38 protein-coding genes (2 of these 38 running past the window's edge) are annotated in these 57,671 nt (G+C 44.6%); 16 read left to right on the forward strand and 22 right to left on the reverse strand.

Annotation, left to right across the window (positions count from 1 at the left end; translation table 11 throughout):
* On the reverse strand, positions 1-323 hold the start of the coding sequence (gene mutY / locus ACYQ0C_RS15345) for an A/G-specific adenine glycosylase (protein WP_016275712.1). The gene continues 736 nt to the left of window position 1, outside the view; the window shows 323 of its 1,059 coding nt (coding positions 1-323); the start codon lies at positions 321-323; its stop codon lies beyond the left edge, outside the window.
* Positions 324-503: 180 nt separating this feature from the next.
* Between mutY and ACYQ0C_RS15350 the strand changes: the two genes are divergently transcribed.
* Entirely contained in the window at positions 504-779 is a 276-nt protein-coding gene (locus ACYQ0C_RS15350) for an HU family DNA-binding protein (protein ID WP_016275711.1), read from the forward strand.
* Positions 780-1,017: 238 nt separating this feature from the next.
* Positions 1,018-2,592 carry an Rne/Rng family ribonuclease gene (locus ACYQ0C_RS15355; RefSeq protein ID WP_016275710.1) on the forward strand — a complete coding sequence of 525 codons (1,575 nt, stop codon included), beginning with the start codon at positions 1,018-1,020 and terminating at the stop codon, positions 2,590-2,592.
* A gap of 95 nt (positions 2,593-2,687) precedes the next feature.
* Here the strand turns inward: ACYQ0C_RS15355 and ACYQ0C_RS15360 are convergent, their stop codons facing one another.
* From ACYQ0C_RS15360 to ACYQ0C_RS15370, 3 genes are all read right to left on the reverse strand, one after another.
* Positions 2,688-3,926, reverse strand: a complete 1,239-nt coding sequence (locus tag ACYQ0C_RS15360) for a hypothetical protein (protein ID WP_016275709.1) — start codon at positions 3,924-3,926, stop codon at positions 2,688-2,690.
* A gap of 263 nt (positions 3,927-4,189) precedes the next feature.
* Positions 4,190-4,996 (reverse strand): N-acetylmuramoyl-L-alanine amidase family protein, encoded by an 807-nt coding sequence (locus ACYQ0C_RS15365; RefSeq protein WP_016275708.1) that lies wholly within the window; start codon positions 4,994-4,996, stop codon positions 4,190-4,192.
* Between the two features lie 6 nt (positions 4,997-5,002).
* Positions 5,003-5,545 carry a TlpA family protein disulfide reductase gene (locus ACYQ0C_RS15370; RefSeq protein WP_016275707.1) on the reverse strand — a complete coding sequence of 181 codons (543 nt, stop codon included), beginning with the start codon at positions 5,543-5,545 and terminating at the stop codon, positions 5,003-5,005.
* Between the two features lie 346 nt (positions 5,546-5,891).
* Here ACYQ0C_RS15370 and lysS point away from each other — a divergent pair, with 346 nt between their 5' ends.
* The 4 genes from lysS (at position 5,892) to ACYQ0C_RS15390 (ending at position 10,910) form a co-directional block, all read left to right on the forward strand.
* Positions 5,892-7,622, forward strand: a complete 1,731-nt coding sequence (gene lysS / locus ACYQ0C_RS15375) for a lysine--tRNA ligase (protein WP_016275706.1) — start codon at positions 5,892-5,894, stop codon at positions 7,620-7,622.
* Between the two features lie 54 nt (positions 7,623-7,676).
* A complete protein-coding gene (locus ACYQ0C_RS15380; protein ID WP_016275705.1) occupies positions 7,677-8,672 on the forward strand; it encodes an NAD(P)H-dependent glycerol-3-phosphate dehydrogenase in 996 nt (331 codons plus the stop codon).
* A gap of 13 nt (positions 8,673-8,685) precedes the next feature.
* Positions 8,686-10,029 (forward strand): glucose-6-phosphate isomerase, encoded by a 1,344-nt coding sequence (locus ACYQ0C_RS15385; protein WP_016275704.1) that lies wholly within the window; start codon positions 8,686-8,688, stop codon positions 10,027-10,029.
* Positions 10,030-10,175: 146 nt separating this feature from the next.
* Entirely contained in the window at positions 10,176-10,910 is a 735-nt protein-coding gene (locus ACYQ0C_RS15390; RefSeq protein WP_016275703.1) for an inorganic diphosphatase, read from the forward strand.
* A 113-nt stretch (positions 10,911-11,023) separates the two neighbouring features.
* Here the strand turns inward: ACYQ0C_RS15390 and ACYQ0C_RS15395 are convergent, their stop codons facing one another.
* From ACYQ0C_RS15395 to ACYQ0C_RS15420, 6 genes are all read right to left on the reverse strand, one after another.
* Complete coding sequence (locus tag ACYQ0C_RS15395) at positions 11,024-12,268, reverse strand: alpha/beta hydrolase family protein (protein ID WP_016275702.1); 1,245 nt, start codon at positions 12,266-12,268, stop codon at positions 11,024-11,026.
* 12 nt (positions 12,269-12,280) lie between these two features.
* The gene (locus ACYQ0C_RS15400) at positions 12,281-13,870 is read right to left on the reverse strand and encodes a RagB/SusD family nutrient uptake outer membrane protein (protein ID WP_016275701.1); all 1,590 of its coding nucleotides are present in this window, start codon (positions 13,868-13,870) and stop codon (positions 12,281-12,283) included.
* A gap of 15 nt (positions 13,871-13,885) precedes the next feature.
* Positions 13,886-17,623 carry a TonB-dependent receptor gene (locus ACYQ0C_RS15405; RefSeq protein ID WP_016275700.1) on the reverse strand — a complete coding sequence of 1,246 codons (3,738 nt, stop codon included), beginning with the start codon at positions 17,621-17,623 and terminating at the stop codon, positions 13,886-13,888.
* Positions 17,624-17,770: 147 nt separating this feature from the next.
* Positions 17,771-18,853 (reverse strand): FecR family protein, encoded by a 1,083-nt coding sequence (locus ACYQ0C_RS15410; protein ID WP_016275699.1) that lies wholly within the window; start codon positions 18,851-18,853, stop codon positions 17,771-17,773.
* A gap of 207 nt (positions 18,854-19,060) precedes the next feature.
* Positions 19,061-19,696, reverse strand: a complete 636-nt coding sequence (locus ACYQ0C_RS15415; RefSeq protein ID WP_016275698.1) for an RNA polymerase sigma factor — start codon at positions 19,694-19,696, stop codon at positions 19,061-19,063.
* A 113-nt stretch (positions 19,697-19,809) separates the two neighbouring features.
* Positions 19,810-21,015: an ROK family transcriptional regulator gene (locus tag ACYQ0C_RS15420; RefSeq protein ID WP_016275697.1), complete on the reverse strand. Its 1,206-nt coding sequence runs from the start codon at positions 21,013-21,015 to the stop codon at positions 19,810-19,812.
* A gap of 305 nt (positions 21,016-21,320) precedes the next feature.
* On the opposite strand from ACYQ0C_RS15420, the gene ACYQ0C_RS15425 reads away from it, so the two are divergent.
* From ACYQ0C_RS15425 to ACYQ0C_RS15445, 5 genes are read left to right on the forward strand one after another with little or no spacing between them, the layout of a single operon-like run.
* Positions 21,321-22,235 (forward strand): dihydrodipicolinate synthase family protein, encoded by a 915-nt coding sequence (locus tag ACYQ0C_RS15425; protein WP_016275696.1) that lies wholly within the window; start codon positions 21,321-21,323, stop codon positions 22,233-22,235.
* Between the two features lie 12 nt (positions 22,236-22,247).
* The gene (locus tag ACYQ0C_RS15430; protein ID WP_016275695.1) at positions 22,248-23,444 is read left to right on the forward strand and encodes an AGE family epimerase/isomerase; all 1,197 of its coding nucleotides are present in this window, start codon (positions 22,248-22,250) and stop codon (positions 23,442-23,444) included.
* 18 nt (positions 23,445-23,462) lie between these two features.
* Complete coding sequence (locus ACYQ0C_RS15435) at positions 23,463-24,698, forward strand: MFS transporter (protein WP_016275694.1); 1,236 nt, start codon at positions 23,463-23,465, stop codon at positions 24,696-24,698.
* A gap of 46 nt (positions 24,699-24,744) precedes the next feature.
* Entirely contained in the window at positions 24,745-25,536 is a 792-nt protein-coding gene (gene nagB / locus ACYQ0C_RS15440; protein WP_016275693.1) for a glucosamine-6-phosphate deaminase, read from the forward strand.
* A 3-nt stretch (positions 25,537-25,539) separates the two neighbouring features.
* Positions 25,540-27,528, forward strand: a complete 1,989-nt coding sequence (locus ACYQ0C_RS15445; RefSeq protein WP_016275692.1) for a glucosamine-6-phosphate deaminase — start codon at positions 25,540-25,542, stop codon at positions 27,526-27,528.
* Positions 27,529-27,705: 177 nt separating this feature from the next.
* Here ACYQ0C_RS15445 and ACYQ0C_RS15450 read toward each other — a convergent pair whose 3' ends face one another.
* From ACYQ0C_RS15450 to ACYQ0C_RS15465, 4 genes are all read right to left on the reverse strand, one after another.
* A complete protein-coding gene (locus ACYQ0C_RS15450; protein ID WP_016275691.1) occupies positions 27,706-29,187 on the reverse strand; it encodes an alpha-L-fucosidase in 1,482 nt (493 codons plus the stop codon).
* Positions 29,188-29,390: 203 nt separating this feature from the next.
* On the reverse strand, positions 29,391-31,031 hold the full coding sequence (locus ACYQ0C_RS15455; protein WP_016275690.1) for a RagB/SusD family nutrient uptake outer membrane protein: 1,641 nt from the start codon (positions 31,029-31,031) through the stop codon (positions 29,391-29,393).
* A gap of 29 nt (positions 31,032-31,060) precedes the next feature.
* Positions 31,061-34,306, reverse strand: coding sequence for a SusC/RagA family TonB-linked outer membrane protein (locus ACYQ0C_RS15460; protein ID WP_016275689.1), 3,246 nt, complete (start codon positions 34,304-34,306; stop codon positions 31,061-31,063).
* Positions 34,307-35,080: 774 nt separating this feature from the next.
* Positions 35,081-35,842 (reverse strand): hypothetical protein, encoded by a 762-nt coding sequence (locus tag ACYQ0C_RS15465; RefSeq protein WP_016275688.1) that lies wholly within the window; start codon positions 35,840-35,842, stop codon positions 35,081-35,083.
* A 429-nt stretch (positions 35,843-36,271) separates the two neighbouring features.
* Between ACYQ0C_RS15465 and ACYQ0C_RS15470 the strand changes: the two genes are divergently transcribed.
* Genes ACYQ0C_RS15470 through ACYQ0C_RS15480 form a run of 3 tightly spaced genes read left to right on the forward strand, consistent with a single transcriptional unit; the run spans position 36,272 to position 41,868 of the window.
* Positions 36,272-37,339, forward strand: a complete 1,068-nt coding sequence (locus tag ACYQ0C_RS15470; RefSeq protein WP_016275686.1) for an efflux RND transporter periplasmic adaptor subunit — start codon at positions 36,272-36,274, stop codon at positions 37,337-37,339.
* On the forward strand, positions 37,339-40,464 hold the full coding sequence (locus tag ACYQ0C_RS15475) for an efflux RND transporter permease subunit (RefSeq protein WP_016275685.1): 3,126 nt from the start codon (positions 37,339-37,341) through the stop codon (positions 40,462-40,464). Before ACYQ0C_RS15470 ends, ACYQ0C_RS15475 begins: the two co-directional genes overlap by 1 nt.
* 33 nt (positions 40,465-40,497) lie before the next feature.
* On the forward strand, positions 40,498-41,868 hold the full coding sequence (locus tag ACYQ0C_RS15480) for a TolC family protein (RefSeq protein ID WP_032941619.1): 1,371 nt from the start codon (positions 40,498-40,500) through the stop codon (positions 41,866-41,868).
* A gap of 136 nt (positions 41,869-42,004) precedes the next feature.
* Here the strand turns inward: ACYQ0C_RS15480 and ACYQ0C_RS15485 are convergent, their stop codons facing one another.
* Positions 42,005-43,027: a virulence RhuM family protein gene (locus ACYQ0C_RS15485; protein WP_025076594.1), complete on the reverse strand. Its 1,023-nt coding sequence runs from the start codon at positions 43,025-43,027 to the stop codon at positions 42,005-42,007.
* A gap of 256 nt (positions 43,028-43,283) precedes the next feature.
* Here ACYQ0C_RS15485 and ACYQ0C_RS15490 point away from each other — a divergent pair, with 256 nt between their 5' ends.
* Positions 43,284-43,757 (forward strand): RNA polymerase sigma factor, encoded by a 474-nt coding sequence (locus tag ACYQ0C_RS15490; protein ID WP_016275682.1) that lies wholly within the window; start codon positions 43,284-43,286, stop codon positions 43,755-43,757.
* 12 nt (positions 43,758-43,769) lie between these two features.
* Entirely contained in the window at positions 43,770-44,348 is a 579-nt protein-coding gene (locus tag ACYQ0C_RS15495; RefSeq protein ID WP_016275681.1) for a hypothetical protein, read from the forward strand.
* A gap of 1,196 nt (positions 44,349-45,544) precedes the next feature.
* Here ACYQ0C_RS15495 and nagA read toward each other — a convergent pair.
* The 7 genes from nagA to ACYQ0C_RS15530 all read right to left on the reverse strand — a co-directional run.
* Positions 45,545-46,708 carry an N-acetylglucosamine-6-phosphate deacetylase gene (nagA, locus tag ACYQ0C_RS15500; protein ID WP_032941612.1) on the reverse strand — a complete coding sequence of 388 codons (1,164 nt, stop codon included), beginning with the start codon at positions 46,706-46,708 and terminating at the stop codon, positions 45,545-45,547.
* Positions 46,709-46,882: 174 nt separating this feature from the next.
* Positions 46,883-49,369, reverse strand: coding sequence for a beta-galactosidase GalB (gene galB, locus ACYQ0C_RS15505; protein WP_369992627.1), 2,487 nt, complete (start codon positions 49,367-49,369; stop codon positions 46,883-46,885).
* Between the two features lie 20 nt (positions 49,370-49,389).
* On the reverse strand, positions 49,390-51,642 hold the full coding sequence (locus ACYQ0C_RS15510; protein WP_016275678.1) for a GH92 family glycosyl hydrolase: 2,253 nt from the start codon (positions 51,640-51,642) through the stop codon (positions 49,390-49,392).
* A 19-nt stretch (positions 51,643-51,661) separates the two neighbouring features.
* Complete coding sequence (locus tag ACYQ0C_RS15515; RefSeq protein WP_016275677.1) at positions 51,662-53,716, reverse strand: glycoside hydrolase family 20 protein; 2,055 nt, start codon at positions 53,714-53,716, stop codon at positions 51,662-51,664.
* A complete protein-coding gene (locus ACYQ0C_RS15520) occupies positions 53,713-54,840 on the reverse strand; it encodes a cyclically-permuted mutarotase family protein (RefSeq protein ID WP_016275676.1) in 1,128 nt (375 codons plus the stop codon). Before ACYQ0C_RS15520 ends, ACYQ0C_RS15515 begins: the two co-directional genes overlap by 4 nt.
* Before the next feature lie 95 nt (positions 54,841-54,935).
* A complete protein-coding gene (locus tag ACYQ0C_RS15525) occupies positions 54,936-57,260 on the reverse strand; it encodes a glycoside hydrolase family 20 protein (RefSeq protein ID WP_016275675.1) in 2,325 nt (774 codons plus the stop codon).
* Between the two features lie 16 nt (positions 57,261-57,276).
* Positions 57,277-57,671: the final stretch of a beta-mannosidase gene (locus ACYQ0C_RS15530; protein WP_016275674.1), read on the reverse strand. It continues 2,173 nt past the right edge of the window; only the last 395 of its 2,568 coding nucleotides appear in the window; its start codon lies off the right edge, out of view — the gene reads right to left on this strand; its stop codon occupies positions 57,277-57,279.

A 57,671-nucleotide genomic window follows, 5' to 3' on the forward strand; every position in this document is an offset into this window, starting at 1 on the left:
GCGCGCACCCCGGCGTATGTCACAGGAAATCCTCCTGCCTCCGCCATACTTCTGGCCGCAGCATGCAAGTTCCTCGCACGGGAATAATACCCCAACCCCTGCCAATATCTCATCACCTCATCTTCATCGGCCGCAGCCAGTGCATACACATCAGGAAAACGAGTCACAAAACGTTGATAGTAATCATATCCCTGAGCCACACGGGTTTGTTGCAGAATGATCTCCGAAATCCATATTAAATAAGGATCTTTCGTCCTTCTCCACGGCAAATCACGTCCATTCTCCCTGTACCAGTCTATTAATTTCCTGCTAAAATTCTCCATATCAATAATTCTAAAAAAGTGCATTCTACGCAATATTTCCGCAAAAGTAAACCAAGAAAATGGAAGAAGATGCTTTTTTTAGGAAATTTATTCTGAATATATTTCTTAAAGAGGGAGAAAAGCTATATATTTGCAGTCCAAAAAATTAAGATATAAGTATAACAATAATTATTTAGCGAAATGACTAAAGCAGATATCGTAAACGAAATTACGAAAAATACCGGTATTGACAAGCAGACAGTATTAACAACACTGGAAGCTTTCATGGATACAGTAAAGGAATCATTGTCTAAAGAGGAAAATGTGTACCTGCGTGGTTTTGGAAGTTTTGTAGTTAAGAAAAGAGCTCAGAAGACTGCTCGCAACATTTCAAAGAACACTACAATCATTATTCCGGAACACAATATTCCGGCATTTAAACCAGCTAAGACATTTACATTATCAGTAAAGAAATAATAAACAAGAGTATTAACCCATAAAATTTGAAGCTATGCCAAGCGGAAAGAAGAAAAAAAGACATAAAATGTCTACTCACAAGCGTAAAAAAAGACTAAGAAAGAACAGACATAAAAGCAAAAAATAATTTGTAGTCTGTCTGTGACGACAAATAAAGAACAAACCTTGCAAAGCAACAAAAGTCTTTCAGGTTTGTTCTTTGTTTAATGAGAAAAGTGAACAATTTAAGATTACAAAAGTGACAAGCGAACTAGTAGTAGATGTACAACCCAAAGAGATTTCCATCGCACTCCTTGAAGATAAGGCACTGGTGGAATTTCAGAAAGAAGGAAGAAGTGCTTCTTTCAATGTGGGAAATATGTATTTGGGACGGGTAAAGAAACTGATGCCCGGCCTTAATGCCTGTTTCGTGGATGTCGGCTTTGAAAAAGATGCTTTTCTTCATTATCTAGACCTGGGTCCTCAATTTCATTCTTATCAGAAGTATCTGAAGCAAGTTTTAAGCGACCGTAAAAAACTTTTTCCCATCACCAAAGCCACCATGCTGCCTGACATCGAAAAGGAAGGGACTGTTTCGACCACCCTCCAGCAAGGTCAGGAAGTCATTGTGCAGATTGTAAAGGAACCGATCTCTACCAAGGGACCGAGACTGACCTGCGAATTGTCATTCGCCGGACGTTATCTGGTATTAATCCCTTTCAACGACAAGGTTTCCGTATCACAAAAAATTAAATCGAGCGAAGAGCGCGCCCGCCTGAAACAGTTATTGCAAAGCATCAAACCGAAAAACTTCGGAGTGATTGTACGCACCGTAGCGGAAGGCAAAAGGGTGGCTGAACTTGATTCTGAGCTTAAAGTCTTGCTGAAACATTGGGAAGAAACAATCACTAAAGTACAGAAGGCTCCCAAACTGCCGGCGTTGGCGTACGAAGAGACCAGCCGCACGGTGGGTATGTTGCGCGACCTTTTCAATCCTTCTTACGAGAACATCTACGTGAACGACGAAACAGTGTTCCATGAGATCAAGGATTATGTATCACTTATCGCTCCTGAACGGGCTGAAATCGTAAAGCTGTACAAAGGTCAGCTTCCCATATTCGACAACTTCGGTATTACCAAACAAATCAAGTCCTCTTTCGGGAAAACCATTTCGTATAAGAGTGGAGCTTACCTGATTATCGAACACACGGAAGCACTTCATGTAGTGGATGTCAATAGCGGTAACCGCTCCAAATCTGCTAACGGGCAAGAGGCTAACGCACTGGATGTAAACCTGGGCGCCGCCGACGAACTGGCACGCCAGTTGAGACTGCGCGATATGGGGGGTATTATCGTGGTTGACTTCATTGACATGAATTTAGCCGAGAACCGGCAGAAACTGTATGAGCGCATGTGTCAAAACATGCAGAAAGACAGAGCCAAGCACAACATTCTGCCCCTCAGCAAATTTGGATTGATGCAAATTACCCGCCAACGCGTGCGTCCTGCCATGGATGTCAACACCAATGAAACCTGCCCCACCTGCTTCGGGAAAGGTAGCATAAAACCGTCCATCCTTTTCACGGATACTTTGGAGAGTAAGATTGATTACCTGGTCAACAAATTGAAGATAAAGAAATTTACGCTGTACATTCATCCGTATATCGCAGCATACGTGAATCAGGGACTGGTTTCCCTGAAACGCAAATGGCAGATGAAATACGGATTTGGAATAAAGATTATCCCCGACCAGAGTCTGGCCTTCCTGCAATATAGGTTCACCGACATTGCAGGCGAGGAAATAGATATGAAAGAGGAAATCGAAATCAAGTAAAAGAAAAGGGAGTGATGGAAAAAATCACTCCCTTTCTTTTTTATTTTTATCACGGACAAATCCCCGGTATTCATTCAAGGCTTGACTCCGAGATTTCATAATCCGAACAGCCTGTTATATGCTGCCGATATATATTTGTCCAGTTCATCATAAAGCTGATAAACCTGCCGGACATCCAACGACCCTTTCTCACGCCATTCGTCCAGCCTAGGTTCCGTCAGGAAGAATACCCGTTCTTCCACCGGAGCCAACGACTGCATATACCCCGTCTTATCACTATTGTAAAGCAACTCCCAATTCATGTACCGGTTACTGCCCATGCCTTGATCATAAGCATAAACTTTATCCAGCAAAACGGTAGTCCGCTTACTCATACCCGACGCCTTTTTTCCCTTCTCAGTCAGAACCAGGGAAGGCAGTTGTTTTTCCGCCCCTTTCAGCCACAGCGGAACAGCCACACTGACAGGAGGATACCCCAATACTGTCCACATAGTAACCAACTCCGGCTTCTCTCCTTTCTTCACCCCTTGTATCACCACCGAACTGGCAGACTCGTGACGGGGAATAAAATCCTGCTCCACAAACCATCCTGTTCCCTTCGGACGATTATAATCCCCCTCCTTCAAATCAATCCCCAACAACGGATTGGCAAAAGAGCGGGACAACTCATTGAATATCCATGCCGGAGTGATTTTCTTCATAGCGGAAGCAGGCATCAGTAATTTGTCCTCCTGCATATACCGCACATACCCCGCCCCCACATTCACTTCTCCCGTAAAAGAAAAGTTAGAACGCGCAATGTATCCGCACGGTGCATCTTTCGAGTCATTGGCATCAAAAAAAGTGTATTTATAGTAATCCACCTCGAACATAGCCGCCCCACCTTGCGCATCAATCACGCCAAAGTTGGCCTCTATCAGACTGGGCTTGCTGATGGTATCAAGAAAATGCTTGAAATCGGCCACCGTAGCGCATACCTCCAACGCCCTGCGCATCACACGTCCATTGGCCTCACCGCGCTCTTCACCTTCTTTCACTTGTACCAGATTATAAGACTGAGTATTCATCACCGAGAATCCGGCAGAGTTAGTACCAACCCATACATCCGAAGGGTCTTCCTCTCCGCTATTTACCACAGCGATAAAAGCGTATTTCTCTCCCGAAAAATACTTCACACTATTCTGCAGAGCACCCGTATCCCGGTGCTTCCACAACAAAGGACGACCGTCCGGAGTCACTTTTCCGGAAATGACGGCAGAAGTACAGGCATCCGTTTTTGTCACAGTCAGACTGGCGGCAACCATCAAAAGGCAAGAAGCGATAAGTTTTTTCATATTCCACAATGTGTTTTTAGTTTTAACAAAAGGCAAACAGGTAAGAATGCAGATTACCACATTCATACTTCATTCAAAAGTACAAATATTAATTAAAAGACCACCTTATTTTCTCTAAAAATTCAAGGACAAGCGAACGCCCACATTCACGCATACATTCTCCACATACGCTTTCCGCACGCGGTTCCGAATCCATATCATCCGCATCCAAGATCTGACTATCCACGTCTCTAGTCGTGTGTATCACAGACTCGTTTCTGCTTTTATCTTCCTTGCTTATAATCTTTTACAATACCTTCAGTAATCCAGTTCGCCAACGCCTGGCGGTTATTATCCAAGACCAACCGTTGCTGGTCACGTTTATTGCGGATATTTCCCAATTCCAGAAACACTGCCACCGGAATCGTATTACGCAATACGTACAGATTGCGCTCGCTCACCGTCCCACGGAAACCACGGTTGGGCTGATGCTTGTCATACTTCTTGTCAAAGGTGCGATGCAGGTTATCGGCCAGCCGCTTTCCTTTCGCACTTTTGGGAGCATTATAAAAGAACACATCCGTCTGCTGTCCCTTACTGCGGCTGTCCACATGAATAAAGACAGCCCGCTTGTAAGTGCTCTTATCTTTCCGATATAACTTATTCACCCAGTCACAACGCTGCTTCAAGCGCGCCACCTGATTCAACGGAATCGGATCTCCCATACAAGTTTCGCGCTTGCTATTTGCCAGAACATGACCGTCACGGATACCATCCTTCTTATCTTGAATGATAATGTGCACCTTGGCACCGCGCGACAACAATTCACGCGCCAACCGAAGAATGATATCGTATGCATACTCATCCTCATGCAACTGACGTCCTTGATAGATGCCGATGGCCCCGGGGTCGGGACCACCATGTCCGCCCACCAGATAGAAACAGGCCCCGCGCAGCTCATTGGATGTGACCTGATAGGTAGCATACTCTTTTCCAAATAAAGGCTCCTTGCCGGTTCGAGGCTTTTTCTGCGCCAGAAGCGGTGGTAAAATAAAAAATAAAAACGTGACAAATAGTACCGATACCCTCATTGTCTGTTATTTTTCTCCCAGCATTTCATCTATCTTCTTGCACAAAGAAGAAAACTCCTCCTCATTATACAAACGTGTCAGCATCACGATCCTGCCCGTCTTGTCAATCAACACATTACGGGTGATACCAGCCTTACGGTCTGCATACTTGGCAAAAATATCAGCACCCGGATCAAGCCCCAGCGGATAAGTTACCCCGGTACGTTTGGCAAAAGCCACTACGGTTTCCAAGGGTTCGTCCCGATCCACCCCGTAAAGGGCAAACGCTTGATTATCTTTATGTTTCAACCAGATATCTTTTTCAATAAAAGGCATCTCCTTGCGGCAAACTCCACACCAACTGGCAGTAAACTGAAGCATCACCACCTTGCCACGCAAGTCAGAGAGTTTCACTTTCTGTCCGTCTGTCAGCTCCATTTCAAAATCAGGAGCCATATCCCCTACCTTTACTATATAACCGGCAGCATCAGGAGTGACCTGCTGCGCCTTCACCGGCTGGCTCAGCAAACATGCGCAAACCAGCACCATCAGACTCATAAACTTCTTCATCGTTATTCTTTAATTTTATATATCCGCTACAAAGATAGACTATTCCATCATTTTTTCGCAATTTTGCCACCCAAAATAACGGCAGGTCCATCAAGAAGATGAATGTTTTTTAGAGATCCAACCACCCGTCCCCCTCCGGGCACATGAATTTATCAAACCGCCATCCCCCCTTGCCGGCATCATTTTAACTTATTCCCTGCTTCGCGACCGGTGTGCTGTTCATGATATTTGCGGTGTGTGAACCGGCTCAAGAACAGGCTTTCTCGAAATAAAAACACGTCTTAATGAGGTACTTTGCAAAATCTTTCGTATTTTTGCCAACAAATTGAGTTAATGTTTTAACAGGATGAACGTATTAGAACTAAGTGAACAGGAGATTATCAGACGAAACAGTCTGAATGAATTGCGAGCTATGGGCATCGAACCATACCCCGCAGCTGAGTATGTAACCAATGCATTTTCGACAGATATAAAAGCTGAGTTCAAAGATAATGAGGAACCTCGCAAAGTATCGGTAGCCGGACGTATGATGAGCCGCCGTGTGATGGGTAAAGCTTCATTCATCGAGTTACAGGACTCAAAAGGCCGTATCCAGGTCTATATCACCCGTGATGACATCTGCCCGGATGAAAACAAAGAATTGTACAACACAGTATTCAAACGTCTGCTGGACCTTGGTGACTTTGTCGGTATCGAAGGATTCGTATTCAGAACCCAGATGGGTGAAATCAGCATCCACGCTAAAAAGCTAACCGTACTGTCCAAGTCTATCAAACCGCTTCCTATTGTAAAATACAAAGACGGAGTCGCTTACGATAAGTTTGAAGACCCCGAATTGCGCTACCGTCAACGCTACGTCGATCTTGCAGTGAATGAAGAGATAAAAGATATCTTCATCAAACGCAGTAAAGTATTTAGTTCCATGCGCGAATATTTCAACTCAAAAGGCTACATGGAAGTGGAGACTCCGATTCTGCAATCCATTGCCGGCGGAGCAGCCGCACGTCCGTTCATTACACACCACAACGCATTGGATATGCCCCTGTATATGCGTATCGCCAGTGAGCTGTACTTGAAAAGACTGATTGTAGGTGGTTTCGAAGGTGTATATGAAATAGGCAAGAACTTCCGTAACGAAGGAATGGACCGCACACACAACCCGGAATTCACCTGTATGGAAATATACGTTGCCTACAAAGATTATAACTGGATGATGGAATTTACGGAAAAGATGATTGAAAAGATCTGTCTGGATGTAAACGGCACTACTCAAGTCAAGATAGGCGACAACATCATTGACTTCAAAGCTCCGTACAAGCGTGTCACCATGCTGGATTCCATCAAGGAACACACCGGCTATGACTTGACAGGCATGAACGAAGACCAGATACGTGAGGTTTGTCAGAAACTGAATATGGAAATTGACGAGACGATGGGTAAAGGCAAGCTGATTGATGAAATCTTCGGAGAATTCTGCGAAGGTACCTACATCCAACCGACTTTCATCACTGACTATCCAAAAGAAATGTCTCCGCTGACAAAGGTACACCGTACCAATCCGGATTTGACCGAGCGTTTCGAACTGATGGTGAACGGCAAGGAGTTGTGTAACGCATATTCTGAGCTGAATGATCCGATTGACCAGTTGGAACGTTTTGAAGAACAAATGAGACTGAGCGAAAAGGGAGATGACGAAGCGATGATTATTGACAAAGACTTTGTCCGTGCGCTGGAATACGGTATGCCCCCCACTTCGGGCATGGGTATCGGTATGGACCGTCTGACCATGCTGATGACCGGACAATCTACCATCCAGGAAGTATTGTTCTTCCCTCAAATGCGTCCCGAAAAGATTACCCCGAAAGACTCTCCTGCCAAATTTATGGAACTAGGTATTTCAGAAGACTGGGTTCCCGTCATCCAGAAAGCAGGCTACAACCTGGTGAGTGATATGAAAGAAGTGAATCCGCAGAAGTTGCACATGGACATCTGTGGCATCAACAAAAAATATAAATTGGAACTGACCAATCCTACGGTGGACGAAGTTGCCGGATGGATTGCGAAAATTGAGAATTGAGAATCAAAGATTGAGAATTATTCCAATTTCAATGATCCATCATAAATAATAAGCATGAAATTGCCCGGTAAAATAGCGATAATGGGTGGTGGCAGCTGGGCCACAGCTATTGCAAAAATAGTTCTGGCTCAGGCTGAATCAATCAACTGGTATATGCGCCGCGACGACCGAATTGAAGAATTCAAGCGTTTGGGACATAACCCGGCTTATCTGACAAGTGTGCGTTTTGATATAAAGAACATCAACTTCTCGTCAGATATCAACAAGGTAGTAAAGGAATCGGATACTCTGATATTCGTTACCCCTTCCCCCTATCTGAAAAGCCACCTCAAGAAGCTGAAAACCAAAATAAAGGACAAGTTCATTGTCACTGCTATCAAAGGTATCGTCCCCGACGAAAACCTGATTGTTTCTGATTATTTTCATCAGGTTTACGGCGTTCCCGAAGAGAATATAGCCGTCATCGCAGGCCCGTGTCATGCGGAGGAAGTAGCCTTGGAGCGTCTGTCTTATCTCACGATCGGATGTAAAGACATTGATAAGGCTAAAATATTCTCCCGCCAGCTAGCCGGACACTATATCAAGACTTCTGTCAGCCAGGATGTGGCAGGTATAGAATACGCTTCTGTATTAAAGAATATCTATGCCATCTCCGCCGGTATTTGCAGCGGACTGAAATATGGTGACAACTTCCAAGCTGTATTGATTTCGAATGCCATCCAGGAGATGAACCGCTTCCTAAATACCGTACATCCTGTAGAGCGTTCAATCGACGATTCCGCCTATTTGGGCGACTTGCTGGTAACCTCCTATTCCAATTTCAGCCGGAACCGCGTGTTCGGTACCATGATTGGTAAAGGCTACTCCGTAAAAAGCGCACAGATAGAAATGGAAATGATTGCCGAAGGATACTACGGAACGAAATGTATCAAGGAACTAAACAAGCACTTGCACGTGAACATGCCTATCGTAGATGCTGTTTATAATATTTTATACGAGCGCATCTCGCCCATGATTGAGATTAAATTATTAACTGATTCATTCAGATAAAATATCAGATACAATGAAGAATATTAGTTTAAACATCGACAAAGTAGCCGGTTTTGTTTCTAAGGAGACAATCGCTGCTTACGAACCTCAGGTAAAAGCCTGCATGGAAACACTGGAAAACGGTACAGGTAAAGGTAATGACTTCTTAGGCTGGTTGCACTTGCCCTCGTCTATAACAGCCGGACACTTGGCTGACTTGAAAGCCACAGCTCAGGTTCTACGCGACAACTGCGAGGTAGTGGTCGTAGCAGGTATTGGCGGCAGCTATCTGGGAGCACGTGCCGTAATCGAAGCTTTATCCAACAGCTTCCAATGGTTGAAAGCAAAACAAAACGGTCCCGTCATCGTATTTGCAGGCCACAATATCGGTGAAGATTATTTGTTTGAATTGACTGAATACTTGAAGGATAAGAAATTCGGTGTAATTAATATTTCCAAGTCTGGTACTACTACAGAAACCGCCCTGGCTTTCCGTCTGCTGAAAAAACAGTGTGAAGACCAGCTTGGCAAGGAAATGGCGAAAAAAGTCATTGTCGCCGTTACAGACGCCAAAAAAGGTGCCGCCCGTGTCACAGCCGACAAAGAAGGATACAAGACTTTCATTATCCCTGATAATGTAGGCGGTCGTTTCTCTGTCTTGACTCCGGTCGGTTTGCTGCCTATCGCAGTAGCAGGTTTCGACATCGAAAAACTAGTGGAAGGCGCACGCACCATGGAGACAGTATGTGGTCCGGCTACTCCGTTTGCCGAAAACCCAGCCGCTGTTTATGCCGCTACCCGCAATGAATTGTATAAAGACGGCAAGAAGATTGAGATTCTGGTAAACTTCAATCCCAAACTACACTATATGAACGAATGGTGGAAGCAATTGTATGGTGAATCCGAAGGCAAGGATGGTAAAGGTATCTATCCGTCTGCCGTCGACTTCTCTACCGACCTCCATTCCATGGGACAGTGGATTCAGGAAGGTGAGCGTACCATTTTCGAAACGGTTATCTCTATCGAAAAGCCGGAACATACGCTTCAAGTTCCTTCAGATGGCGAGAATCTGGACGGTTTGAACTTTCTGGCAGGCAAGCGTGTGGACGAAGTGAACAAGATGGCAGAACTGGGTACTCAGCTGGCACACGTGGACGGTGGTGTACCCAATATGCGACTGATTGTGCCCGAACTGAACGAATACTACTTGGGAGAAATCATCTATTTCTTTGAAAAGGCTTGCGGCATCAGCGGTTATCTGCTGGGTGTGAATCCGTTCAACCAACCGGGTGTGGAAGCATACAAGAAAAACATGTTTGCTTTGTTAAACAAACCGGGGTACGAAGAAGAATCTAAAGCCATCCAGGCCCGATTATAATCATCAAGACCTATAAAGAATGTCATTAAATGGCATTCTGAACGGCAGTGAAGAATCTGAAAGCATCCACCAAGTGCTTACAGATTCTTCACTTTGTTCAAGACCAACGGTCGCGAGCTTTGGAAATATAACTATACATTTATTCTATGTTTAAAGAAACGATAAACAACTACCTTCACACGCATGGATACGAATCCATCGACCTGAAAGCCGTATTGTTCGATATGGACGGCGTACTGTTCGACTCCATGCCCAACCATGCAGAGTCATGGCATAAAATAATGAAACGCTTCGGTTTCGGCCTCAGCCGGGAAGAAGCTTATATGCACGAAGGACGTACCGGTGCATCCACCATCAATATAGTAAGCCGCCGGGAACGTGGGCATGATGCCACAGAAGAAGAGATAAAAGCCATCTACCAAGCCAAAACCGAGGAATTCAACAAATGCCCCAAAGCAGAACGTATGCCGGGCGCACTGGAAGTACTGACTAAAATAAAAGCCGCAGGACTCACCCCTATGGTAGTGACCGGTTCGGGACAAACATCCCTACTAGACCGTTTGAATCATAATTTTCCGGGTATCTTCCAAGCAGACCTGATGGTCACCGCTTTTGATGTGAAATACGGAAAGCCGAATCCAGAACCGTATCTGATGGCCTTAAAGAAAGGCGGTTTCAAACCTAATGAAGCGTTAGTAATAGAAAATGCACCACTAGGTGTACAAGCGGGAGTTGCCGCCGGTATATTTACCATCGCCGTGAATACAGGGCCGTTGCCCGACAATGTGTTACTGGATGAAGGAGCGAATTTACTTTTTCATTCCATGCCCGACTTCAATGAAAATTGGGAAACACTACAATCTGCATTAAAACAAGATTAAATCTTGCAGAAATTCTTCATAATCAATAAAAAAGAGCTCCTTGTTTTCACCTGAATGAAAAACAAGGAGCTCATATTACATAAAAAATCACAGCCTATCAAAAATACCTGAACCTACTTTAAAACCTTGCGTAACCAAGGAATAACCAGTTCGTTTTTAAAATAATGAGAAGGGGGATCTACATTGACCGTTTCGAAATAGGTCTTTGAATCCAGTCCTTCATCAAGACGCTCCACATCTTTTCTAACCGCCTTATCAGCAAACTTCGGATAATGATGAAACTCCGCATTTTCCGGTTTTCCACTAGCAGCATAAGCAGACTGCACCAAACGGAAATCACGGTCCAACCCTCCCTCTGTAAAAATGATAGGACGAGGAGCTAATGACGCGACAACATCTGGAAAATTAAAATATCTCCAATAGCCAGGTATCAGATGCCGGATAGAATTTGGAAAAGGACGCCTGTTTTCTTTGTCTGGTTTAGTCATCACAACGGCACGTTCCTGAGTCTGGCATAGAAAATCATTGTACACAAAAGCATAAATATCCTTATCCAACACCCCCAAGACCATCATCGGTTCTGTACCTAATGAGAATCCGCTAATCACAATCCTATCCTTTCGGATGTAAGACTGGCTCTTCACCCAATTCAGCACTTGCATATCCAGATAAGAAGTATACCCTAGCCAACTCCATCCCAGTTCAAGCAAAAAACGGGAAACAACATCATAGTCATAATTCCATCCTTTATCATAACATTCCAAATCGGAAGCTTCTCCGGCAGCGGCATTATCCACCGCTACCGCCACATAACCTTCTTTAACCATATTCAGAGCCATACTTACTTGGGGATTATTATAATCCTCAGTCAACTTATCACAGATGCCAGGCTCACCAGCCAATCCTTCTTTAGTCCTTCCGGAACCCGGAATGCACAAGACTCCGGGTACTGCACCCTTCAAATGTATCGGTTTCAAAACCAGGAAAGTGGAAACTGACTTTGGAAAAGGATAGAACTCCCATTTCTCCAAAATATACCCCTCTTTTTTTTCCGTTTTCACACAGACAGGAGACGGTTGTCCCTTTATTTCGGGAAACTTCATGATTTCCACCATTGCAGTACGCACTCCATTCTGCCATTGCGTAAACTCCTGTGCGGACATACCGGAACAGTAAGCATATTGGGGATGTGTATTTTTCAACATCTCATGAACAATGGCATAAGTACTTAGTAACCGTCCATCCCCACGATCTGATTTCACAACTGCATGTTCCTCAGGTTGGTAATTCTGAGAATTACCAACCATACATAAACTGCATACAGATACTAAAAAGAGCAATCTTTTCATTATCATCATATTATTCCACTATTATTCATACCCCGGATTCTGCTTGATTTCCGGATCTCCATTCAAGACTTCCACATTAACAGGCCACAACATCATATACGCCTTATCCTCTGTTAATATAGGCAATGAACTTCCATAATGCGCTTTAGCAGAAAAGACAAAAGGTTTTCCGTTGGAATCACGTAAACGCAATAAATCAAACCAGCGACTTCCCTCACCTACAAACTCTTTATCACGTTCCTGCAAAATAGCCCACTCATTATCCGCATAATCTCCTGCGATATATTTATGTTGTTCAAATTTATCACCATAAGCACGCTTACGTATCTCATTTATATATGCAGCACATTTATCCGGAGCTCCCAACCCGTTTTCACACTCGGCCAGCATCAACAAAACATCAGCATATCTATATACCGGTACATCTGAATCATAATAATGAGTTCCTCCGTCCGTTTGCCCCATCAGTTTTTTCCAACAAGCGCCACGGTTTTTTCCTTCAAACATATATTGAAAAAAAGTAGCATCCAAACGAGTATCTTCCTTATCATAAATTTCGATAAACGGCACTTTATACTCATAACGTAATGGTCCGGCTGTCAATAGCTTCAACGGATCCGGACCATATTTATTTCCATCCAAGTCCGTAGCATTGGTAAACAAGGCTACATTATAGAACCAGTTCGCCCCCCAATTGGTCAATTCATTCTTATTAAAACATAGAGCGAAAATAATCTCTCTATTCTTCTTCCCTTCCGGAGTCCATAAATCCGCAAAGTTTGGAAGCAGTTCGAATTGTTGGTTCACCAAATTCAATAAAGCCTTCTTTGCTGTCAGCAAGTCACTGTTATTAGGATCTACGGCAGTCAGAGTAGCTATATGATCCCCTGCAATATCATCACTGGGTAATCCTGTAGTGACTTTGGCAGACCACATATATATCTTGGCTTTCAAAAGTTCCGTTGCATAATAAGACCATTCATATTGGTCGGATATCTTCTTATCCGACTCATTGAAAAAAGATTCGGATTTATTAATATCTTCTTTGATAAACTCCAACGTTTCCTCCGGAGTAGAACGAGCCTTATATAGTTGCGTAATATCAATGCTACCCTCTGTAACTTTCGATTCCGTTTCTAACGGCACACCACCAAATGTTCGATAAAGATAGAAATAATAATATGCACGCAAACCATAAGCCTGTCCCAAATAAAATGATTTCTCCGTTCCAGTCATATAATCAATTTCTTTATCTACATTTCTGATAAACAAATTTATATGCATGATATTTGGGTACACCTCATACCAATCATCGACACCGGTATTATCTTTCGTAAGCAGATTATTAGTCATAGGCGGACCATATACCCCCTCACCCATAGAAGTAACATCACTTATCAGAATCTCACTTCTGAACTCTCCCAATGTGACAGGCATCTGATATTTATCTCTTAAATCGGCATGAATACCAGTCATAAACATTTCTACCTGAGACTTCTGATTCCAAAAATCATTAGAGCCATAATAATCTTCAGGAGACAGGTCCAACGCATCACAAGCAGACAATACCATCATCCCACTCAACAATATGCTATAAAATATTTTCTTCATAATCCTTCCTATTTATTAGAATGTAACATTTAAACCCAAAACAACTGTTCTAGGGAGGGGATATCCTCCATTCTGACTGACACCATATTCGGGGGTCGCCATATTTTTGGCTGCTGTAATATATCCCAAATTCTGTGCTGTTACAGAAACATCCACCTTGCTCAAACCGGATTTATGAATCCAACTCTGAGGCAAGGAATACGACAGGCTTATTTCACGAAAAGCCAAATAATCGCCACGATAACAATTAATGTCCGATATTCTGTCATAATTACGTTTGCCCAAAAAGTCAGCCCATCCATACACCGGATATTTTCCATTCGGATTACTTTCCGACCAGGAATCTTTAACTAAAGAAATGGTATTAAATGTTCCCTGCATATTACCCATAATCCAAGGAGTTTTCCAATCATGTACCCAATAGCCTAAAGCATAATCCAGACGGCAGTTCAAAGTTAACCCTTTCCATGAAGTATTAATGTTAAAGCCTCCGGTCCAATGAGGTATCGTATTACCCAATTTCACCCGGTCATAATCATCAATCACACCATCCCCATTCACATCCTGCCATTTCACATCACCAGCCTGTATAGGCAGTCCTTTCTCCTTTTCGGCATCCGACAATTTAGCCCAAGCTTCAGGTCCATAGAGCACTTTGGCATCTGCTCCATTTTCCGTATAAGTGGATCTGTCTATCAGATTGCCTGGAATCTCACTCTCACTCTTATAAATACCAAGAGATTTAAAGGCGTAAATCACACCATATTCCTGTCCTTCCTGATAACCACCCACCCATTGTCTTTCATAGGTACCATCTGCCAGCTTGCGTCCCGTATAAACCTGATAGGCATCCTGCATATTATTCGGCAATCCATTGTACGGTAATGAGATAATCTTATTCTTATTATAAGCGGTATTCATACTAACTGTAAATTTCCAATCTTTGGTACGCAAAACATTGGCGGTCAATTCCAACTCCATACCTTGGTTTTGTACTTCTCCATTGTTAGAAAGGAAAGAAGAAACTCCGCTATGGGAAGGCAGGGTGATTTCTGCAAATTTATCCTGTGTATGTCTATTATAATAGGTAAAGTTCAAGATATATTTGTTATTCAGAAAACCAATATCGAAACCTGTCTCGAATGTGTACGATTTTTCCCATCTCATGGTGGGATTAGGCAAATCGTTTATCATCAAAGGCACTTTGCCATTATAGTTGGGTACTATTTTACCTTTTTTATCTTTCATAATACCATAAGAGCCTTGAACCGTATAATAATCAAGTCCTGTCACTACATTACCATTAGCATCCAGTACACCAGACACATTTCCATTGGCACCGTAACTAGCACGAATTTTAGCATAAGAAAGTACATTGCTACAAGACTCCATAAAATTCTCTCTACTCAAGACCCAACCGGCTGATATGCCGGGAAAGGTTCCCCAACGGTTATCCTTTGGCAGTTTGGAGTATCCGTCGCGACGTAAAACAAGGCTCAGCAAATACTTGGACTTATAATCATAATTCACTCTACCAAAGAATGAAAGAATACGTTGTCTGTAATGCCAGGAATCTATTTGCCGTACTCCAGCAGCAGTCGAAGTATAATTCAAATCCTGAAAATCAGATAATGGAGATCCATAACCAGATGCAGAAAAACCTTTCTTGTATGAGTCATAATATTCTACGCCTGCCATCGCATCTATAGAATGATCTTGCCGGAATGTAGTCTGATAATTCAAGATTCCATTGTAAGTCTGGTCCAAAAGCCGTTCATGCTTGTTGGAAGTACTATGATTCGTATCATATACCGGTCCTGTAGCTACAATATAGTCCCCTTTGAAGAACTCTCTGCTGTCATCAAAATAAAACCAAGTTCCTGTGGTCTTGAATGTCAATCCTTTCATTATATTAAAGGTAAAAGACTGGCTCAGATTAAACTTGTCTGTATTATTATCATAGTTCAATGCATCCTCATACACTTTCACAGTGGTCCAGCCACGGGCATAAGAAGCCACTGCAGGGCCTGCCAACCAGTCGCCGTCCGGACTTTTCACACGGAATGTAGGAGGAACGGACAAGGTAGTACTGAAAAAATTACCTTCACCGGCATATCCTGCACCACCATCGTCCCATTTGGCATCGGTAAATGTCAAAGAAGAATTGGAAGTAAGCCAAGGCTTAATTTTATAATCTGCATTGATCGTGAAATTCAAACGGTGATACCAGTTGTTCATCGCATTTCCTTCGCTGCGATTATAGCCTAGGCTTGCATAATAATGCCCCTTATCATTGCCGCCGGATACGCTCAAGTTATAATCCTGAGTAATAGCCGGAGATTTGATATTATAATCTTTCAGTTGATTATCACAATAAATCAATTTTTGTCCCGGATTCACAGGGTCATCCATTGTCTGCCAACCTTGTTTTAACAGGAAAGCCAGATCATCTGTATAATTCATAACACCCCATACGGCTGTATTGTCTTTATTGCCATTAAGTACATTCCCTTTTTCATCAAAATATCTGTTTCCTGTTCCGTAAGGCTGTGTTCCGGATAAAGTCGCATCACTGGCAAATCCATGCCAAGCGCCCGATTTATCCTGCCATATATGCGAAGACCGATAAAATGCCGAACGCATATAATACAAATAATCATGAGCATTCAAAAACTCATACTGGCTATGAAAAAAATTGAAACCGACTTTCGCACTCAAATTTATTTCCGTATGTCCTTCCGAACCTCTTTTAGTAGTAACAAGAATTACACCATTGGAAGCACGCGCACCGTAAATAGCTGTAGCACCGGCATCTTTCATGACTTCCAAAGACTCGATATCCTCCGGATTCACATCACTCAACGACTCGCGTACAGCACCATCGATAATGACCAAAGGTGAACCGCTACCATCCAGATTGGTACCACCACGAAGTACCAAAGTAGGAGTGGAATTCGGATTACCACTAGTTTGCTGCACCCTTAATCCTGCCACTGCACCAGAGAGTGCTTGCGCCGGATTAGTATGGGCACCCGTACTTAAAGTAGAATTATCAACTTTAGCAATAGAATTAGTCATCTTGGAACGAAGTTGTGTACCCCCATAACCTGTTATCACCACTTCATCCAAAGTCTTATTGTCTTCCTGCAACTGAACATTCAAAAACGACTTTTTCCCTACCAACATTTCTTGAGTCAGATAACCGATATAAGAAAAGACCAAAGACGCTTTTTCACTTACCATTAACGTAAACTGGCCGTCTATATCAGTTATGGTACCATTGGTAGTACCTTTCTCTATAATATTAGCCCCAATAATTGCTTCTCCTTTGGCATCGGTCACTATACCTTTGACAGTCACTTTCTCTTGTTGCATAACAATGGGACGCGTTTCTTCTTTAGAAATGGCCTTGCGAATTATTACTTGTCTGTCACGGATATAATATTCCAAATCAGTACCGGCAAACATTTGTTTCAATACCTCTTCTATTGTTTTATTCCGTACATCCACATTGACACGACGAGATAAATCAATATCTGTACGATATATAAAAATAAATTGACTATTCTTTTCTACCCAATTAATCACACTCTTCAAAGTCTGGTTCTCCATAGAAACGGTAAAGCTAGTTTGTTCCGCATAACTCATTTCTGCAAAAGCCTCTTCATAACCTGTAAATGTTAAAATCATGGCTAAACTCATACATTTTGTGAATTTAGGCATGAGTTTTATTCTATTCGTGTATTTTTTCATATATTTGATTGTTTTTTCTATTTATTTCAAGGTAAATAATTAAACAACGATTCAGTGACCAGATAGTACGGCAAATACTGTCTGGTTTTCTTTTTTTACATCCTTCTTTTATTCCATAGGCTAAAGTATTTTAAGGTTCAACAATTCTCATTTAAGGCTCACATAGATTTCATCTTTATCATTTATTGTATAATGCAATGATAATGAAAGACACAAGTTATCCATAACATTGGTAATGTCTGTTTGAAGATCCAGTTTTCCAGACAATGACAAGGTAGTAATCTCCGCATCATACCGTATTTTACACCCATAATACCGCTCAAGTTTCTTCAAAACATCTCCTACGGGTCTTTGATGAAGCAGCAATAAATTATCCTTCCAACTGATGTATTCGGACACATCAACCTTACGTACCTGCGTTTTATTACCTTTAATATCCACCAATTGATTAGGTGCCAATCTTACTTTGCTCTTATTCTCAGTAGTTACTTCCACGCTTCCACGTACTAAAACAACAGATGAAGCCTCATCCTCCCTATAGGCACAGACATTAAACGAAGTACCCAGCACGCGTATATCAAACTCTCTTGTTTTGACAACAAATGGACAATCCTTCCTTTTGGCCACATCCAGATAAACCTCCCCCTCTACCAGAATTTCACGTTTCTGTTCTTCAAAAATATCCGGATACATCACCTTACTACCTGAATTTATATAAATTCTAGTACCATCAGAAAAAGTAATATCAGCTCTTTTGCCATTAGGAACCATTATTTGATGAATTTCATTCTTTACAGATGAAGCCTGGGATATTTTAGTATTTAATGCATACTGCTGAATATTCGAGCTTCCTAAAGTATCATATTTTAAAGAAGCATCATTTTTCAGATTCATAGCTTGGTTATCTGTTATCAGAATCACCTCATCACCGCAAATGAAAGTCGTGTCATTCAGCAATGCTATATCAAGCTCCGTACCCTCGTCAGCATTGGTACTCCACCAATTCATAACTAAAATCAAACCAATCGCTGCCGCTATCGACATAGACCACCTATAAATATGACGTCTGTGGGAATCCCTCTTTTCCCTTTCTACTCGTTTCATCACGTCCTGAAAAGATTTTTCCACATCAACAGATTCCCATTCATCTGCTTCCCGAATCTTCTCAGTCAGGCATTGAACTGTTTTACGAAATTCATCTGAATTATATTTTATTTTTTTACTTTTCATCTAAATACCTTTTTATTAAGAAAACGGTATCCAAAAAAAAAGGTACTCATAAAAAAGAAAAGAAATCACATTTTTCTTTGCATAAGCCTTCGTTAGACCAATAGACAAACCTCACATGACAAATAAATAAACTTATTCATCACACAAATATCACTTTATAAAAACATGCTCAAATGATACAATAACAACGATCAACGACTCGCTAAATCAAGAGAAGTGAAAAGCCCAAACACAACGCACAGGCACATGAACACAATGTACCAAGATACTGAAAATCCAAATGGTTGAAACAGAGAAAAAGAATTCACGCAAACGTGCCAATGTACGCGACAAAAGGTTCTTGCTTGATTGAGGATTCATACCTAAGATAGCGGATATTTCCTGATGGTTCAATTCCTTTACATAATATAGATACAGAATTTCACGCTGACGACCGGAAAGACGTGAAATTGCCTTAGCCAGCCTCCTTTCATTCTTCACATCCACATCATCTTTCTTAAATAAAGAATTTATTATTTCTTCGCCCATCGGAAAAAACTCATGGCATTCTTCAATCACTTCCATAGGACGTAAAGACTGAAACGCATCCAGCAGTTTATTTCTAAAAGAACAAAGCAAATACGCCTTTACATTATCAGTATAATGCAAATTTCTACAATTTAAAATCAACTTGACGAACAAATTCTGTATGGTATCGGCAACCAACTCTCTATCACCTACCATACGAATTCCATAGGAATACAATAACGAATAATAACGTCGATAAACTTCTTCAAATGCCGCCGTTTCTCCTTTAATGAAAGATTCCCAAAGTTTTGTTTCACCATGTGTTCTATCAACCATAATACTAGCTCCTTAAAAACTTATTGAGCTTGCTCAGAGTTAAATTTAACAAGAAGGCAATATAAGAGATGAATCATTAATGGACTCATCCCTTACTTTATAACACCTACATATTATTCAAACAGTTTACTGCGCGACAACATACAAGCACCGATGATCCCGGCTCTTTCTTTCAATTTAGATTCTACAATAACAGAATCACGGTTCATCAAATTCAGTGTATATTTTCGAATAGCCGTAGTTATGGGCTGTATCAAATAATCACCAGTACGTGACAATGCGCCTCCGATAATAACCAGTTCCGGATTAAAAATATTAATAAGTCCCGCCACATGGCGTCCCAGCTTCACCCCGATTTCCTCCACCAGTTCGATACACAGCAAATCTTCCTTATTTACCGCATCAATAATATCATCCAAGGTCAAATCTTCCAAGTTTTTCTTGGTATTGGAAATAATAGAGTTCTCCCCATTATTAATATGCTCCAATAAAATACGATGCAAAGCGGCCCCCGAAACTTCCGTTTCTATGCATCCCTTCTTCCCACAATGGCAGATAATCTCATTTTCATATCCAAAATTATGCCCGAATTCACCGGAGAAGCCGGATTTTCCTTTATAAATCCTTCCATCAATGATAATTCCCATGCCCAATCCCCAGCTGACATTAATAAAAATGATATTCTTCTCACCTTTCACAACACCTTGCATATACTCACCGTAAATCATGGCACGGGTATCATTATCAATAGAAACACGATAGCCACCCACCTTTTCCGATATGACATCCGTCAACGGGCGTTCATCAAAATTGAATATGCTGTAACTATACCCCAAGTCCGGATTCACACGTCCGGAAAGATTCACATTTATATTTAATATCTTATCTTTCTCGACACTGACTTTTTGAAGGAAATGTCTAATCTGCTTACACAATTCGTCCAAACTCTCAGGAGTATTCTTCGCTCTAAAAGGAACATTCATTTTCAACTGAACCACATCCCCCTTAAAATTTATCAACCCCAAGTTGATAGAAAACTGACGTACTTCAACGCCAACAAAATACCCGGAATCCGCATTCAAACCATACAGACTAGGATGTCTCCCTCCGCTGGTTTCCAGCTTTCCGTAATCGTTAATGTAACCTTCCTCACACATTTCATCGATGAATTTCGTAACCGTAGGCACACTTAAATCCATCTCTTTTGCTAAATCAGTAATCGTAGAGCTTCCATTATAAATATAGTGGGTGATGATTTTCTTCTTCATCACAGCCATCTTTGAGCCCTTTTCCATTTCTTTCAACAAATTCTCACCCATAATAAAATATTCCGTTAATGTCCACAAATATAGTTATTTTTTTATGAAACCAAATCTCATTTAAAGAGATTTTTCAAAAATTATTTTAGAAGATGTAAGCAAATTATCTTTTTTTGTAACAATCTCATTTTTCAAAAACGTTTAAACAACGCTTCCTATCCGCTTATTTATCTTTCTATTTATTAAAAGAGCTATTATTAATAAATAAATTTAGTTTTCTCTTGTTGTTTTCGTAAATCATTTATATATTTGCACACAACATGATTAAGTAATATAAAATATTAATTTCAAATAAATTAAAGGCTATGGAAAAGATTCACGGATTAATTGACGCACCTTTCACTCCATTTTATGAAAACGGAGAAGTAAATTATGAACCTATTGAAGCATATTGCCAACTATTGGTAAGGAACGGACTTCAAGGCGTATTTATCAATGGTTCTTCCGGAGAAGGCTATATGCTGACAGAAGACGAACGCATGAAACTGGCCGAACGCTGGATGGAAGTAGCACCTGAAGATTTCAAAGTCATCGTACATGTTGGAAGCACTTGTGTAAAATCAAGCAAGCGTCTGGCAGAACATGCTCAGAAAATCGGAGCATGGGGCATCGGAGCGATGGCGCCTCCCTTCCCGAAAGTGGGACGCATTGAAGAGTTGGTGAAATACTGCGAAGAAATAGCATGCGGCGCTCCCGAACTGCCTTTCTATTTCTACCACATCCCCGCTTTCAACGGAGCATTCCTCTCAATGGTAGCATTCCTGGAAGCCGTAGACGGACGCATTCCTAATTTTGCAGGTATCAAATATACTTTCGAAAGTTTGTATGAATACAACCAATGCCGTCTATATAAAAATGGCAAATTCGACATGCTGCACGGTCAGGATGAGACCATTCTTCCTTGCCTGGCTATGGGCGGCGCACAAGGTGGTATCGGCGGAACAACCAACTATAACGGTAAAGAACTCACAGGCATCATCGAAGCATGGAAAGCCGGTGATCTGGAACTGGCACGCGAACGCCAGAACTTCGCTCAAGAAGTTATCAACGTGATCTGTCACTATCGTGGAAACATCGTCGGCGGCAAACGCATCATGAAACTGATCGGACTGGATTTAGGCAAGAACCGCACCCCGTTCCAAAACATGACAGATGAGGAAGAAGCTGCCATGAAAGCCGAACTGGAGGCTATCCATTTCTTTGAAAGATGTAACAAATAAACCTGAGCCACAATGTTTTCAATAGATTATATAAAAGAATGGTCAGAATCATACAAGACGGATCTGACCACTAACATCATGCCGTTCTGGCTGAGATACGGGCTGGACAAAGTCAATGGAGGTGTTTACACCTGCGTTGACCGCGACGGCAGCCTGATGGATACCACCAAGTCCGTGTGGTTCCAAGGAAGATTCGCCTTTATCTGCTCTTACGCATACAATCATATAGAAAAGAACGAAGCATGGCTGTCAGCTGCCAAAAGCACGATAGACTTTATAGAAGCACATTGTTTCGACTCTGACGGACGCATGTATTTCGAGGTGACCGCCGAAGGCACTCCTTTGCGCAAGCGTCGTTATATTTTCTCGGAATCGTTCGCAGCTATCGCCATGTCGGAATATGCCATCGCATCCGGTGACCGGACGTATGCCGTAAAAGCACTGGAGCTGTTCAAACAGATGCAGTATTTTCTGGAAACGCCGGGCATACTCTCTCCCAAATATCTGGATACCCTTCCGATGAAAGGACATTCCATAACCATGATCCTGATCAATGTGGCCTCACGTATCCGCCAGGCTATTCAAGACGAGAGTTTCAACGGACAGATCGATGCCTCCATCGCCCAACTGCGCAAAGACTTCATGCATCCCGAATTCAAAGCTTTACTTGAAACAGTAGGCCCCGACGGAGAGTTCATTGACAGCAACATGGGCCGCACCATCAATCCGGGACATTGCATTGAGACAGCCTGGTTCCTGCTGGAAGAAGCCAAATACCGCAATTGGGACAAAGATATCACAGAACTGGCCCTCACCATCCTGGACTGGTCCTGGGAATGGGGTTGGGACAAAGAGTTCGGAGGTATCATTAACTTCAAAGACTGCAAAAACCTTCCGCCTCAAGATTATTCTCAGGACATGAAATTCTGGTGGCCCCAGACCGAGGCTGTCATTGCTACCTTATACGCCTATTTAGCCACCGGAAATGAAAAGTACCTTGACATGCACAAACAAATCAGCGACTGGACATACGCTCATTTTCCTGATGAAGAGTATGGAGAATGGTTTGGATATCTCCACCGTGACGGCACACCCGCGCAAATGGCCAAGGGTAACTTGTTCAAAGGCCCGTTCCACATTCCAAGAATGATGATCAAGGGCTATACGTTATGCCAGGAAATACTTGACAGCAAAAAATCACATTTATAAAGCTATTTATCTATTAGCATGAAAAACAGTAAAATTTATCCTTGGGTTGTAGTAGGATTATTATGGGGCGTCGCCCTGTTGAATTATATGGACCGGCAAATGCTGTCCACGATGAGAGACGCCATGGCGGTGGATATCACCGAACTTCAGTCAGCCGCCAACTTTGGTCGTCTGATGGGGGTTTTCCTCTGGATATATGGCTGTATGAGCCCTATAGCCGGAATGGTGGGCGACCGCATGAACCGCAAATGGCTGATCGTAGGCAGTTTGTTCGTATGGTCGGCTGTCACTTATCTGATGGGGATCGCCGACACCTATAACGAAGTATTCTTCCTGCGCGCCTTGATGGGAATCAGCGAAGCGCTCTATATTCCTGCCGGATTGTCACTGATCGCCGACTATCACTCCGACAAGTCACGTTCGTTGGCCATCGGCATTCACATGACCGGGCTTTATACCGGACAGGCCATCGGAGGTTTCGGCGCTACTGTAGCCGCTGCTTTTTCCTGGCATACAACCTTTCATTGGTTCGGCATCGCCGGCATCGCATACGCCGTAATTTTAATGCTTTTTCTACATGAAAAGAAGGATAGAACGCAAATTGAACAAATAAATTCACCTTCCGGTAAAGAAAAAGGCAATTTATTGAAGGGATTATCATTACTTTTCAGTAATATTGCATTTTGGGTGATTCTGCTATATTTCGCAGCCCCCAGTTTACCGGGATGGGCAACTAAAAACTGGTTACCTACCCTGTTCGCCGAAAACCTGAATATACCGATGTCGCAAGCCGGACCCATGTCCACTATCACCATCGCGTTTTCATCGTTCATTGGCGTAATTGTTGGTGGAACTTTATCCGATAAGTGGGTGCAAAGAAATATAAAAGGACGTGTGTACACGGGTGCCATCGGCTTGGGACTTACTATTCCCTCCCTGCTTCTGCTAGGGTTCGGACATAGTTTCGTAGCCGTTGTGGGAGCTGGATTATTATTCGGTGTAGGTTACGGTATCTTCGATGCCAACAATATGCCGATTCTGTGCCAGTTCGTATCATCCAAACACCGTGCTACCGCCTATGGTATCATGAATATGACAGGCGTGTTTGCGGGAGCAGCCATTACCGAAGTCTTGGGAAAATGGACAGACGGAGGTAAGTTGGGACTGGGATTTGCCATGCTGGCTGTCATTGTGCTTATCGCACTGATAGTACAATTGACATTCCTCCGTCCTAAAACAGATAATATGGAATAACCCGTATAGTTAACTTAACACTTAAAACTTAAAAAAAGAAAGAACCATGAGAGTAATTATCGAACCTGATTACCAAACGCTGTCACAATGGGCGGCAAACTATGTAGCTAGTAGAATTAATGCGGCAAATCCGACTCCTGAAAAACCATTTGTTTTAGGTTGTCCTACAGGTTCTTCACCGCTAGGCATGTACAAAGCGCTGATAGAACTGAACAAGCAGGGAAAGGTATCTTTCCAGCATGTCGTAACTTTCAATATGGACGAATATGTAGGCTTGCCCGAAGATCATCCAGAAAGCTATCATACATTTATGTGGAAAAACTTCTTTAACCACATTGATATAAAGAAAGAGAATGTACATATTCTGAACGGAAATGCCGAAGATCTGGAAGCGGAATGCGCCAACTACGAAAAGCAGATAGCCGAAATCGGAGGCATCGACCTGTTTATGGGAGGTATCGGCCCCGACGGACATATCGCATTCAATGAGCCGGGCTCTTCGCTGTCTTCACGCACACGCATCAAGACACTGACTACAGATACGATTATTGCAAACTCACGCTTTTTTGACAATGACGTGAACAAAGTTCCTAAAACTGCGTTAACTGTAGGTGTAGGGACTGTCCTTTCAGCGAAAGAAGTTATGATTATCTGCAACGGACACAACAAAGCACGCGCTTTGCAACATGCCGTTGAAGGCGGTATCACACAAATGTGGACTATCAGTGCATTGCAGATGCACCAGCATGGCATCATCGTTTGTGACGAAGCTGCCACAGACGAACTGAAAGTCGGTACTTACAAATATTTCAAAGACATCGAAAAAGCTAATTTGTAATTTATGAGAACAAACCTAAGTTCGCAGATCTCTCTGAACAGAGTATCTCCGAAATATTATAAACCCGAGAATGCGGTGGAACGTTCTGTCCTGACCCGTTGCGAAAAGGTGCCTACCGACATCTATGAGACGATGGAAGAAGGTGTGCAGCACATCGCCAATGAAATCGCGGCCAAGATACAGGAACGCCAGCGCGAAGGGAAGTTCTGCGTGATCGGTGCCGGAACCGGCGCTTCACTGCGTCCGCTCTATGCCGAGCTGGTCCGTAAGCATAAAGATGAAGGACTAAGTTTCCGCAACGTAGTCATTTTCAATTTATACGAATACTACCCCTTGGCCTCTGAAGGTGCGGGAAGCAGTTTCTCACAACTGAGCGAGCTGTTCCTGAGCCAGATCGATATCGACAAACAAAATGTGTTCACCATCGACGGAACGATTCCGCAGGAAGCCGTCATTGAATACTGCCGTCTGTACGAACAGCGTATCCAGACTTTCGGTGGCATAGATATGGCGCTGATGGGCATCGGGCGTGAAGGCAATATCGCCATGAACGAACCGGGATCAAGTTTGAGTTCTCCTACCCGTCTGATTCTGATCGACTCAACCTCGCGTGCCGAAGCCGCACACAATTTAGGAGTAGACAATCTCCCCCCCTGCTCCATCACGATGGGTGTGGCGACTATTATGGCCGCCCGCAAAATCTATTTGCTGGCATGGGGAGACGACAAAGCCGACATCATCAAGAAAGCGGTGGAAGACAAAGTGAGCGACACACTGCCCGCTTCCTATCTGCAAATGCACAACAATGCCAATGTCTGCATAGACCTGGCAGCGGCTTCTCATCTTACCCGGATCCAACGTCCGTGGCTGGTAACCAACTGCGAATGGAACGACAAACTGATCCGCAGCGCCATCGTATGGTTGTGCCAACGTGTCAAAAAGCCGATTCTGAAACTGACCAACAAAGATTACAATGAAAACGGACTGAGCGAGCTGCTGGCACTCTACGGTTCCGCTTACAATGTAAACATCAAAATATTCAATGACCTGCAGCACACCATCACCGGATGGCCCGGCGGCAAGCCGAATGCAGACGACACCTACCGTCCCGAACGGGCCAAACCATTCCCGAAACGCGTGGTAGTTTTCTCTCCGCACCCGGATGACGATGTCATCTCAATGGGCGGAACTTTACGCCGTCTGGTTCAGCAAGGGCACGAAGTACACGTAGCCTACGAAACTTCCGGAAACATTGCCGTAGGCGATGAAGAAGTAGTACGTTTCATGCACTTCATCAATGGTTTCAACCAACTTTTTGATGAAAACTCCAACGAGACCATCAAAAACAAATATGCCGAGATCAAGAAATTCCTTGCCGCCAAGAAAGAAGGCGACATGGACAGCCGCGATATTCTGACCATTAAAGGATTGATCCGCCGTGGTGAAGCACGTACTGCAAGCACTTTCAATCAGATACCATTGAACCGCGTTCATTTCCTTGACCTGCCTTTCTATGAAACCGGCAAGATAGAAAAGAACCCCATCAGTGAAGCCGATGTAGAAATCGTGTTGCAGTTACTGCGTGACGTGAAGCCTCACCAAATCTATGTAGCAGGAGACCTTGCCGATCCGCATGGAACCCACCGTGTATGTACGGACGCTGTACTGGCAGCCATCGACATCGAAAAAGAAGCCGGTGCCGAATGGTTGAAAGACTGCCGCATCTGGATGTACCGTGGTGCATGGGCGGAATGGGAAATTGAAAACATTGAAATGGCCGTACCGTTCAGCCCCGAAGAACTGCGTGCAAAACGCAACTCTATCTTGAAACACCAATCTCAGATGGAAAGCGCACCGTTCCTGGGCAATGACGAACGCCTGTTCTGGCAAAGAAGTGAAGACCGCAACCGGGGTACAGCTGCTTTGTATGACCAGCTTGGTTTGGCATGTTATGAAGCAATGGAAGCATTTGTAGAATATATACCCCTATAATTAAAGAAACAACCTAACCTAATTTTATACTAACCTTTAACCAAAAGACCGAAAATCCCCGATGGATGTGATATCCCTCGGGGATTGTTTTTAAAGAAAAGTAGCCATCCGGCACCTGTTGTGGTCTTCGGATGGCTACCTGTTCTATTGTCAGTCCGGATGATATAAAGCACCTGATCAGTCTGCTATATTCTCCAGTTTTAATGTCCAGGCATAATCACATGGCATTTCATCCATATACAAATCCGGCATCTCCACTACAATATCATCTCCCTTTTGCTTCCAGTTAACTTTTTTCTTGGAGCCCAGCAAAGAGATTTTTGTCTTGCCGGTAGAGTGGATATCCTTCAATTTGATGGTGTTTTTCGGATAGGCAGGCAAAATGGCATACACATTCTTTCCCTTTTTGGTAAAGAACACCTCTTTCACCGCATAACCCGGATCCGGATCCACCGTCTGTTTCAAAATAGCGTCACCGCTTACATAATGTTTTTCCTTCGATTTCCATTCCCGGTCCCCCTTTGTCCACTGGCAAGAGCGCACCCAGGCACGTGTTCCATAAATAGCCTCACCGTTTACTTTCAGCCAGTCTCCCATCTGAACCAGACGTTCCTGCATGATAGGTGGAATTTTACCATTCGCATTCGGACCTACATCGAGCAACAGGTTTCCACCATTACTTACGATGTTTACCAAGGTCAGGACCAATGCTTTAGGGGAAGTATAATCTTCCAAATCTTCATTCTGATTATATCCGAAAGAAAGTCCTATCCCCCGGCATTCTTCCCATGGCTTATTATATGACGCATTCGAATTACTATATTCCCTGGTGTAATAATCCCCATGCTTCCGCCCTGTATTATTCGCCCAGCGGTCATTCACCACAATACTATCCTTGACGGGAGATTCAGAATAAAGCCACGCCAATGTTCTTTCCGCCTGCCATTCTTTATCATTGATCGCATCAGGACCATCCGACCAGATCAGGTCCGGCTTATACGTATTCACCAAATCTTTCAACTGAGGGAAGAAATGTTTTTCATAAAACAATCCCATCGTTTCTTTGGTATATAGCGGATTCCCCCATTCGCGAAGCGAGAAATAGCATCCCACCTTTATATTAGTCTTCCGCAACGCATCCACATATTCGCCTACCAGATCACGATGCGCACCTATCACCATACTGTTCCAAGGTCTGCCATACGATGTGGAAGCCTCTTTGCTAGGCCATAACGCAAAGCCGTCGTGATGCTTGGTGGTCAACACCGCATAACGGGCACCTGCACGTTCGAACAACTTCGCCCATTCATTGGCATCATAACTCATCGCCTTGAACATGGGGGCAAAATCGGCATAAGTGAAATCCCTGCCATACATCGCGGTATGGAAATCATAGATTTCCGTACCGGTAAAATCACCGTTCCCCATCAATTTCTTATTTTCCAACCAATACTTATACCATTCGGAATAAGTGCCTTTAGGCGACCATCCCGGCACAGAGTATAATCCCCAGTGAATAAAAATACCAAATTTGGCATCTTCAAACCAAGCCGGGACCGGACGTTTATCCAAGGACTCCCAATCGGCCGTATAAGTCTTTTGAGAAAACGAGGAAACTGAAATCAAACAAAAAAGAAGAGCAAAAATACTTTTTCTCATAGTATATGTTTTGAATAAATTTAAAAAAATTACTTTCAGATACAATATTAACAAAAAACAAGCGTAACAACAACTTATTTTTTGTTTTTAAATTAATAATAGCATATCTCACGATATGCTATTATCTTCCCTAAACAATCAACTAACCTTAAAAAAGTTATCTGGTCAGTCAACCGTAATTCACAGCTATATTTAAATCTTCATTATTTCGCTGCTTCCGCCTCTTCATATCCCGGAGTCTGCTTAATTGCAGGGTCTTTATCCAACATATTCTGTTCAATAGGCCACAACAACTTGTAACTTTCCGTTTCCGGCAAGATAGGATTACCATCATTTTTCAGATTAGCTTCAGGACAGAACACCAGATGCTTTCCTCCTTTAGTCAAAGTCATACGATAAATATCCCACCAGCGCTGGCCTTCTTGTACGAACTCTTTATCTTTTTCGTGCAATATAGCCAACTCGTTCTGCGTGAAGTCACCTGCTTTATAAGCATATTTAGCTGTATCCCAAACGCCTTCACTATCTCCATAAGCACGCTGGCGAATCAGGTTTATGTATTTTTCAACCCCGGCGTTGTCGCCTTCCATATTGGCGATTTCGGCCAGTGACAGATAAACCCAAGGCAAGCGGTAGAAATATTGGTCACCGCAATAAACGCGGTTGCCTTCCGCATTGAGAATACCCAGATTCTTACATACATGAGTACCCCAAAGAACCAATTTTCCATCCTCATCCTTTTGATAAGAAGTGATAAATGTAGCATCACGGCGTTCATCTTTTTCATCGAACAACTGATAGAGTTCCGGAATGTATTCATACCACTGCATACCGTTTCTGTTCAGACGAAGAGGGTCGTTCCAACTGGTGCCATCGGCCCGATAACCTTTTTTGTCCACCTCTCCTTGAACTACATACGTAAAATTACCGACCCCGTTGGTAGCCTCTCCCTCAGCATAACGAATCGCAAAAATCACCTCTGAATTACCCTTATTGGTAGCATCAAACACATCGGCAAAGTTTGACAGCATTTTCAAGCCATAATTATTGGCAACGCTCTCCAAGTGTTTTTTAGCCACCGCCAAGTCAGCGGGATTGGCAGGATTGTCACCGGTAGTCACCTTAGAAGTCCACAGATAAACGTCCCCCATCAGACACTCGGTAGCGGCCTTTGACCAATATGACTTCTTATTACCGCGGTTGTAAGGATCAAAGCTGGTCACATCACCGAAATACTCCATTGATGTATCCAAGTCCTTCTTGATTTGCGTCATCACCTCTTTGGGAGTAGAACGTGCCATATACAATTTTTCCGGATCAATGATTCCATTAATCACCTCTACATCCAGCCGCAAAGGCACACCGCCATAAATGCGGTAAAGCTCAAAATAAATAAAAGCACGGAGACCATAAGCTTGCGCCAGATAATATTTTTTCTTGGCCTCGCCCACATAGTCGGCATTCGTCACACGTTCAATGAACAAGTTGATGTTCGCCAAGCGTCCGTAATGACCACCGAAATTTGTCACTCCCGTATTATTCTTATCAAAGTTCTGTAAAACGATGTTGCCTCCATACAGTGCATTACCGTCTGTAGCAGTTCCCGATTTATAAATACCACCTCTCTGTTCGCCGAAAGTAAAGATATGCTGGTCGGCGGCATCGCGTATGTGCTTATGAATACCGTCCATATAGCCGGTTACCTGCGCTTCGGTAGTCCAGTATGAACCGCTGCCATAGTAATCAACAGGAGAAAGGTCCAGCAAGTCGCTACACGAAGTAGTCATGACACCGGAAGCTGCCAGCAACATTCCGGATAATAGGATTGTTTTTATATTTTTCATATCAATATGCTATTTATTATTGTGATTAGTTAGAAGGTTACATCCAAGCCGAAGAGCAGTGTACGCGGCAAAGCATATCCCGAACCGGCATCCGATTTTTCGGGAGTAGCTACCTTGGCCGAAGTGAAATAGCCCAAATTCTGACCTGTAACAGACAAATTCACACGCTGGCAGAACATTTTATTGGCTATTTTCTTAGGCAACTCATAGCCTAATGAAATTTCGCGTACTGCCAAATAGTTACCCTTGTAAGCAAACATGGTAGAGCGGCGATAGTAGTTCGCTGTTCCCAACTGGTCTGCCCATACATATCTGGGGTACTTGGCATTCGGATTTTCCGCAGTCCAGGTATTGAACACATCTTTAGTTGTGTTATATCCACCCTGCATACATCCCAGGAACCAAGGAGTGTCATTATCATAAATCCAATAATCAAAGGCAAAGTCAAAACGTCCGTACAGCGTGAATCCTTTCCAGTTCAATGTCGTATTGAAACCACCGAACCAATGAGGAGTCGTATTACCTACCACCACCTGGTCAAATGCATCAATGATACCATCACCGTTCACATCCGTCCATTTCACGTCACCCGGCTGGATAGCAAGCGCATTTGCTTTTTTATTGTCAGGCAATTCCGCATAAGCCTTCGGTCCGTATTGGTATTTACCCTGGAAGTTACCAGTTCTAACCTCTAAATAATCAGGAATTTCATCCCAGCTCTTATACATACCGTTTGCCTGATAAGCCACCAAAAGACCCGGTTCCTGACCCTCCTGTCTACCACCTACGAAAATAGTCTCGTAAGTTCCATCCGGCAGCTTACGTCCGGTATAAATCTGCTGACCGTCGATACGGTTGTTTTTAACTCCTTCTTTATAAGGAAGAGAAACCACCATATTCTTATTGAAAGAGATATTACCTCCCATTTTCCAAGTCCAGTCTTTTGTTTTCAGGATAGTACCCGACAGCTCAATTTCCACACCGCTGTTGCGGAAGTCACCATTGTTATTCTTTACAGAAGAAAAACCGGTGGTAGTAGGCAAACTCAGATCGGCATACTTGTCCATTGTCAAACGGTTGTAATAAGTAAAGTTAGCATTCAGGCGGTTGTCAAAGAAGCTCAAGTCCACGCCCACTTCAGCCGTACGTGTCTTTTCCCATTGCAATGCCGGGTTGGGCAAAGAGCCTATCAGGAACCCTACATTACCATTGTATTTCTGTGAGTTATACGATCCCTGCAAAGTGTACGGGCCGATATCTGTAGCATTACCGTTCACACCATAGCTGGCACGTAACTTACCGAATGACAACTGCGGAACAGCCTCTTTCACAAAATCCTCCTTGCCGAAAATCCATCCGGCAGATACACCCGGGAAGAAGCCCCAACGATTGTCGCCCAACAAAGAAGAATAACCATCGTAACGGAACACGCCCGAGAATAAATATTTTCCCTGGTAGTCATAGTTCACACGTCCGAAATAAGAAAGAATACGATATTGCTGATGCCAGGAATCGATTTTTCTTTTTCCCTTATCATCGCTGGTCAGACCCAGATCTCCAAAATCATCTGTCGGAGCACCCGACCCCGAAGCATTGAATCCCTTCTTCTGCTGATCATAAAACTCAGATCCGATCATCACATCCACATTATGGTCTTTGGCAAATGTTTGCGTATAATTAGCCACCACATTATAAGTCTGTGCGAATTCACGTTCAAACTGCGCACTAGTATTCCTCGCCTTATTGAAGTTGTTTCCCGGAGCTGTCTGATAGTCCTTGTTAAACGATTCGGATAAGCTTTCGGAATAATACCAGTTGGCAGTTCCCTTGATAGTCAGGTTCTTCATCGGTTTGATTTCCAAGGTCTGAATCATGGTGAACTTGTCACTCTGATTGTCTCTTATAAACTTCTCGTTCTGGAAAGACTGGTTACCGTCACTAGAGTTCGGTCCCAACATCGGGTTTCCGTCTTCGTCCTCAAAACGTGTTGTAGGAGGCGCTGACATGATACGTCCGAAGTAAGAACCTTCACTTGCTTGCGAAGCAGGCATATTCTCCCAGTTGGCACGGTTGTAGTTGAAATTAGAGCTGGCAGAAAGCCAATCGGATATATTATAACTACCGTTGAACACGAAAGAATAACGTTCATAGAAAGAATTTATAGGAAGACCATTTGATTTGTTATAACCCAAACCGGCATAATATTTACCTTTCTCATTACCTCCCGAGAAGTTGATATTATAATCCTGTGTCTGCGAAGGATTGTTCAAGTTATAATCCGCCGGATTTGAATCCTTAAAAATCAACGTTTTAGTAGGGTCCAGAGGATCTTTCATTTCCTGCCATCCCTTGTTCAGCAGGAATTCATTGCTGGGGTCTTTTACCAACAAGTTCCATACCAGGTTCTCACCATACACATTACCCGTACCATAGGCGGAAGCAGTGTTCAAAGAAGACTTGTTCGCCCAGGGAGTCGTGTCATAAGCAGTACGCAGAGCGGTGATAAAATCTCTCGCTCCCAAGAATTCATAAGGAGAGTTCACGTAATTCAAACCGAATCTCATTTTCAGATTCACCTCGCTGCGTCCCACCTTACCGGTTTTAGTCGTTACCAGGATAACACCGTTGCTGGCGCGCGCACCATAAAGTGCCGTTGCACCTGCATCTTTCAGTACTTCCATAGACTCGATATCTTCAGGATTGATATCGCTCAAGCTTGCACGCAACTGTCCGTCTACCATAATCAGCGGAGAACCCGTACCTCCCCAGTCCGTACCACCACGAAGCACAATGGTAGGTGTAGCTCCCGGATTACCCGAAGCCTGTGTCACCTTCAAACCTGCCACCGCACCCGACAGGGCTTGTGCCGGATTAGAGAAAACACCCACTTTCAATGCATCCTCATTTACTTTAGAGATAGAACTGGTTACTTTAGAACGTAACTGTTTACCACCGTATCCGGTTACCACAACTTCTCCTAGCATTTCAGAATCCTCTTTCAACTTGATATTGAAAGTTGTTTGATTCTTCACGGCTACCACTTCTGTCTTGTAACCAACAAAGGTAATCTGAATTTTTCCGTTAGACTCCACCGAAAGAGAGAAATTTCCATCGAAATCCGTAATGGTACCATTCGTTGTACCCAATTCTACCACACTGGCACCAATTACCGGTTCACCCGTCACATCCACGACAATCCCCGTAATTGATTTTTTCTGAGCTATCGCCCCTACAGCACATAGCAATAGCAAAAAACACAAAAAAAGTTTTTTCATTAACGTATTATTTTAAGTAAAACAAAACACTCAGACTAAGTTCTGATGGAACTTAACTTACTGCTCAAAATCATACTTAAAGCTATTCCTGTGAGACAAAAAAACAGAAAATACCTCCAATGGGGCTATCTATTTTATACCCTAAATCGAAGTATTTTTATAATTCTTTTCATTCCTGCAGTCCGATATTAGATAAAAGGATCTTCTTCTTTTCTTAATTCTTGGATCTTAATTTAAAATATTAAGAATAATATCGCCAAATAATTAAATTTATTTAGTTATATATTGATAATTAGAAAAATAAATCATATCTTTGTGCCGTTAAACTAAAATTAATAAAAGGCAAAGTTCCATCAGAACTTTGCCTTTTGCATTCCGAGCATAGCATAATGTATTTATTATAACAAAGAAAGCACATACTTTCCCGGTCAAGATATTTGCAAGGTATATTTAAGGTACCTATTTTATTAACTCATATTTAACATTTATTTCTATTGGCTCCATAACCGAAAAAAGCCAAATTCCCCATACAGGGATCTCTAGAAAAGAAAACCTACGCCAAGGTCCGGGTTATAAATGAAAAGCGATCAGGAAGGCACAGATTTCAATATCCGCTTTGAAATGAAATCGGAAGTATGATACCGGGCAGTATATTTCCGCAGAAAATCAGCCACAGCCATACAGCCTTCCTGAGTTTGTTGTTCTATAATTGTTCTATAATATAATAAGGTGGGAATGACTCTTTTTTCTTTTGACTCCCACATTAATTAAATACTAAAGGCCTACAAACATACTGGCAATTTCCTGCACGCATAAGTTTTCTTCCTTTATGTCCATGTCTTCGGAAACATTCACCCTTTCACCTTCCAATGTATATACATTGCGTATTTTTATTTCGCCTTCATCAAGATTGCTTTTATCAAAATACACATAATCGAGGACAATGTAAGTACAGTCGTTGCCGTATGTATATCCACAGGCAACCTTCCCTAAAAGTTGTTCCGGCTCTTGTATATCCTTGCAGATTTTATCAATAGTACCTTGCAACCATCCTAATGATTCCACATTCTTCAAGCCAAAGTCAGCAACCTGGGGAACAGTTTCATTGTCAAAACGATTAGTCTCAAGCAAAACCGAGCTCTCTTTAAAGTCATCTTCCACATCTTCAAACCTCACCCTTCTACCGTCATCGGTATAACAAAGAGTGCCGGACTCATAATAATAGTTTTGTCTGAAAGCAAATCTGCTATAAGTCAAAGCGAGCAACAGATTACCTTTATAGGAAAATTTATAAACCTCACAAAGCCCATACCCTTTGTAAGATTCCACCAACCATTCCGTTTCATGCAGCACGAAATCAAAATAACGTTCTTCCAGCCACGACGGCAAACCTACGCCCTCCCATTTTTCACCGATATTGTTATCCAATATCGAATTACTCAAATCGGTATCAATCTGATTTTCATCAGAGGAACATCCGCACATTCCTCCTAAGACTCCTAGAAGGAATAAAAAATTAAATAAATAAATCTTCATACGGCTTGCATATTATAAGTTTAATAATGTGTTATCTTACTATTGAATCTTCTTTCTGAGAGGTCAGCGCAAGTGTACATAATATAAAAAATGATTTCTTCATAAGCATATCGTATTTAAAATAAATACACCTACCGGAAGTTTTCACAAAAACCACTTATTCCCCTAAAAATCGGTCAATGATATAAGCAACCCTTTATAGGTCTTTAACTTTTTTGGTAAAGATAGTAAAATAAACGACAGGCCAACCTATTTTTCAGCCTTATTAACATATAAAAATTCTCATAGCAACAATTCGGCAGCTCTTCCCTCCCCGCATACTGCCATACTTTCCCCAAAAACATACAAATAGAACAATTTATCATTCATATCAACCTTTTTATCCTCCCACTTCGGAATAACTTTGCAACAAAAAACGAATCGCACGGTATGAAACGAATTTATCTTATTCTAACAGGTATTTCCCTGATCTTGCTAAGTTCCTGTACACAACGTGCCCGGGAAACCCAAGCTCATCAGACAGTAAAAATAGACACGGTTCTTTCCGCCAACCAACAAACGTTCCTGCAATTTCCGGGAAAGGTAAAAGCCACACAAGATATCAGCCTCGCCTTCCGGGTAAGCGGAACCATCAGCAAAATACATGTAAAAGACGGTGCCCGTGTACAAGAAGGGCAACTACTGGCCGAGCTGGACCCCACCGACTATCAAGTGCAGCTGGATGCTACCGAAGCAGAATACCTGCAAATAAAAGCGGAAGCAGAAAGAGTCATGGCCCTTTACAAAGACAATGGAACCACCCCCAACGCCAATGACAAAGCCGTATACGGACTCAAGCAAATCACCGCCAAATACAAACACCACAAAGACCAGCTGGCCTATACCCGGCTCTACGCCCCCTTCGGCGGGTACGTCCAGAAACGTCTGTTCGAAGCCCACGAAACCATCGGAGCCGGAATGCCCGTCATTGCCATGATCAGCGGCGGACCCCCCGAAGTAGAGATAAACCTGCCCGCAGCCGAATATATCCGCCGGGAGCAGTTCGACAGCTATCACTGCACATTCGATATCTATCCGGGCAAGACCTATCCGCTGAAACTGATCAGTGTCACCCCGAAAGCCAACGCGAACCAGCTATACACCATGCGCCTGCAAGTAGTGCCCGGCACACAGGCACTCCCCTCTCCCGGCATGAACACCATGGTTACCATCCTTTGCCGCACGGAGCAGGAAAAAACGCTTTCTGTCCCCACCGGCGCCATCCTGCAAAAAGAAGGCAAAGCCTATGTGTTCGTCTTCCATCCGTCCAGCAACACCGTACACCGGCAGGAAGTATCCATGCTGCGCCTGCTGAACAACGGACACAGCCTCATCACTTCCGGACAACTGCAACCGGGAGAACTGATTGTATCCTCGGGCGTACACCACATCGAGGACGGAGAGACGGTCAAACCTTTACCGCCGGTCACTAACACAAATATAGGAGGATTATTATAATGGACATCAGCAAATGGGCATTCCGGAACAGGAATCTGATTTATTTCCTGGTAGCGGTTCTGCTGCTCGGCGGAGCCTACTCCTGCTACCAGATGAGCAAGCTGGAAGACCCCGAAATAAAAGTGAAGCTTGCCATGGTGATCACCACCTATCCGGGCGCTTCCGCACACCAAGTAGAACTGGAAGTGACGGATGTGCTTGAAAAGAACATCCGCACCATGGGCAACATAGACAATATAGAAAGCTATTCATACAACGATCTGTCCTTGATACAGATAGAACTGCTGAGCACCGTGCCGGACGACGACGTGGAACAATGCTGGGACATGCTGCGCCGCAAAGTGAGCGATGCCCGCGCCCTGCTCCCCGAGGGAGCCACCACCCCGACAGTCAAGGATGACTTCGGAAACGTATATGGCATGTTCTATGCCCTGACCGGCGACGGACTGGCCGACCGTGAACTGGCCGACTATGCCGAACTGGTGAAACGGGAGGTGAACGAACTGGAAGGTGTGGACCGTGTGGAACTCTACGGCAAGCGTTCCGAATGTATCAACATCTCCCTGCTGCAAGACCGCATGGCAAACCTCGGTGTAAAACCTGCCGAGGTACTGGCAACCCTGAACGGCCAGAACAAGACCACCTATACAGGATATTATGAAAACGGCGACCGCCGTATCCGCGTCACGGTAAACGACAAGTTCAAAACCGTAGACGACATCGGAAAGATGCTGATTCAGGGACACGACGACGACCAGCTCCGCCTAAGCGACATCGCCCGCATAGAGAAAGACTACGAAGACCCCACACGCAATGAAATGTTCTATGACCATGAACGCGCTCTCGGCATCCTCATCGCCGCTTCCAGCGGTTCGGACATTCTAAAAGTAGGCCATGCCGTGGAAAGCAAGTTAGAGGAACTCAAAGCCGGACGTTTGCCCGCCGGAGTAGAATGCCACAAAATCTTCTACCAGCCCGAACGGGTAGGCAGTTCTTTGGGAACCTTTGTCATCAATCTGATAGAATCCGTCATCATCGTAGTAGTGATACTGATGATAGCTATGGGATTCAAGAGCGGCCTTATCATAGGCATCAGTCTGGTCATCACCGTATTCGGCTCTTTCCTGTTCCTTTATTCAGCAGGCGGAACGATGCAGCGCGTGTCATTGGCCGCTTTTGTACTGGCTATGGGAATGCTGGTAGACAACGCCATCGTCATCATAGACGGTATACTGGTAGACTTGAAAGCCGGCAAAGACCGGCTGGAAGCCATGACCGCCATCGGGCGGCAGACAGCCATGCCTCTTCTGGGGGCGACACTGATAGCCATCATCGCTTTCCTACCCATCTACATGTCCCCCGACACCGCAGGCGTCTACACGCGCGATCTTTTTATCGTACTTGCCGTCTCCCTGTTGCTGAGCTGGGTATTGGCACTGATCCATGTGCCACTGATGGCCGGCCGCCGGCTGCATCCCGCCATCGATTCCGGCCATACAGGGAAACGCGTGTACAAAGGCAAGATCTATGCCATCCTCCGTTCGGCCCTACAGTTCGGTCTGGCCCACCGGTGGAGCTTTGTATTTGCCATGGCCGGCCTGTTGCTGCTGTCCGTCTTCGGCTACCCCTATATGCGTCAGGGCTTTTTCCCCGACATGGTTTACGACCAGCTCTATATGGAATACAAACTTCCGGAAGGAAACAACTATACACGTGTGGCACGGGATTTGGAAGAAATAGAAACCTATCTGAAAGGACGGGAGGAAATAACCCACGTCACCACCTCCATCGGCGGTACGCCCGGACGCTACAACCTGGTACGGAGCATTGCCAACCCGTCGCTCTCGTACGGCGAACTGATTATCGACTTCACCTCGCCGGAAGCCTTGGTAGAGCATATAGACGAAATCCAAACTTACCTCTCCCAAGCCTATCCTGACGCATACATCAAATTGAAAAGATACAATCTGATGTTCAAGAAATATCCCATAGAAGCGCAATTCCTGGGCCCCGACCCCGCCATCCTGCACCAACTGGCCGACAGCGCCCGCGCCATCATGGAAAGGACTCCGGAAGTTTGCCTCATCACCACCGACTGGGAACCTCAGGTACCCGTACTGACCATCGAATACGACCAGCCGTCCGCCCGTGCCCTCGGTCTGAGCCGTAATGACGTCAGCCTCTCCCTGCTCACAGCCGCCGGAGGCATTCCCATCGGCTCTTTCTACGAAGGCATCCACAAGAGCAACATCTACCTGAAATGCCTCGACGAGAAAGGAGAGCCGATAGAGGATCTGGGCAACACACAAGTTTTCTCGTCCCTGCCCTCCCTGAACGGACTGCTGAACCAGGAAACTATGGTGAAACTGAAAGCCGGCACACTTTCGAAAGAAGATCTGGTGGAAAGCATCATGGGAAGCACACCGCTGAAGCAGATCAGCAAAGAGATTGATATCCGGTGGGAAGACCCGGTAGTCCCCCGCTACAACGGGCAGAGAAGCCAGCGTGTACAATGCTCGCCCGCACCGGGCATAGAAACGGAAAAAGCACGTCTCGCCATGGCGGAGCAGATAGAAAGCATACCGCTGCCCGAAGGCTATTCACTGATATGGCAAGGCGAAAAAATAGCCAGCGACCAGTCCATGAAGTACCTGTTCCAGAATTTCCCGTTAGCCATCATCCTGATGATTGCCATCCTGATCATACTGTTCAAGGACTACCGCAAGCCCATCATCATCTTCTGCTGCATCCCGATGATATTCGTAGGGGTGGTAGCAGTCATGCTGCTCACAGGAAAAGTCTTCAACTTCGTGGCCATCGTCGGCACATTGGGACTGATCGGCATGCTGATAAAAAACGGCATTGTGCTGATGGATGAGATCACCCTTCAGATCAATGAAGGAACGGAACCGGTCACCGCACTGATAGACAGTTCCCAAAGTCGTCTCCGCCCGGTCATGATGGCTTCGCTGACCACCATTCTGGGTATGATCCCCCTGCTGTCCGATGCCATGTTCGGCTCTCTGGCGGCAGCGATCATGGGCGGACTGCTGTGCAGCACACTGATCACGCTGCTCTTTATCCCGATATTATACGCCTTGTTCTTCAAGATAAAAAACGATTGATTCATTTTACTGACAATACAAAACCGAGAACAAATGAAAAAGACAATGATACTCCCCCTTTGCTGTCTGCTGTGGCACCTTGCCGCCCCTGCATGGGCACAGGAAACACTGAGTCTGAAAGAGTGCCGCGAGATGGCATTGAAATACAACAAGGAAATGGCGGCTTCCGTGAAACAGACGGAAAGCGCCCGTTACACAGCCAGAAGTTACAAAGGGAACTTCTTCCCCAACTTCACCGCCGGCGGAACGGGCCTTTACAGCAATGCCGACGGCAGTTACGGCATAGCCGGAGGCAACCTGCCCGTCTTCCTGCCCGATGGGACAGGACAGTTCAACCCGGGACAACCCGCAGGCTTTGCCTACTTCCCCGGCATCAGCCTGGACTATAAAATAGGATGGGTCTATATGGGTGGCGTACAAATGGAGCAACCCCTCTACATGGGTGGTAAAATCCGTGCCGCCTACAAAATGTCCCTGCTGGGCAAAGAAATGGCACAAATGAATGAAACGCTGACCGCAACAGAAGTCATCCAGCAAACAGACCAGGCATACGCCTTGGTAGTGAAAGCGAAGGAGATGAAGACAGTAGCCGATGCATACCATGCCGTATTGACAGAATTACACAAGAACGTAGAAAGTGCCTACAAACATGGACTGAAACCTCAGAACGATGTGTTGAAAGTACAGGTGAAACTGAACGAAAGCGAACTGGGCATCCGGAAAGCCGAGAACGCTCTCCGCCTGGCCACCATGAACCTCTGCCACCTGATAGGAAAACCACTGACCACAAAGATTCGTGTTTCCGGAGATTTCCCGGAGATAGAGAAAGACCTGGAAGTACAGGTACTGGATATCACCCGCCGTCCGGAATACAGCATACTGGACAAACAAGTGGCGATAGCCCGCCAGCAGGTAAAACTGAACCGCAGCGAACTGCTTCCCCAAGTAGGAATCAAAGGCTCATACGACTATGTACATGGTCTGGAACTGAACAACAAGAATTTCCTGGACAAAGCCAGTTTCTCTGTCCTGCTGAATATAAGCATCCCCCTGTTCCACTTCGGAGAACGCAGCAACAAGGTACGTGCAGCTAAAGCCAAGCTGGAGCAAACCCGCCTTCAACAGCAAAACCTGAACGAGCAAATGTTACTGGAACTGACCCAAGCCGCCAACAACCTGGATGAGGCCAAGCTGGAAAGCGAACTTGCCGACCGTTCCCTGCAACAGGCGGAAGAGAACCGGCGTGTCAGCAAAAGCCAGTACGAAGTGGGGCTGGAAACACTTTCCGACCATCTGGAAGCCCAAGCGTTATGGCAACAGGCCTACGAAACGAAAGTGGATGCCCGTTTCCAGCTTTATCTGAACTATGTAGCTTATCTGAAAGCGGCAGGAACCTTGCGGTGACAAGTTGCAATCTGCCTCTGGTCTGCCACCTTACACGAGGAAAAGGAAAAGATGATTAAGGAGAAAAATAGCTTGTTATCAGGGTAAACAAAGTGGATATCATCTCAAAAGTCCAGACAATGTCTGGACTTTTGGATCACTCATTTCCATATTCCCCTTTCGACCGTGATTTGAGTCCCTTTTCAAAGTCGGAGATTATCTTCTGCGTTTTATTAAACTCATCGTACTCTGCCTTCGCTTTTAAGTCTGCTTGCTGTTTGCTGATGCTCCCTTTGCCTTTCAGTATATCATATTTTCTGAAAGCCAAAAATTCATTGATACTTGTAGCAAACTCTTCCATTGTAAAAGTGTTCTCCCGTTCAATCAAGTCCTCAATATAATCGAAATAGCCCGTTACGGCACGTTCCAACTGCTTGATTTGCTTCTCAGTCAGATAGTTCTTTGCAACAGTGACATCGCTTTTCAGAATCCTGCCGTCGGGTGCGCCCTTCCATGTGATAAGTCCCATGTGGTCTTTGGTTCTGTCGGCCGAAGTGTTAATAATCTCTGCCGCCGTTTTACCGGTAATAGCATAATGAAACTTATTCTGCACCATAGCATAAAACTCTTTGGTGACATCGGCCTCTCTATCATAATCAATGCTGCACTCAGCAAAGATGTCGGTGATTTGCAGCCATATTCTTCGTTCGCTAGCCCGGATAGAACGGACACGCTCTAACAGTTCTCTGAAATAATCTTTGCCAAAAGCAGCCTTGCCCTGTTTCAAACGTTCGTCGTCCATAACAAAACCTTTGGTCATATACTCTTTCAGAATACCGGTTGCCCAAATCCTGAAGTTGGTCGCTTTGCGTGAGCTGACGCGATAGCCCACAGAAATGATAGCGTCGAGGTTGTAGAACTTCGTCCGGTTTGTTTGGGTCTTCCCTGCAATAGCACCATGTTCAGTGGTTGTTTCCAAAATGGAAATAACCACTTCTTCCATCAGTTCTCCCTCTTCAAAGATGTTTTTAAGATGTTTGGATATAGCAGGAACTCCCACACCAAACAGCTCTGCCATAGCTTTTTGCGTAAGCCAGATTGTTTCATTCTTGACAATGACACTGACTGATGCCTCCTCTCCGGGAACATTGTAAATCAAAAAATTCATTTCATTATTCATAACTTATCCCTCTATTTCCTTTATATAGCCAACTCATCTCTTTGCTTGATGCCGGTCCTATTTATTCTTGTTGCTTCTGGTTGAAGTAGACAAAAGTACGAATTTCCTCACGAATGTTCAGTTAAATAGCGGATTATCTTCAAAACCAACAGGCTTGCAGCCATATTATGGCGCTATTCCTGAATATTCTAAGGAAAAAGGTGTAACTTTCTTCCCTTTTCACCGACTAACCTTATAAAAACACCTTCGAAAGCTGATGAGTATAGAACAGGAATTTGCAGACAAGCTAGTGCAATACAAGCATATCATTTACAAAGTATGCTTCATGTATGCTGACAATAAGGACGATGTGAACGACCTTTATCAGGAATCGGTATTCAATATATGGAAGTCCTACCAAAGTTTCCGGGGAGAGAGTTCGTTTACGACGTGGGTTTACCGCATATCCCTGAACACGTGCATCTCGGACTTTAGAAAGAAGAAAAAGCACGACTACGTGCCTTTGGAACAGCAAGTAGATATTATGGAGGATTGCGAACGCAACGAACTGCTGAAAGAGATGTATTCGCTCATCAAACGGCTGAACAAGGTGGACCGTATGTTTATCTTACTGTGGCTGGACGAGAAATCATACGATGAGATCGCCGAAATTACCGGGACGAGCCGCAATAATGTCGCGATAAAATTGCACCGCATCAAAGAGAAATTAAAAAATATGTCGAACTTATAATCATACAATTTTATGGAACTGGAAAAATTGCAAAAAGCATGGAAAGAGTTGAATGAACGGGTCAGCCAGAACGAGCTGGTTCATCAGCAACAGATCATAGAGATGTTGTCACGGCAGAAAGAAAGCTGCCTGGACAAAATGCTCAGAGTGGATAAAATAACGTTCACATTTATGTTGGGAACAACGATTCTTATGTTTATTGATTTTATTCATTTGAATGGCAAATTAGCGTTTTGGCCGGCGGTATTCGGACTTCTGCTATATGCCGTTGCAGTCAACCTTGCAGGAGTTGTTTTACTGACGAAGATCAAAAAAGAAACAAACCTTGAGATGCAAATAAAGAATATACTTCAATATAAAAAGCTTGTAAATTGGAGTTATATCATCGGATATTTGCTGGTAACTCCTTTTATATGCATATTCCTTTACACCTATCGCCACCTGTGGTGGCTCATGCTAACCATGTTTGGTCTATTGTTAATAGGGATACTGACTGATTATTTTCTCTTTCATTATGCCTCGGACAGAGTGAAAGAGTTAACACGGATCAATAAAGAACTGGCAGAATTAAAAAAGGACTGTGAAGGCTGACCAAGATATGTATCCGTTTGTGTGTTTATCCATCGGGCAACACAATGCAGGCCAATCCCAAACTCCTGCCAATATTGGGGGATACAATGAAAAGTTATAAATCTTTCGTGCCGATGATAGACCAGCGTTCAATGCATTGATCATTATCTATTCATGAATCTGTAGGGATGCTGAGATTATCTTCATTTTGAATGCCTCAGCAATAAAGTCCGAAGGTTCCTTTTCTCCTTTCATTTCCCGCTGAAACGCCCTGCTGATAGACGTTCCGGTTATGAAGAGAGATCCTGTCATTGTCCTTTCAGCCTCCTTTCAAGTCCGCACACACTGGAAGTAAACCATTCTTAGTGAAAGGAGACAAAACGAGACAACGGTACGGCTGAAACGGGAGTGAGGGGAAGTGGTTTCAGATTTAGCCGGCTGATTGTCTGGGTGTATTGCATAAAATGAAAGGATGACGGGAGAAAGGGGGATATTGACTTAGCGGGGGGAGAATGCGATGAACAAGCTAGGTTTGTACACTGAACGGACTAGGTCTGTGCGCGGAACAGACTAGGCTTGTTCACTGAACAGGCTAGGTCTGTTCACGAAACATGCTGGTGTGTAAAAAAAACGTATAGTTGTTTTATAAAAACCTGAAGATGTTTTTTTAAAACCTGAAGGCGTATTTGAAAAACATCTCGGCCTATTCAACAATCAACATGAGTAACGAGTGAACCATAACATTAGTAATGTATAAGCCGCAACATTAGTAACATGTGAACCGTGACGTTAGTAACGTGTAAACCCGCACGTACGTAGGCATCGGGTCATACATACGTAGGCATCAGCCTACACATACGTAAGCATCGGCCTGCACATACGTATGTATTGCACCCTGCTCCATTGGACTTTGCAGCAAGCTCCATTAAATCTTGCAGCAAGCTCCATTGAATCATGTACCAAGTTCTATTGAATTTTGCCCCAAGTTCCATGACATATTATCCCCCCCTTTTGACAAACGCCTTTATCTTTTACCAGGCCAGCTTTAGCCGGTTCGATGTTTCACTTTAAAGTTCCGGTAAAAAAGACCGAAGGCCGAACGGATAGACGAATCCGTTCAGCCTTCGGTTATGATCTGCATTTTATTTCACCGGCTCATCTTTACGAAATACCTGCTCAATAAAATATCATAAGCTTCGAGCAGAGAGTCAAATGCCTTATAATGTACAAGTCCCTTCAACCAGCTTGCCCATCGCCCATACGGCACGGATATTCAAGTCTTGGTCAAGAATCAGGATATCGGCATCTTTTCCTTTCTGCAAGGAACCTTTACGGTCATATACTCCCATAAATTTCGAAGGAGTCTCGGAAGCCATACGGACAGCATCCTCCAAAGGAATTTCCGCCTTCTGCACCAAGGTACGGATCAAGCGGTCCATCGTAGCCACACTGCCTGCCAATGCGGAGCGGTCCGCCAGCTTGCACACCCCATCCTCAATGATGACACGGGGATCGAAAGCTACGTTACTGTCACTGGCCGCACATGCCAAGGCGTCCGTAATGACACAAGCACGCTCCACTCCCTTTATCTTATAAATCAACCGCAAAATGGTAGGCGGCACATGAATGCCATCGGCCACTACTTCCACATTCATATCGTCTATCAGATAGATGCTCTCCACAGTTCCTTCATATTTATACTCACGACGCTTGTGGAAACCGGGCATGGCATTATAGAAATGCGTGGCCAGCGTATAACCTGAATCCCATGCGGAACGGATATCTTCAAATTCGGCCTGAGTGTGGGCCACAGATGCCACAATTCCTTTACCTGTAATGTACTTACCGAACTGCATGGCACCCGGCAATTCGGGAGCCGCATCCCAACGCTTGATACAGTTCCATTTCTCCACAATAGGAATATACTCATTGGGGTCCGGATCTTTGATATTCTCGGGCATCTGTCCACCGGCCATCTTGATGTTCAAGTAATGACCTTCCAGATGCAATCCCAGTACCGGACTGTCCGGCTCCTCCATCAGCTTGGTACAAGTCTCGGCCGCTGCCTCAATCATCGGTACGGTAGAGGAAGACAACGTGGGGAAAATACTGGTAGTACCATGTTTCATGTGCGCATTGATGGCTGTACGGAAAGCCTCTTCCGTACCTTCCATAAAATCACCGCCACCGCCACCATGACAATGGATTTCCACACCACCGGGAACAACATACATACCTTTAGCGTCAATCAGCTCGGCTCCGATAACAGCTAAATCACAATTGGTAACTTCTAAAATCTTATTGTCGCGCATAAGGACGGATCCGTCCTTCAACCAGCCCTGTGGGGTAAGAATCTTTGCGTTAATGATCTGGGTCAACATGATACTATGATAAGTTAGGATTTTTAATTGGTATATTAAATCTGCCAACAAAAATAGTAACTTTTTCACTCTTAAGAGCAGATTTTCCCAATTATTTTCTAACTTTTTTAATAAATAAGCCCCGCTTAATAAAATCAAGCGGGGCACAGATAGTGGAAATTGAAACAAATCTTTTTACTTACTTATTAAAACTAGCCTACCTGATTTAAGTCCTTTACCTGTTGCGGTCAGCGTGATTTCTCCCGGTTTGCCGGTACTCTGCACGACAGCAGTCATCATTCCGTTAAACACCTTCATCTGCGGAACATGGAACAACTCCAATGAAGTGGGGTCTCCGTTGGCTCCGGCACGATAGGTTCCGGCACCTTTCACAGCATACTTGATGAGGTGCTGCGCGTCGGGACAAAGATTACCGTCTTTATCCACCACCCTTACGGTGACAAACGACAAGTCTTTGCCGTCAGCCTTTATCTCATTGCGGTCTGCAACCAGTTCTATATGGTCGGGTTTGCCTGCCGTATGGATTTCCTTTTCGGCCACAGCCTCCCCTTTCTCATTATACGCAACCACTTTCACGGTTCCCGGCTCATACTTGGTATCCATCCACATCAGACGGTAACGTTTCTGACGCTTGAAATCTGCTATGGAGGCAGAGTCCGCACTGTTCTCAGCCGTTACAGTCAAATCCTTGGTGCGCTTACCCTGGCTCTTGCCATTGATAAACACTTCCGCCGACGGATAATTGGTATAGACAAAGATCGGGGTCACTTCTCCTTCACGTCCCGGCCATGTCCAGTGAGGAAGGATGTGCAGCGTTTCCTCGCCTTTGTTCCAATGACTGCGGTACAGATAATAACGGTCTTTGGGCAAGCCCGCCAGGTCGATGATACCGAATAAGGAGGAATGGCTGGGCCAGTCAGTATAGTAAGGAGTCGGTTCGCCCAAATAGTCGAAGCCTGTCCATACAAACTCTCCGATCCCCCAAGCGTTATCCTCATGCCATATCCAGTCGTCTTCCGGCAGATTAGACCAGCCGCAATGTTCCACATCGTAGGAGGAAGATTGATGGTCGTCATATTTCTTCATTGCCTGACGGACAACGGGGAATTTATAGACCCCACGTGAACTGACCGTAGAAGCGGTCTCACTACCTAGAATAATCTGCTGCGGCAGTTTCTTATAGTTCTCGGGATATTTGTGAGGACGGTAATTGAAACCTGCCACATCCATCACAGCGGCCATATTATTGTTCACTACCGCATCGGGTGCATCCATTCCTTGTGTTACAGGGCGGGTAGGATCTTCACGATGGCAGATATCCTGCAACATGCGCGAGAGTTTCGGGCCACGGCTGCCATTCCACTGGTCGGGCACCTCATTCCCGATACACCACATCACTACACTGGGGTTATTGCGATAATGGCGGATCAGATTGGTCAGATCCTTGTCGGCCCATTCATCGAATATCTTGTGATATCCGTTCGCCATCTTGGCGGCTTTCCATTCATCGAAAGATTCCACCATCAGCATCATACCCATCTCATCGCAGGCGCGGACCAGCTCGGGTGCCGGCATATTATGGGAGGTACGGATGGCATTGCAACCCATATCTTTCAGGATACGGATCTGGCGACGGATGGCCGCGTCGTTTACGGCAGCACCCAACGGGCCCAGGTCATGGTGATTGCACACCCCTTTGAATTTGGTCAGCTTCCCGTTCAGGAAAAAGCCCTTGTCGGGAACAATTTCCAAGGTACGGATGCCGAAACGGGTGGTATATTCGTCTTTCAGCTTTTCCCCATCATATATTTTTGTCACTGCGCTATACAACGCAGGATTCTCGGGTGACCATAAAGACGGATTATAAACCACAAAATTCTGGTTGAAGAAAGTAGCGTCCAGTTTGTCACCGGGCTTGTCCTCGGAAGAAATCCTTCTTCCATCGGGGGCTAGGATGGTGGTCACAATGCGATAGTCGCTGACCTTCTTCCCCTCAGGCATCACAAACTCAGTCTTCACATTGACCCTGGCATAGTTCTCTTTCACTACCGGAGTAGTCACCACAGTTCCCCAAGTAGGGATATGCGCATCTTCATTGATAACCAGATGGACATTGCGGTACAACCCTGCCCCGGGATACCAGCGGGATGACTCCCGCTCGTTTTCCAGACGGACTGCCAGCTCGTTCCTCTCACCCGGCTTCAGATAAGGGGTGGCATCCACATAAAAAGAGTTATAACCGTATGGCCAGTAACCGGCTTCCTGCCCGTTCACATAGACACGGGCGTGGCTCATTGCTCCATCAAAGATCAATGTAGCTTTCTTGCCTTTCTCAAAACCGGGAGCGTCAAAGTTCAAGCGGTACCATCCGGTTCCTACAAACGGGAGACCTCCGGTACGTCCGGCATGTTCCATCGCCTCGGTCTGTCCGTCCTGAGTGATGGCCATTTCCTGCTTGTCATTATTGATGCTGAACGGACCATAGACCGCCCAGTCGTGAGGAACGGTGACACTCTGCCATTTGCTGTCATTATAAGCAGGACTGGCAAACTCCGCATTATCTTCACGGGTAAATTTCCACCCTTTCTCGAGAGTCTGCTCCGTACGTACCTGCGCTTGCAAGAAAGCAAAAGAACAAACAGCCCCTAACGCGGCAAACAAAAATCGTTTCGTATTCATCGTTATTTCTTATTAGGATTTTCTGTTACTATAAAAGTAATCTCACCTGCCTTGATCAAATCGTCATGAGAGATCAGATACTTATTGGTTTTCTTATTGCCCAGTCTGACCTCCTTTATATAATCCCCTTGTCCTTCTTTCTTGATAACCAATTCTTTCTTGCCCCAATATTTAGGATCAAGCTGAATGGTCACCTTATCGAAAGTAGGAGTGGTCAATGTATATTCGGGCACACCCGGACAATCCGGATAGAATCCCATCATGCTGAATATGGCCCATGCAGACATCGTACCCGTATCATCGTTGCCCGGAATTCCGTCCGGTTTGGTGGTGAAATACTTGGCCAGCAGTTCCTTCACCAATTTCTGTGTACGCCATTCTTCGCCCTTGAAGCGGCTGAACAGGTAAGGATAAGCAATATCGGGTTCGTTGGCCGGATCATAATTTCCTTCATCGAACACGCTTTGCAGCTTGTCGACAAATTTCTTGTCGCCCCCCATCAGTTTTACCAGACCATCGATATCATGAGGCACAAAGAACGTGTAGTTCCATGCGTTTCCTTCGTGGAAACCGGGGCTGGGTGCGAAATTAGCTCCTTCTTTCGGGTCAAACGGTTCGTAGAACTTGCCTTCCTTGGTTATCGGGCGCAAGGTCCCGAAATCCTTGCTATAATAATTCTTATAGCCCATGGAGCGTTTGCGGAACAGTTTCGCATCTTCCTTCTTGCCCAAGGCCTCCGCCAAGGTGGAAAGCGCATAGTCGGCAACATAGTATTCCAAAGCATGGGAGACCGAATTATCATACTGGCTTTCCATCGGCACATAGCCTTTGGACATATAGTCGTCATTGTCCGGACGCATCAGGTTGTCCTTGCCCGGAGTGGTAGCCGACTTGTACATGCCTTTATAAGCTTCGTCAATGTCAAAGTCCTGCAATCCTTTCATCCAACTGTCCACCAAAACGGGAATAGAGGGGTCTCCTTCCATCGTCAACGTCTCACGACCATACAATTCCCATTTCGGGAACCATCCGTGTTCCTTGTACATGCCCATCATGGTGTGGATCATGTCCATCTGACGTTCCGGATATACCAAAGTCATCAGCTGGTGATAGTTACGATAAGTATCCCACAAGGAAAATACCGTGTAACGGTTACGGTTGGTGGTCAGAATCTTGTCTCCCTCCATCTGCGGATATTGTCCGCTCACGTCCTGCAAGATATTCGGATGAATCATGGTGTGATACAGGGCGGTATAGAATACCCCCTTCTGCTCTTCCGTTCCGCCTTCCACCCTGATACGGGAAAGATCATCGTTCCATTTCTTGCGGGCTTCCGCACGCAGTTTGTCGAAGGTGGTGCCGAAGGGCTGTTCCTTCTCCAGATTCAGACGGGCATTCTCTATGCTGACAAAAGACACGCCCATACTGACTTCAATCACTTCTTCGGCCGTGGTGTCGTAAGTAAACCACACCCCTATATCATCTCCGCTTATTTCTTTGGTATAAGCGGTATAGAGTTTGTATTTACCAGCTGTATCGTCCCATTGCGCTTCCGCGCCCATCGGACGCATCATTTTCCAATAACCGCGTTTTGCCGGCACTTTGTTGATACGCATTACAAAATAGATCGGAAATACCGCCTGAGGATTATAGCAGAAAGTGCCCAGCAGCTTGGTGCCTTCAATCTCACGGTCATTTACAAAACGGACGGTGGCTCCGCTCTCATTGGTCAGTCCCTCTCCCAGATTCAACAAAATATTGCTTTGTCCGGCAGGGAAAGTGAAACGCGCCATACTGGTGCGCGGAGTGGCAGTCAGTTCACACTTCACATTGTATTTATCCAGCCTATTGGTATAATACCCCGGATTTGCCGTCTCGCCCTGATAAAAACTTCCATAATGATGGTAATCCACATCCAGTTTGCCGGTAGTGGGCATCAATAACAATGAGCCTAATTCCGGACAGCCCACACCGCTAAGATTGACATGCGCAAAGCCGGTGAGGTATTTGTTGTTGAATTCGTATGGAGTGGACCACCATTGCTTGTCTTTGTCCTTATCCCCTTCGGGAACCCCCATCACATTGAAAGGAGTGACCGACATCATTCCATGAGGAGTCAATGCCCCGGGATTGGTGGTACCGTAATTGGTGGTGCCCACAAAAGGATTTACATAATCTACCGGCTCTTTCTGTGCTGTCGCAGAGAAAACTGAGAAACAAGCCAGAACAGCCGATAACAAAATCTGTTTCTTCATGCTATTTGTTGTTTATATATTACTTCACTACTATTTCATCCGTAAACAAGAAACCTCCGAATTCACCCGAAGAGGCCTGATAACGTATGTAGCGTGCCTTAGCATCTCCTTCCCAGCCAAAATTGGTGAAAGTCACTTTATCGTCCTTCACCACCTTGTGCTCCATGCGCTTCAGCTCGGTAAACTCCTTGCCGTCATTCGAAACGGAAATGATTACTTCAGAAGGCATAAAGACTTCGGGGCCGCATACCTGCATAAAGTCCGCTCCGATAAAATGAATGGCTGTTTCCTTCTCCATGTCGATGGTCACATCCATTCTTTTCTTGTCTATGAAACCTTGCCAGCGTCTGTCACCATACGTCCATCCTCCTATGACGCCATCTACCAAGGCACTGTCGCCACCGGCTGAATAACCGGGATAGTAAGCGGCATCCGGTCCGTAAATCACTTTTTTACCTACCGCCAGGTGTTGTACGGGCTGGTCCGCTCCCGGACGGTTTCCTATCTCATTCTTCAATTCGAAGGGATGATATCCTTTGACTTTCAATTCCTCCACCGCTTTCAAGGCGCGGGCATGGAAATCATCGTAGGCCTTCACTGACGGATCACTCCAGGCAACTTCCGCCAAAGCGAGAATACGAGGATAAATCATCATCTCAGCATGTTCCGGAGTGGGGACATATTCTGTAAACAAATTGGCTTGCACTCCATAAACCAACGGCACCTTGTCCGCATCCAACGTATCGGGGACAGGATTGAACGAATAGACTTTGGCCAAAGGCAGATATCCTCCTATCGCTTCGGGCTGGGAGTCGGGGGCATCCTGATACGAATCAAAATAACAGAACTCGCCCGGAGTCATAATAGCCTTGTGTCCGGAAGCGACCGCTTTCATTCCCCCTTCCGTACCACGCCATGACATAACGGTGGCATTGGGAGCCAGTCCACCTTCCAGTATTTCATCCCATCCCAGTAATTTACGCCCATGGGCATTCAAAAAGACTTCGATACGATGGATCAGATAACTCTGTAATTCATTCACATCCTTCAGGCCTTCTTTTTTCATACGCGCCTGACATAGTTTGCAAGAGGGCCATGAGGCTTTACCGGCCTCATCCCCGCCTATATGGATGTATTCGGAAGGAAAAAGTTCCATCACTTCTGTCAGCACATTCTCCAGAAACTCGAAAGTCTTTTCATTACCGACACAGAAATCGGCCTGCTTGTAAGGTTCGTGTGTACAGGACAACTCGGGATAAGCGGTCAGCACCTCTTCCGAATGTGCAGGCATCTCTATCTCCGGAATAACAGTGATATAACGCTCTTGAGCGTATGCCACCAGTTCGCGGATATCATCTTGCGTATAGTAGCCTCCGTAAGCATCTTTGCCGCCCTCTTCTTTATACTGACGCCCGTTGTTCCACCATTCTTTCCAAGTGGGAAACTCGCGCCATGCCGCAAATTCTGTCAGACGGGGGTATTTCTTTATTTCGATACGCCAGCCCGCAGCGTCAGTAAGATGCAGATGAAGACGGTTCAGTTTGTAATAGGCCAAAGCATCCAGCTGCTTTTTTATAAATTCCTTGTCGAAGAAATGACGGGAAACATCCATCATGAAACCACGATAGGCAAAACGGGGCTTGTCTGTAATGACTCCTGCCGGCAATCCTTTTCCATCAGCCAGCTGCAACATGGTCTGAACTCCGTAGAACAACCCTGCTCCGGAAGTCGCCCGGACAAGCACCTGATCGGGAGTTACCGTCAGAACATAGCCTTCGGGAGAGTCCACCTCCGGCAATTGAGCCACTTGTTTCAAGATGACCGTGTGTCCCTCTTCTGTTGCTACCGGTTTCAGCTTCATGGGAGAAGCCGCCAGATAATCCTGCAAAATCTTTTTATCTCCTTCGGATGCATCTATATACAATCCTGTTTCCGGATTCAGAGGAAACACTCCCTGTTGCAATTCCACATTCAGTGGTGCGGGAATAACAGAAATTGTGCGTTTCTCTTCCTTCGCGCAGCTTGCAAGCAACAAGCCTAATGCAGCTCCCGCCAGTATAATCAATTTTCTCATCTTCTATTTTCTTTTATTCTGTTAATTTCATGGGTACGGATACCCGGCTTCAACTCTCCGTTGATCATGTAATGAAATCCGTCCTGCGAAACCATTACAGCTCCGGCACGCGCACCTTGCTCATATTCGCCCAATGTAGTCCATTTATCCGTCTGTGGATGATAGAGCAGCAGATTTCTGTTAAACCGATACCACTCTACAGGATGTGACAAATATTCTTTTCCTGCATAAATACCTTGCAGAGCCTTTAAGAATATATCCTTATCAACTCCTCCGGCACACAATATCATATCCTCACCCCAAGCCGTTCCAACTCCACCGCCTAAAGAGATTTCATTTCCTTCCGCATCACACGGAGCGGCAACCGGCGACCACGCTTCCGTTTCCGGAACATACACATATCCGTTTACCGACAAAGAAGCCTGACGTTCCCCTACAGCCGGAGCAAATCCACCCCATACATAAAGTTTTCCGCCTTGCGCCACGCAGACAGGTTGCACTCTGGGAGCACCCGGAATATCTGTTCCTTTTTTCCACCCTCCGGACAAATCCGACAAATCAAGCATATACATGGACGGAGACGGAACGCCATTCACATTTCCCCCGACAATATATAGTGAGTGCCCCACTAATGCACCTGCCATGTTATCTACAGTTACGGGCAAAGACGGCAGAGTATCTGTGTGCAAGGTGTCTTTCTGCAAAGATAAAAGAAAAACATCAGACAGGCTATGCGTTGCTGTAGTTCCCCCAACACAAATTAACCCTTTTTCAGTAGAAATAGTGACTCCATAAGCCGCCGCCTGGGGCAGTTGGCCTATTTTCTTCCACTCAAAGACGGTATCATTTGACAGAGGAGCTATATATACATCCCGGTAAAAGACTTTTTTCCCGCCATCGGCTGCCGGTGTATCGGGGAAATTACAACCTCCGGCTATTAATAAATTTCCATCAACCACTCCCGCATATAATGCAGAAACTCCCTTAAGAAAACCGGCATCCTCTGTAGGAAATCCCTGCATTTTCTCAAGAGATATTTCATAAGCATCCGGGCGGCTGCCACAAGCAGTCATTGTCATCATGCCCATTATCGCATAAACGCCATATATTATTTTCCTGATCATGTTTTCATGGTGAAGTTTATAAATTCTTTATAAGCAGGGTTGCGCAGCCATCTTTCAGGAGAAACGCCACGCACCCCCCGCACTGATTCCTACAATTAATCTACTGTAATTTCATCCACAAACAGGAAAGCAGGATTTCCTTTACCTCCATGCCAAGAAGGAATACTGTATTCCGGCTTTGCCAATACTTTCAGATAACGTGCCTGTACAGGTTCAAAGCTCAATGTATGTTCATACAATTGGTTCGGATTATCCAAAGTCATCGCCGGATATTCTTCCGAAGCTACTTGCTTGAAATTCTCACCATCTTCTGAGACAGCGACACTGATGGAACGCGCGTCAAACACCCAGTCGCCTTTCTCCACATTGGTGGTAAGTGTCACTTTGCTGAACTCAGCCGGCTGTCCGAAATCAATCACAGCTTCCAGATCGTTCTTATAAAAAGCAATCCAACGTCCGGTCTTATAATTTCTATTTCCTTTCAATCCATCTACCAACGTAGAGATACCGGCAAATTCATATTGCTTGTTCACCGGCTGTAAAGCTGTTATCTTCTTGGAAGTCGATTTGCTGAACGCAATGTCTTCTTTCACAATACGGCTATTGCCGGTAGGACGAATAGCCATAGCCTTGAACGTACAATTGGTATCGATCTTCACCGGCTCTGTGTAAAGCTGTGAAGCGGTAGTGGGGTCTGTTCCGTCCAATGTATAATATACCGGACAGTTATCTACTGTAGACAAAGTGACATCCACCGTACCTGTTTCCGCATTAGGCTCAAACCGGGCAGTCACATCGAATACGTGCTTGGCATAGTTATACTGATATACATCATATATCTTCACCATACGTACCAGGCGCTGCAAGAAATCCTGATAATCCTTATGTTCAGGATTTGTCCACTGAATATCTGCCAAAGCGGCCATACGTGGCAATTCCATATATTCTACCTGACTAAATGTAGGAATATATTCCGTCCACAAATTAGCTTGTACACCTTTAATATATTTCTGTTCCTCCGGTGTCAGTGATGCCGGCATAGGTTCATAGCTATACACACGCTCTAAAGGTAAGTAACCGCCAATGGCTTCCGGTTCCTGTTCCACATCCTTGCTTTGATAATAGTCAAAATATAGATAAGTATTCGGTGACATAATGACATCATGCTTCTGCTTGGCAGCCTCAATACCGCCACCTTCACCACGCCATGACATAACAGTAGCATTGGGGGCCAACCCACCTTCCAGAATTTCATCCCAGCCGATAATCTGGCGTCCATGGTCGTTCAGGAACTTTTCCGCATGACTGATGATGAAGCTCTGCAGTTTCTCCTCCGCACTGTGATTCTTGTCCGCCTTGATACCTAAAGCCTTGATACGGGCCTGACACTTAGGACATTTCGCCCAACGCACCTTGGGACATTCGTCACCACCCACATGGATATATTCTGACGGGAAAATCTGAATAATTTCTCCCAATACATCATCAATAAATTTCAAGGTTTCATCATTACCCGCACAAAGCACATCGTCGGATATTCCCCATTGCTTCCATACTTCGTACGGACCACCTGTACATCCCAAATAAGGATAAGCGGCCAAGGCTGCCTGCATGTGCCCCGGCATATCAATTTCCGGAATCACTGTGATATGACGGTCAGCAGCGTATGCCACTATCTCCTTAGCCTCCTCTTGAGTGAAGAAACCACCATAAGGCTTGCCATCGTATTTACCTGAATTATGACCGATAACCGTTTCAGTTCTCTTTGACCCGATTTCAGTCAGTTCAGGACGGCTCTTGATTTCGATTCTCCAGCCTTGGTCTTCCGACAAATGCCAATGGAAACGATTGATGTTGTGCAATGCCAACATATCTATAAAACGTTTTACTGAATCCACCGGGAAGAAATGGCGTGATACATCCAGCATCGCACCACGATAAGAAAAACGGGGATAGTCATTGATCTCAACCGCCGGCAAAGCGATATCCACTCCTTGTGCGGCCGGAATGGATTTACGCAAAGTCTGGATGCCATAGAAGACTCCGGCTTCCGTAGGTCCGGAAACGACCACCTGGTCACCGGTCACTTTCAACTGGTATCCTTCGGGATTCTCAGCATTTCCACCCAATTGCAGAATAATCCCTTTACCATCTGTACCAGCCTGTACAGCCAATGTCTTTCCGGTAAGGTCTTTGATATAACTTGCCAGAAATTCAGCATTCTTCTGCATCTTCTCATTGCCTTCCGGATACATAATCTTGGTTCCGTTTGACAAAATGAACGGAGTGGCCTGATCCATTACCGAAATTTCCTGCGGTAACGGAATTACCTGATAATTTGCTTCTTTCACTTCTGTGCTACAGGATAAAAGCATAAATCCTGCCATTGTCAGCCCTGCAAGGCCCGTTAAAGTTTTCATAATAGATATTAATTGATTAGTTAGTGTCACTTAATTGCCTGATCGTTATATCAACCTTTTCATCCTTCTTCAGCTTCTCCGAAGTGATGATCACTTTCTTTGTCTGTCCAGGCAACAGGTCAAAGAAGTTATCTGTAAATCTCGCCCCTTGAACAGGAATTTCTATGAATACATCCCTGGCCAACTGTTTAGCAGACAAAGTAACCTCATATTTTCCGTCCATCGGTTTCACTTTATAGCGGATTTCAGTTTTCGGGAGTTCCTGATCTTTTGCGTGGTTAAAGTAATAAATTTCTTCGGATAAAACCTCACCTTTCTTGTTTTTTAATGTCATCAGAAGGAACGTATTTTGAGGGCTGGTTGTCATGCCCGCATAAGGTTCCTTAGCATATAAGACAGAAGCATTGGCCG

It is taken from the genome of Phocaeicola sartorii JCM 17136 = DSM 21941, from assembly GCF_054653615.1.

Excerpts from the sequence above, each read along its gene's own strand:
- ACYQ0C_RS15365 (WP_016275708.1), bottom strand. The coding sequence starts at position 4,996 with ATGAGGGTATCGGTACTATTTGTCACGTTTTTATTTTTTATTTTACCA.
- ACYQ0C_RS15465 (WP_016275688.1), bottom strand. The coding sequence starts at position 35,842 with ATGAAGATTTATTTATTTAATTTTTTATTCCTTCTAGGAGTCTTAGGA.
- ACYQ0C_RS15395 (WP_016275702.1), bottom strand. The coding sequence starts at position 12,268 with ATGATGATAATGAAAAGATTGCTCTTTTTAGTATCTGTATGCAGTTTA.
- ACYQ0C_RS15485 (WP_025076594.1), bottom strand. The coding sequence starts at position 43,027 with ATGAATAATGAAATGAATTTTTTGATTTACAATGTTCCCGGAGAGGAG.
- ACYQ0C_RS15350 (WP_016275711.1), top strand. The coding sequence starts at position 504 with ATGACTAAAGCAGATATCGTAAACGAAATTACGAAAAATACCGGTATT.
- ACYQ0C_RS15400 (WP_016275701.1), bottom strand. The coding sequence starts at position 13,870 with ATGAAGAAAATATTTTATAGCATATTGTTGAGTGGGATGATGGTATTG.
- ACYQ0C_RS15390 (WP_016275703.1), top strand. The coding sequence starts at position 10,176 with ATGTTTAAAGAAACGATAAACAACTACCTTCACACGCATGGATACGAA.
- nagA (WP_032941612.1), bottom strand. The coding sequence starts at position 46,708 with ATGTTGACCCAGATCATTAACGCAAAGATTCTTACCCCACAGGGCTGG.
- ACYQ0C_RS15430 (WP_016275695.1), top strand. The coding sequence starts at position 22,248 with ATGTTTTCAATAGATTATATAAAAGAATGGTCAGAATCATACAAGACG.
- ACYQ0C_RS15435 (WP_016275694.1), top strand. The coding sequence starts at position 23,463 with ATGAAAAACAGTAAAATTTATCCTTGGGTTGTAGTAGGATTATTATGG.
- ACYQ0C_RS15370 (WP_016275707.1), bottom strand. The coding sequence starts at position 5,545 with ATGAAGAAGTTTATGAGTCTGATGGTGCTGGTTTGCGCATGTTTGCTG.
- ACYQ0C_RS15425 (WP_016275696.1), top strand. The coding sequence starts at position 21,321 with ATGGAAAAGATTCACGGATTAATTGACGCACCTTTCACTCCATTTTAT.
- ACYQ0C_RS15385 (WP_016275704.1), top strand. The coding sequence starts at position 8,686 with ATGAAGAATATTAGTTTAAACATCGACAAAGTAGCCGGTTTTGTTTCT.
- ACYQ0C_RS15405 (WP_016275700.1), bottom strand. The coding sequence starts at position 17,623 with ATGAAAAAATACACGAATAGAATAAAACTCATGCCTAAATTCACAAAA.
- ACYQ0C_RS15495 (WP_016275681.1), top strand. The coding sequence starts at position 43,770 with ATGGAACTGGAAAAATTGCAAAAAGCATGGAAAGAGTTGAATGAACGG.
- ACYQ0C_RS15510 (WP_016275678.1), bottom strand. The coding sequence starts at position 51,642 with ATGAAGAAACAGATTTTGTTATCGGCTGTTCTGGCTTGTTTCTCAGTT.
- ACYQ0C_RS15455 (WP_016275690.1), bottom strand. The coding sequence starts at position 31,031 with ATGAAAAATATAAAAACAATCCTATTATCCGGAATGTTGCTGGCAGCT.
- ACYQ0C_RS15450 (WP_016275691.1), bottom strand. The coding sequence starts at position 29,187 with ATGAGAAAAAGTATTTTTGCTCTTCTTTTTTGTTTGATTTCAGTTTCC.
- ACYQ0C_RS15360 (WP_016275709.1), bottom strand. The coding sequence starts at position 3,926 with ATGAAAAAACTTATCGCTTCTTGCCTTTTGATGGTTGCCGCCAGTCTG.
- ACYQ0C_RS15415 (WP_016275698.1), bottom strand. The coding sequence starts at position 19,696 with ATGGTTGATAGAACACATGGTGAAACAAAACTTTGGGAATCTTTCATT.
- lysS (WP_016275706.1), top strand. The coding sequence starts at position 5,892 with ATGAACGTATTAGAACTAAGTGAACAGGAGATTATCAGACGAAACAGT.
- ACYQ0C_RS15515 (WP_016275677.1), bottom strand. The coding sequence starts at position 53,716 with ATGAGAAAATTGATTATACTGGCGGGAGCTGCATTAGGCTTGTTGCTT.
- ACYQ0C_RS15475 (WP_016275685.1), top strand. The coding sequence starts at position 37,339 with ATGGACATCAGCAAATGGGCATTCCGGAACAGGAATCTGATTTATTTC.
- ACYQ0C_RS15410 (WP_016275699.1), bottom strand. The coding sequence starts at position 18,853 with ATGAAAAGTAAAAAAATAAAATATAATTCAGATGAATTTCGTAAAACA.
- nagB (WP_016275693.1), top strand. The coding sequence starts at position 24,745 with ATGAGAGTAATTATCGAACCTGATTACCAAACGCTGTCACAATGGGCG.
- ACYQ0C_RS15525 (WP_016275675.1), bottom strand. The coding sequence starts at position 57,260 with ATGAAAACTTTAACGGGCCTTGCAGGGCTGACAATGGCAGGATTTATG.
- ACYQ0C_RS15380 (WP_016275705.1), top strand. The coding sequence starts at position 7,677 with ATGAAATTGCCCGGTAAAATAGCGATAATGGGTGGTGGCAGCTGGGCC.
- ACYQ0C_RS15490 (WP_016275682.1), top strand. The coding sequence starts at position 43,284 with ATGAGTATAGAACAGGAATTTGCAGACAAGCTAGTGCAATACAAGCAT.
- ACYQ0C_RS15520 (WP_016275676.1), bottom strand. The coding sequence starts at position 54,840 with ATGATCAGGAAAATAATATATGGCGTTTATGCGATAATGGGCATGATG.
- ACYQ0C_RS15445 (WP_016275692.1), top strand. The coding sequence starts at position 25,540 with ATGAGAACAAACCTAAGTTCGCAGATCTCTCTGAACAGAGTATCTCCG.
- ACYQ0C_RS15470 (WP_016275686.1), top strand. The coding sequence starts at position 36,272 with ATGAAACGAATTTATCTTATTCTAACAGGTATTTCCCTGATCTTGCTA.
- ACYQ0C_RS15460 (WP_016275689.1), bottom strand. The coding sequence starts at position 34,306 with ATGAAAAAACTTTTTTTGTGTTTTTTGCTATTGCTATGTGCTGTAGGG.
- ACYQ0C_RS15480 (WP_032941619.1), top strand. The coding sequence starts at position 40,498 with ATGAAAAAGACAATGATACTCCCCCTTTGCTGTCTGCTGTGGCACCTT.
- ACYQ0C_RS15420 (WP_016275697.1), bottom strand. The coding sequence starts at position 21,015 with ATGGGTGAGAATTTGTTGAAAGAAATGGAAAAGGGCTCAAAGATGGCT.